This window comes from Aromatoleum sp., from assembly GCF_032027225.1.
Lineage (GTDB): Bacteria > Pseudomonadota > Gammaproteobacteria > Burkholderiales > Rhodocyclaceae > Aromatoleum.
Map to the genome: position 1 here is coordinate 56,237 of NZ_JAVSMM010000016.1, position 55,877 is coordinate 112,113.

Consider the following 55,877-nt stretch of genomic DNA (forward strand, 5'->3'; position numbering starts at 1 on the left):
GGACGTCGATTACGCTTCCGAGACGGCAAACATGACGACGAAGCAGATGCTGATGCAGGCGAGCACGTCGATGCTGAAGCAGTCGGGCAGCATGTCGCAGCTCGTGATGTCGCTGATGCAGTAATTCCGCCGGGCGTGGCCGTTGCGGCCGCTCCGACGTCGAAGGCCGGCCGCGCACGCGGCCGGCTTTTCTTTTTTCAACACGCTCGCGATCGCATCCGTTCGGAGCCTGAATGTGCATCGACAGGATTCCGGCGGTCCCCCAGACGCCGCACGCGCGGCCGCGCGCGGATGATGGGCGCGGCCCGCCGACCGAGAAAGGCGACATGCTGCGGCTCGCGTTCGAGCGCGCGGCCGGCGACGACGTGCTCGTCGCCGACGGGCGCGGCTTCGCGCTGCGGCTCGCCGGCCTCGCGCGGCAAGCGCGTGAATTCGTCCCCGGCGATGTTCTGCTCTTGCGCGTGCTCGCGACCGCGCCGCGGCTCGAGCTCGAATTCCTCGGCACCTCGACGACGCCGCGCAACGCGGCGAACGTCGGCGCGGCGCTCGCGGGATTCGAGCTCGCGGCGATGCGGCTCGACCAGACTGTGGTACCGAGAATCTCGTGGCTGCTGCCCGACACGGGCGCGCTCGCGACGACGTGGTACCTGAAGGTGCGCGATGCCGGGCGCTCGGCCGGGGCCACGACGCCGATGCTGCCGCCGCCGAGCGCGGCGCCCGATGCGCCCGCGACCGCGCTGCAGCTTGCGTTCGAGCGTTGGGCGGTCCCGGTGTTCGCCTGGGGAGGATTGCCGGCGCAGCTGCGCTTCGTGCCGATCGGCGTCGACGAAGGTTCCGCGCCCCGGCGCGCCGCGCGGGCGATTGCGCTGCGCATCGAGCTTGCGCTGCCGGGGCTCGGGGCGGTGTCGGTGCAGGCGGTCGTCGCGGGCGGCACGGTTCGGCTGGCGCTGACAGCCGAGCGCACTGCGGCGCTCACGACCCTGCACGACGCGCTGCCCGCGATCACGGACGCACTCGCCGCGGCGGGGCTGTTGCTCGCCGACGCATCCGTCGCGCAGGAGACCACGCCAGTCGTAAGAGCGAAACAACTCACGGCGGCGCAGGCGCTGCACCTCGCGTCGATCGCCGCAGCGCTGACGCCGGGGCCGTTCCGCGCGGTCGCGGAAGTCGTCGTCGTGCTGCTGTCGGCGGCGCTCGCCGCAGCGCCGGGGCCGACGGGCGGCTGAGCGGGGCGTGGGCGCGCCGGTTTCAGGATCTGCGCACGAACCTGCTGCCCGGGGCGATCGCGCCGTTGCCCACCGGACGGCTTCCGTCGCGTCTCGTCGTGCGCATCATCCGGCGTCCGGTGCGATAACGACGGTTTCCTTGCCCGTCCTCAGCCGAGCGAGCCGATGATGCTCACATCGTGCTGCTCGGGGATCTCGTTGTACGACAACACCGCGAGCCCGGGCGCGAAGAGCCGCGCATAGCGTGCGAGCAGCGGGCGGATCTGCGGCATCACGAGCAGCAGCGGCGCCGCGGACTGCTGCTTCATCTGGTCGCGCGCGAGCGGCATGTTCGTCTGCAGTTGCGCGAGCAGGTTCGGGTCGACCGGGTAGTTGTCGAGCGCGACCTTGCCCGCCTGGCGCGCCTGGTTCAGCGAGCCGAGCAGCATGTTCTCGAGCTCGCCGCTGAGGTTGAACGCCTTCATCTCGGGCGCATTGCCGAGCAGCGCGGCGACGATCTGACGGCGCAGCGTGCAGCGCACCTCGGCCGCGAGCAGGATCGGGTCCTTCGTGTTCTCGGCGTTCTCGACGAGCGTCGTCGCGATCGGCACGATGTCCTTCAGCGACACGTGCTCGGCGAGCAGCGTGCGGAACACCTTCAGCAACTGGCTGTGTGTGTAGGCCTTCTCCAGCGCGGCCGAGAGCTTTGGCGCGAGCGCGCCGAGGCGCTCGATCAGCGCCGGCACGTCCTCGTGGCGCAGTAGCTCGGTGAGATGCTCGCGCACGAGCTTCGCGACGTGGGTCGCGACGACGCTCGCGGTGTCGACGACCTGATAGCCGAGGCCGAGCGCGTGCGCCTTGTCCTCGGGCGCGATCCAGGTCACCGGCATCGCGTAGGCCGGCTCGATGCCCGGAATGCCGTCGATGTCGCCATACACTTGCGGCGACGGGATCGCCATCAAGCGATCGGCGAACACTTCGGCTTGCGCAATTGGTGTGCCGCTGAGCAGCACGCTGTACTGCGACGGCTTCAGCGCGAGGTCGTCGCGCACCGCGATCGGCGGAAGCAGCAGGCCCATGCTTTCGCTGATGCTCTGGCGCACCCCCTTCAGCCGTTTATGGAGCGGGGCGCCATGGGCGTCGTCGACCAGGCCGACGAGCTTGTAGCCGACCGACACCGATAACGGCTCGACGAACGGCAGGCTGCGCCAGTCGAACTCGGGGGGCTGCCCGGCGAAGAGCGCGGCCTCGATGGCAGCGGTGTCCGGTGCCGCAGGCTTTTTCGCGAACAGGCTCACGCGCCACGCGACGAACGCAAGCACCGCTGCGAACGTCAGGAAAGTCAGCAGAGGCATGCCCGGGATCACCGCGAGCAGGAACATCAGCCCAGCGGCGCCGTACAGCACCTGAGGGGATGCGAGCATCTGCGCGCCGATCTGCTGTTCGAAGTCCTGCGTGTCGTTGCCGATGCGCGTGACGATGATCGCCGCGGCGGCCGACAGCAGCAGCGCGGGGATCTGCGCGACGAGGCCGTCGCCGATCGTCAGCAGCGCGTACAGGCGGAACGAATCGCCCAGCGACAGACCGTGCATCAGGGCGCCGATCGCGACACCGCCGATCATGTTGATGAGCAGGATCAGGATGCCGGCGATCGCGTCGCCGCGGACGAACTTCGACGCGCCGTCCATCGCCCCGTAGAAGTCCGCCTCGGTTGCGACTTCGCGCCGGCGCGTCTGCGCCTTTTCCTGATTGATCAAACCGGCGTTCAGGTCGGCGTCGATCGCCATCTGCTTGCCCGGCAGGGCGTCGAGCGTGAAGCGCGCCGACACCTCCGAGATCCGCTCGGCGCCCTTCGTCACGACGACGAAGTTGATGATCATCAGGATCACGAACACGACGAGGCCGACGACGAAGTTGCCACCGATGACGACGTTGCCGAACGCCTCGATAACGCGGCCCGCGGCGTGGGTGCCCTCGTGGCCGTGCAGCAGCACGACGCGCGTCGACGCGACGTTGAGCGTCAGGCGCATCAGAGTCGTCGCGAGGATCACGCTTGGGAAGATCGAGAAGTCGAGCGGGCGGCGTGCCGTGACGCTGACGAGGATCACGATCAGCGCGAGCACGATGTTGAACGTAAACAGCACGTCCAGCAGCACCGGCGGCAGCGGCAGGATCACCATCGACAAGATGGCCATCAGGAATAGCGGCGCGACGACGCGGTGGCGGCGCAGTTCGGCGAGGAGTCGGTTCAGTGCGTTCATGGCGGCGCGCTCGTTCAAATGCGGCTCAGGTGAGATGAGGGGGGACGACGAGGTCGTGCGGGAGTTGCGGCGCCGCGTTGCGGCGCCCGCCGCGGAATGCCGCGAGCTGCAGCACGTAGGTCAGAACCTGCGCGACCGCCTTGTAAAGCTGCGCGGGTATCTGCTGGTGGACCTGGGTCGTGTTGTAGATCGCGCGCGCAAGCGGCGGCATCGCAACGACCTCGACCCCGTGCTCCACTGCGAGCTCGCGGATGTACAACGCGAGTTCGTCGACGCCCTTCGCGACCAGAAAGGGCGCCTCCGCGCGCTGGTCGTCGTACTTCAGTGCCACCGCATAATGCTCGGGGTTCACGACGACGACGTCGGCGGTCGGCACCGCCTTGCGCACGCCCCGACGGGCGAACTGCTGCTGCAGTTGGCGGACGCGCTGGCGCACTTCCGGGCGCCCCTCCGAGGTCTTGTACTCCTCCTTGACGTCGCGCTTGCTCATGCGCTGGTCGCGCAGGAACGTCAGCAACTGCACCGGCTGGTCGATCAGCGCGAACAGCACGAATACCGCGCATAGCGCGACGATGCCGTCGAACATCAGCGCGGCGCCGTGCGTAAGCGCCTCGTTCAACGGACGCGACTGCAGCGCGAGGTACGACGGAACCATGCTGCGACTGACGTGGAACAGCACGATCAGCAGCGCGACGGCCTTGAGCATCGCGGAGAAGACCTCGATCGCGTGCTTCAGCTTAAAAATGCGCTTGAAGTACGACAGCGGGTTCAGGCGATCGAATTTCGGCTTGAGCTGTGCGGCGCTCAGTACCCAGCCGCCGGGGTAGAGCGAGCCGAGCGCGACGATCGCCGGAACGACGAATAGCGGCAGAACCATCTTCAGTATCAGCAGCATCGACGTCGAGAACGCGTTCGACCAGACGTTGTCGAGCGCCTCGTCGCCGTCCAGCGTCGCGAAGCCGAGATGGAACAGCTCGCGGAAGTCCTCGAGGTAGCCTGGCGCGAGCAGCGCGATGAGATGCAGGCAGACGATGATTCCGATCATCGTCGACCAGTCCTTCGAACGCGCGACCTGTCCCTGCTCGCGCGACTTCTTCAGCTTCTGCGCGGAGGCTTTTTCGGTCTTGTCGCCGGTCGAGCTCTCTGCCATCGCTCAGCCTCCGAGATGTCTGCCGAGCATGCCGAGAACCTGATTCGTCATGCGCACGTAGTGGTCGGGGACGAAGCGCACGAGTTGCGTGAGCATGAACAGGCCGAACACCGTCACGAGCGAGAAGCCGAGCGAGAACAGGTTGAACGACGGCGCGATGCGGTTCAGGAAGCCGAAGCCGATCTGCACGACGAGCGCCGAGAAGATCACCGGTGCGGCGAGCAGCAGCGCCGCGGCGAACACCCACGCAACGCTGAACGCGACGCTCTGAAGCGCGGGCGCCGGGATGGCGGCACCCACCGGCCAAGCGTCGAAGCTCCTGCCGAGCACACCGGCGACGACGAGGTGGCCGTCGATCGAGAAGAACACGAGGATGCTGAGGATATACAGCAGCGTCGACACGACGTCCGACGAAGTGCCGTTCATCGGGTCGTTCATCTGCGCCATGGCGAGCCCCATCTGCGACGACACCATATAGCCGAGCACCATGATGACCGCCATCGTCAGGTGCAGCGCGAGGCCGATCGCGACGCCGATGACCACCTGCTCGATCGTCAGCACTACCGCCGCGAGTGAGAACGCCTCGACCGCTTCCGGCGGCTGGGCGACCGGCAGCAGCACGACAGCGATCACGAGCGCGAGCAGCACGCGCACCGCGATCGGCACCATGTTCTCGCCGATGACGGGCGTAGCCGACAGCAGCGAGAGCGCGCGCACGAACGGCCACCACAGCGCGCCGAGCAGTGCGAGCCACTGCGCGAATAGCTGCTCCACCGTCACGTGCTACCCGACGAGCACCGCGGCGCGCTGGAACACCGACACACAAAAATCCATCAGGGAGGCCGTCATCCAGCGGCCCATCAGCACGATCGCGAGCAGCGTCACGAGCAGCCGCGGCAGGAAGCTCAGCGTCTGCTCGTTGATCTGTGTCGCCGCCTGGAACAGGCTCACGACGAGGCCGACGACGAGCCCGGGCCCGATCAGTAGCGCGACGAGCATCATCACGAGGCGCAAGCTCTCGGCGACGAGGTCGGCCGCGATTTCGGGGGTCAGCATCGGAACGTCTTCGCGCTGCTCACGACACGAGCCGCACGCTCGTGACGAGCGTATTGACCGTCAGCGTCCAGCCGTCGACGAGCACGAACAGCAGCAGCTTCAGAGGTAGTGAGATCACGAGCGGCGACAGCATCATCATGCCCATTGCCATCAGCACCGACGAGACGATGAGGTCGATGACGAGGAACGGGATGAACAGCATGCAGCCGATCTGGAACGCGGTCTTCAGCTCGCTGAGCACGAACGCTGCGAGCCGTACCGTGAACGCATGGTCTTTCGGCTCGCCGACTTCGGTTTCGCCGGCGAGGTGCGAAATCTGTGCGAGCGCGCTCTTGCTGGTCTGCGCGAGCATGAAGCGCGACAGCGGCGCCTCGGCGACCGCGAGCGCCTGCTGCAAGGTGATCTCCTCGCGGTCGTACGGCACGAACGCGCCTTCCCAGATCTGCTCACCGATCGGCCGCATCACGAGCAGCGTCAGGATCAGCGCGACGCCGGTGACGATGCGGTTCGGCAGGCCCTGCTGCAGGCCGAGCGCCTGACGCAGCAGCGACAGCACGATCACGAAGCGCGCGAAGCTCGTCGTCATCAGCACCAGCATGGGCATCAGCCCGAGCAGCGTCATGATGATCAGGACCTGCGTCTTGACCGTCAGCTCGGTCGTCGCGCCGGTGGTCGTCTGCGTCAAGAGCGGCAGCGAGTCGGCGAAAGCCGAGAAGGGCGCGAGCGCACCGGCTAGCGCGAGGCCGAGCGCGACAGCCGGCCACGCGAGCGCGCCGCGGGACCACGAGGGGTTCATGAAGCGAGCGAATCGAGGTCCAGGTCTGCGAGTTCGACGACCTTCAGGCCGTAGTTCTCGCCGGCGACGACGACTTCGGCACGTCCGATCGGCGTGCCGTTGACGCGGATGACGAGCGGCTCGCCGGCTGGCGTGTCGAGTTCGACGACGCTGTCGGGACCGATATTGACGAGATCCTGCAGCGACACCCGCGCGCTGCCGACCTCCAGACTCACGGTCACCGGAATTTTGCGCATCATCTGCACGAGGTTGCGACGGGGGCTTGCCGGCTTGGGCGGCGCGTCGTCGAAATCGGCGAGCGGGGTGTCGTCGTCGGGGGTGGCATTCATTTCCATTTCTATTTCAGTCCATATCCTGGAAGGAGGTCAGGCAAAGCTGACCCTTGTGCTCGGCGACGTCGGCGTAGAACAGCGGCGCGTCGTCGACGAGCACCGTCGTCGGCCCGAGCGCGACGGGGATCACGTCGCCGACGCGTGCATCGAGCAGCGTGCCGAGCGGCATCTGCATTTCGAGCAGGCGCGCGCTCAAATCGAGCTGTAGCGCGGTGCCCAGTGACACAGGCGCCGAGAAGGAAGCGGCGCGTGCCGGTGCGAGGGCGCGAAACACGTGTTCTATCGCGCCATCGTCAATGGCGAGTCGGAGCATGCCTCGAACGTCGTGGCGCCGCTCCGAGAGCTGGGCGGAGATCATCCACGCGCTCGGCGGAGGGGACGCGGGGCGCGGGTCCGTGAGTTCGGGACCGCGGTCGAGCCCGGCGAGCGACGCGATGCGCTCAACGAGCATCGTCGCGAACTGGCGTCCGAGCATCGCGGCGAGGCGCTCCTCCGTCGTCGTCTCCGGATGCTCCACGTCCTTTGCAACCCCCGCCGCGCCGCCGTAGCGGTAGTCGAGCACGCACAGGAGCAGCGCACGGTCGAGCGCAAAGCCGATCGGCCCGAACGGGCTGTCGTATTTCAACCAGCGGGCGACGATCGTGTCGTCGAGTCGCGCGACTGTGAGGTCCACAATTTCGAAATGCGCGCGATAGCGTCGATTCAGCGCCGCACGCAGCCGCTCGACGAGATCGTGGCGCACGAGCGTTGCGAATTTATCGAGCAGATGGATCGGTCGGCCGAGCGTGCGCGGATCGACGACTGGATTCTGTTGAAGCGGCGCTCTCATTTGGCGTAGAAGGTTTTCAATTGCTCCGATTTCATGATTCATCCGGTGGGGTGATAAAAATGAATAGCCGGCGCCGCGATAATGTGAGGCGCGCGGATTGTAATCAGAAAAGCTTACATTTTTTGTGCCGTTACAAAATCCCGGAAATGAGAAATTGATTAAAGGTTGACAGAGTCTGAAACGACTTGTAACTTTGCGCAACATTTTAGGCACACCCGAGCGAAAGCCGGGGTCGCAAAGCTCCAGCCTAACGTCCGAACGGACCATGGCAGCGGAGTTGCCAGATCGAGACACTGTAATGTCTCGCAGGAAAAGGCTTACTTATCAAAGTTAAGCGCTTTCCGTTCTGTTGTGTCGCCCTTACGGCGACTGCGCCCCCTCTCGCTCCCGTGCGTCATGCCCGGTCTCCGATTTGCGCGAGGAAAACGTAAGCCCACAGCAGCAAAATCCCCCTAAGCGTCCTGGCGGCCTGTCGCTTTTGCGAAAGTCCGGCGCGTGACCATTCGGTCTACCCGATCCCTTTCGATAAATTTTATTTGGCTGCCCGAATTGCATCGGGCGGATGGATTCTTATCGCCATAAATTCCGTGTGATGCGTTATGCATCGGAATTTTATTGCGCCTGTTTAAATTTTTCGATTCACGACGAGTGCCGTTTATTTATTGTTCCGGTGCTGCCGGGAGCTGCTTGGGAATGCAGGGCGGCAATTTTTTTTGACGTCTTAAACGAATTCCTGAAATAAATGACTGCACGACGACGGAGCTGCCGGAGTGACCAATGAAGTTTGATCCAGCGATGGTGGCGCCCTTCGCGCGAGCGGGTGTTGCCGAAGCCGAAATTGCGCGGGCGAGTTCGGTGGGGGGGGGCGAAACAGGCGTGCCGCGTTTCGCCGAGAGCATGTGGCAGGCAGTGCAGGGCGTCGACGACAAGAACCGCGACGCCGGAGATCGGATGGCTGCAGTCGATAGCGGCCGCAGCGACGACCTCGTCGGCGCGATGCTGGCGAGCCAGGAGGCGAGTCTGTCGTTCTCGATGCTGATGCAGGTGCGCAACAAAGTCGTCGGCGCGGTCGACGAACTGATCAAGTTGCAGCTTTGACGCCAGCGGAGCACCACGCGTGATTGCCTCTCTCCGACCCGTCCTCGCTCGCCTTCGCGTGCCGACACCGCCGACAGGACTGCTCCGGAACGTCGTCCCGCTAGTCGTGCTCTCGGCCGCCGTGACCGCGCTCGTCCTGATGCTGCTGTGGCGCGACCAGGCTGCCTACAAGCCGGTGTTCGGCGCGGCGGAAAAGATCGCGGCTGCCGAGATGATGAGCGTGCTCGACGCCGAAGGCGTGCCGTACCGGCTGCATCCGGACAGCGGGCAGGTGCTCGTGCCCGAGGACCGGCTCGGTCGCGTGCGGATGCTCCTCGCCGCGAAGGGGGTCGTCGCACAGCTTCCGGCGGGTCTCGAGCTCATGGACCGGAGCGATCCGCTAGGCGTCAGTCAGTTCGTCCAGGACGTGCGCTTTCGCCGCGGGCTCGAAGGCGAACTCGCGCAGAGCATCGCGACACTCGACGCCGTGGCGTCCGCCCGCGTGCATCTGTCGATCGCGAAGTCGTCGTCCTTCGTCGTCAGCGATGGCTCGAAAAGCTCCGCGTCCGTCGTCGTGACGCTCAAGCCCGGACGCGAGCTCGGCGCCGAGCAGGTTGCCGCGGTCATCAAGATGGTGTCGGGGGCGGTCGCGAGTCTTGATCCACAGCGGGTGAGCCTCGTCGACCAGACCGGTAAGCTGCTCTCCGCACAGGTCGATCTCACCGAAGGCTTCGATCCGCTGCGTGGGGGCGAAGTCGAGCGGCGCTACCGCGACGAGACGCGCGCGAACGTGCGCGCGCTTCTCGCGCCGGTGCTCGGCGAACACAATTACCAGGTCAGCGTCTCGGTCGCGGTCGACAACGACCGCACGCAGGAGACGCACGAGCGCTACGGCGAGACGCCGAAGGTCACGAGCGAGGCGATGCGCGAGGAGTCCGGGCGCGACCCGCTCGCGATCGGCGTACCCGGTTCGCTCAGCAATCGGCCGGTCAACACCCCGCAAGCAACTGACGGCAAGGAAGCCTCCACTGCGCAGCGCGCTGCGACGACGCGTCAATACGCCTACGACCGCAGCGTGACTCAGGTGGAGCGGGGTCGCGGACGCCTCACCAAGCTCAGCGTTGCGGTCATCGTCAACAGCGCGGCCGCGCCGGGCGGTGGCGGGCAGTGGACTCCCGACGCCCTTGCCGACATCGAGCGCGTCCTCGCGGGCGGCCTCGGAATCGATGTCGCGCGCGGCGACAGCCTCGTCGTGTCGGTGATGAAGTTCCCCGACGTACCGACACCCCTGTCCTGGTGGGAGGAGCGCGACGTCGTCGTCGACGCGGGAGGCTACGCGGCGAGCGCCGTCGGCCTGCTGCTCGCGTACCTGCTCGTCGTGCGTCCCCTGCTGCGGATTGCCCAGCGGCGCTGGGCGCCGGCCCTGCCCGAGCGCGACATCACCGACGAGTTCGAACCGGTCGTCGCGATTGCCGAGACCAGGCCTGCCGGCGCGCTGGGCGGCCCGACGAGCGGCGGCGCCGCGGACAACTCGGTGGTGCCGCTGCTGGAGAACTACGACCTGCCCCCGGCGGGATCGCCGGTCGACGTGCTCGTCGACCATCTGAGGGTGCTTGCGGCGAAGGAGCCCGAGCGCGTTGCCGAAGTCGTTAAACAATGGGTGCAGGGCAATGGCCGAAGCTAACGCCGCCGACAACCCGCCCGCGAACGCGGTCGTCGCGACGACGCCGCTCGAGCAGGCCGCCATCGTGCTGCTGAGCATGGGCGAGGAGCCGGCGGCCGCGGTGCTGCGATGCTTTTCGCGTAGCGAGCTGCTGAAGGTCACGCAGGTGATGTCGCAGTTGTCGGGAATCAAGGTCGAATCGGTCAAGAACGCGCTGCAGCGCTTCTTCGACGACTACCGAGAGCAGAGCGGCGTGCACGGCGCGTCGCGTTCGTTCCTGAAACGCTCGCTCGACCTTGCACTCGGCGCGGACGTTGCCGACAGCGTGCTGAACAGCATCTACGGCGACGCGATCCGGCCGAAGATGGCGCGTCTGCAGTGGGCCTCGCCGAAGTGGCTTGCCGAGCGAATCGCGTACGAGCACGTGCGGATGCAGGCCGTGTTCCTCGCGTTTCTGCCGCCGCGGCTCGCGAGCGAGGTCGTCGACGCGCTGCCGGTGGACGCGCGCGATCTCGTGCTGATCAACGTCGCGCGGCTGCGCGAAATCGACCGCGACCTCCTGATCGAGCTCGACGAGGTCGTCGACCGCTGCCTCGCCAGCCTCGGACTGCAGAGCGCGAGCGTGGAGGGAGTGCGCCAGGCGGCAGAAATTCTGAATCGGCTGCCCGGCAACCGCCAGCAGATGGTCGAACAGCTGCGCGCGCACGATCCGGATGTGGTGTCCGAGATCGAGATCAGGATGTACGATTTCTTCATCCTGTCTCGCCAAAGCGAGACGAACATCGTCCGCATCATCGAGGAAGTACCGGTCGAGCAGTGGGCGGTCGCGCTCAAGGGCGCCGAGCCGGCCGTGCGTGACGCGATCCTCGCGGCGATGCCGCGTCGCCAGGCGCAGAGCTTCGAGGACATGATGCGTCGCGCCGGCCCCGTGCCGATCAGCCGCATCGAACAGGCGCGCCAGGAAATCATGGCGACCGTGAAGGCGCTCGCCGACGCCGGGGAAATCGAGGTCCAGCTGTTCGCCGAGGCAGTCGTCGAATGAGGAACTACCGTCCTCACCGTTTCCCGCCCCTGCCTCAGCTCCAGCTTGCATCGCCGATGCGAGCGGGAACTGCGGCCGAGTTGCAGGCGGTGCTTGCGGACGGTTTCCAGGAGGGGCTCGAGCGCGGCTATCGCGAAGGGCACGAGAGCGGTCTCGCGGCCGGCCGCGAGGACGGACGTGCCGCGGGTTACGCCGAAGGCCGCCGCGAAGGGCTCGAGGACGGCCGGCGTGCGGTGCGCGCCGACTTCGACGCGATCGCGCAGCCGCTCGACGCGCTGTTCGACAGCCTGAAGGGCATGCAGGCCGACTATCAAGCGGCGCTGCGCAAGGAGGTCGTCGAGCTCGTCGGCAAGGTCGCGCGCCAGGTGATCCGCTGCGAGCTCGCGCTGCAACCGGTGCAGATGCTCGCGCTCGTCGACGAGACGCTCGCGACGATGCCGCCGGTGCGCGAGGGCGTCGAGGTTTATCTGAATCCGGAAGAGCTGCAGTGCATCCGCGAGCTCGACCCCGAACGCAGCGCGCGCTGGACGCTGATCCCCGACAGCCGGCTCGAGCCGGGTGAATGCCGCGTCAAGGCCGACGGTCACGAGGCCGACGCGGGATGCCGTCAACGGCTCGCGGCATGCCTCGATCAGGTGCGTGGGCAGCTGCTGCCTGCATCCGAAGACGACCGGGAGGCCGCATGATCGGCGACGCACTGCGCAAGCTCGAGCTCGCCAGCGTGCCGGTCGCGACCCTGACCGGTCGCCTCGTCGGGGCGTCCGGGCTGCTGCTCGAATCAGCGGGCTGTCCGCTGCCGACCGGGCAGCGCTGCCGCATCGAGACCGCGAGTGGCGAATGGGTGCCGGCACAGGTCGTCGGCTTCCGGGGCGAGGTGTCATTCCTGATGCCGTTCAAGCGTGTCGAAGGGCTCACCACCGGTGCGCGCGTGCTGCCGGCGCCGAGTCAGAGTCCGTTGATGATCGGGCCGGCGTGGTTGGGCCGCATCGTCAATGGCCTCGGCGAGCCGATCGACGGTCTCGGGCGCCTCGTCGGCGAGCATCGCCTCGATTTCCGGCCGCCCCGCGTCAATCCCCTCAAGAAGCGCGCCGTCGCCGAGCCGCTCGACGTCGGCGTGCGGGCGATAAACGGCATGCTGACGCTCGGCAAGGGCCAGCGCGTCGGGCTGATGGCCGGCAGTGGCGTCGGCAAGAGCGTGCTGCTCGGACTGATCACGCGCCAGACCGTCGCCGATGTCATCGTCGTCGGGCTGATCGGCGAGCGGGGGCGTGAAGTGCGCGAGTTCATCGACCTGTCGCTCGGGCCGGCCGGATTGCAGCGCGCGGTCCTCGTCATCGCGCCGGCGGACGAGTCGCCACTTATGCGTCTCAAGGCGACCGAGCTGTGCCACGCGATCGCCGCGCATTTCCGCGACCAGGGCCTGGACGTGCTGCTGCTCGTCGATTCGCTGACGCGCTACGCGATGGCTCAGCGCGAGGTCGCGCTGTCGCTCGGCGAGCCGCCGGCGACGCGCGGCTATCCGCCGTCGGTGTTCAGCCTGTTGCCGCAGTTATGCGAGTCCGCCGGCAACGGCGAGCACGAGACCGGCAGCATGAGCGCGATCTACACCGTGCTCGCCGAGGGTGACGACCAGCAGGACCCGGTCGTCGACACCGCGCGCGCGATCCTCGACGGGCACATCGTGCTGTCGCGCGAGCTGGCCGATCGCGGCCATTACCCGGCGATCGACATCGCTGCGTCGATCAGCCGCTGCATGGCGCTCGTGGCGACGCCGGCGCACCAGCGCGCGGCGCGCGCGCTCAAGGAGATGTCCGCACGCTACGCGCAGGTCCGCGAACTGTTGCCGCTCGGCGCGTACGTCCCCGGCGCAGACCCGGCGACCGACCGCGCGGTGAACCTTTACCCGCAGATCGAGGCGTTCCTGCACCAGGGCGTCAACGAGCCCGCGCCGCTCGGCGAGACTTGCCGCCGGCTCGAGGAGATCGCGGCATGAGCCGCTCGAAACCGTCGAACGGCCTCCGGCGGCTCGTCGACCTGCGCGAACGCGACGTCGATCGGCTGACCGCAGAGGTCGCCGCGAAGCAGGCGGTGCGTGAGCGTTACCTCGGCAACCTCGCGCGGCTCGAGCAACTTTGCGACGGCACCGGGGCGAGCGGCGCGCTCCCGCCTGTGCTCTCGCTGAACTGCGCGGCATACAAGCAAAACGTGATGCTCGTTGCGGAAGCGCACCGCGCGGACCTGAAGCTGCACGAGGCCGACATGGCGCTGTCGCAGCAGGCGCTTCAGGCAGCCGCGCTCCGCCGCGAGGTGCTGGGGCAGGTGCACGAGCGCCAGTGCCGCGAGCTGCGTCGGGAGCAGGATGCCGGCGAACAGAAGCGACAGGACGAGCTCGCGTCGCAGGTGTGGTGGAGGGGCCGGTCATGAGTTCGCAGCCGCGGTTTCAGCATCGCGCGCCGGCGGTCGCCTTTCCTTCGGCAGACCCGTCACTTTTCGACGCCGAAGGAGCTCGTCATGGCTGAAATCAATCCCTCCGCAATGGCCTCGCAGATGGCCACGTACTACACACAGGGCACGCAGGACCTGATCGCGCTGCAGACGAAGGCGGCGCAGCGCACCTCCAGCGCCCTGACGACGCTGCAGTCCGCGCTGCAGGCGTTCGACACCGCGCTCGCGACGCTGTCGGGAAAAAAAGGACTTGTGCAGAACACGGCGACCTTTGGCGTTGCCGGCTTCGGCAGTGCGAGCGCAACGGCAACGGCGCAGCCCGGCAACTACGCGTTCTTCGTCGAGCAGCTCGCGTCGGCGCACCAGATCGCGTTCGAAGATCTGCCGGCGGTGCCGGTCGCGTCCGGCGGGCCGATCACGGTGTCGCTCGCCGACGGCACGAGCTTCGCGGTCAATCTCGCGGCGGCCGATCAGGACGCCGACGGGACGCTGTCGCAGGCCGAAGTCGCGCGCGCGATCAACCAGGCGGCTGGCAACGGCGGCAAGGTGAGCGCGATGGTCATGGCGGTCGGCACGACGACGCAGCTCGTGCTGTCGGCCGGCGTGACCGGCGCGGGCGGCGCGATCAGCGTCGACGCATTCGCCTTGCCGACAGGCCCGCTGAAGGACGCACTCGCGACGGGCAAGGAACTCGCCGCCGCCCGCGACGCGGTCGTCTGGCTGGGCGCGCAGGGCAGCGGGACGCGGCTGCAGCAGGCGTCGAACACCTTCACCGCGATTCCCGGCGTGACGATGACGTTCGAGCGCGCGCAGGCCGCGGGCGACGCGCCGGTCACGCTGACCGTCGCTGGCGATGCGGCCGGCACTGCGGCGAACGTGCGGGGTTTCGTCGACGCGTACAACACCCTCATGAAGGCGGTCGACGAGCTGACGAAGCGCGGCAGCGCGGACGGCGCGACCGCGTCGGCACCCTTCACCAGCGACGCTGGCGTGCGGATGCTGCGCAACAAGCTCAACGACATCCTGCGCCAGGACTTCGGCGGCGTGCGGCTGATGGACCTCGGCGTGAGCGCAGACCGCAACGGCGTGTTATCGCTCGACGCCGCGCGGCTCGACAAAAAGCTCGCCGTGACACCCGATGCGCTCGATCGCGTGTTCGGCACCGCGAGCCTGACGGCGCCCAGCGGGCTGCTCGGCGCGATGGACCAGTACCTCGATCAGTGGCTCGACACGACCGGCGGTCAGATCAAGCGACGCAAGGACAGCGTGCAGTCGATGCAGGCCGCACTCGCGGTGCGCCAGACGCGGCTCGACGCGCAGTTCGAAAGCGCCTACGAGCGCTACCTCGCGCAGTTCTCGCGCCTCGAGGGGCTGATGGCGCAGATGAGTCAGACGAGCGGAATGTTCGACATGTTCGCCGCGCCGAGCCGATGAGCCGCGCGCGCAAAGAGAGACGACCTTGAGCCACGAAGCCTATCGCGATTACCACAACGTCAACCTCGGCGCGCAGACTGCGCAGGCCTCGCCGGTGCAGCTCGTGCTGATCCTGCTCGACGGGCTGCTCGATGAGCTCGCGCGCGCACGCGCCCACATCGACGCGAAGCGCTACGAGCAGAAGGCGAAGAGCCTCGACAAATGCGTCGACATCCTCAACGGGCTGTCGAGCGCCCTCGACGTCGATGCGGGCAGCGAGGTGGTGACGAATCTCGCGCGCCTCTACGACTACTGCGCGGACCGGCTCTACAAGGCCGGCGTCGACCTCGATACCGGCGTCGTCGACGAGGTCGTCGGCCTCGTGACGACGCTGCGCCACGGCTGGCAAGGCGTGCAGGCAAACCATGGCTAGGCGGCGCGCAATGGATGCGGCGTTGCGGCGGCTCGAGGACGCGGTCGACCGCGAGGACTGGGCGGACGCCGCCGACGCGGACGTCGGATTCGCATGCGCGCTGTCGCGCTTCCTGGGTACCGAGCTGTCGCAGGCCGACCGCGACGCGCTGACGCGGGCCCGGGAGGTGCACGCCGGGCTGCGACATCGCTGCGAAGCCGCCTGCACGCGGCTCGAGGCGCATATCGCCAAGACCCGCGCGCACAAGGAAGGCTGGATCGCCTACGCCATGAGCGCCGAGCCGCGCGAGACCGGCGCATGACGTCGGTGTCCGTTCCCCCGACGGCGACTGCCGCGGGCCCCGTCGCGTCGGTCCCGCCGGGCGGTCGCGCGGCCGCCAGCGTTCGAGCCCCCACGGAAGCGCCGCGCGGAGACGTGCGGGAGGCCGGCGCGGGTGTAGTCGACTCGCGCGCTGCGTCCGCACCGCTGTTCGCCGACCTGCTGCGGGACATCGCCGCCAATGCCCCCCTCGCCGGAATCCCGGCCGAAGCGGCTCCGCCCACGGATGCGACAGAGCCGACGCGCGCTGACGAAGCGTCCGTCGCGGCCCTCGGCTCCGGCGACACGATGCTCGCGCGGCCCGCTGTAGTGGAAGGCGTCGGCGCTGACAGGATGTCCTTCGCTATGGCAAGCGCACGCGGTGGCGCTGCGATGAATGCCCCGGCCGCCACGCTGCGCCAGCTGCCCCCTGCGGTGACGGAGGTGGCAGGTCCCGTCGTGACGCAGACTGAGAAAACCACGCACGACGCAGCACGGCTCGCTGCCTTGCAACCCGCCGCACTCGAGCGGCCCGCGGCCTCGCAGCCTGCCGCACTCGATCGGCCTGCGATGGGTGAGCCGGCCGTCCCGCGCGGCGAGCGCGGCGTCGCGTCGGCGGCCGTCGAGCCGGCGTTCGCGCTCGCGCTTCCCTCGGATCACGTCTCCGCGCGCGAGGCGGCGCCGCTGAAGCTGCCGAACGGGCCCGCGACGCAGTGGCGCGAGCCGCTGCAGCAGGCGCTGGGAGAGCGGCTCCAGGTCGAGATCGGCCGCGGCGGCGAGCGTGCGGTGATCCGCCTCGATCCGCCGATGATGGGCCGCGTCGAGATCGTGATCCGTCACGACGGCGGTTCGTTGCACGTGCAGCTGACCGCGACGCACGGCGAGGTGCTGCGTCAGCTGCAGGGCATCGGCGAGACGCTGCGTCAGGACCTCGTGCAGCGGAACTTCGGTGATGTCTCGGTCGCGGTATTCGACGCTACGCACGACGGCGGGGGCCGCTCGCGGCGCGATCGCGGCGACGACCCCGAGCGCGAGCCGGGCCGTGCGCTGAGCGACGACGCGCCCGGCGTCTTCGCATTCAACAGGGACGAGGAGTAAGGGGATATGAGGAAGGCGAAACGCATCGCTGTGCTGCTCGCGGGCGCGCTGCTGATGGCCGGAGCCGGTGCGGGCGGCGCGTGGTGGCTGCTACGGGCGGCGCCGCCGGCCGGGCAAGCCGACGCGGAGGAGACGGTGCGCGATGCGCGCGAGTACAAGTACCTCGATCTCGAAAAAATCGTCGTAATGCTGCGCGGCAGCGCCGGTGAGCCGCTGTCGCACTACATGGCGGTGGATCTCGTGTTCAAGACGCCGGTCGAGCACGAAAAGCTCGTCCGCCAGCACCTGCCGTTGCTGCGCAGTATCGCGGTCAAGGCGATGTCGGCCTACACGATGGAGAAAGCGACGCTGATGTCCGTCGAGCAATTCGCCGCCGACATCAACGCCGCCTACGCCGCGAGCTATGCGGCCGATCGCACGACGATGCCGTTCGCCGAGGCGATGATCGGCAAGTTGATCATCGAGTGATCATGGATCTGCAGACGGGCTACGCCGAAGTCCAGCAAGCGGCGATCGGACTGCAAGCGGCCGATGAGCAGCGCCACTTGCTGGCATACGTGCCGCTCGTCAAGCGGATCGTGCGCCAGCTCGGCGCGCAGAGCGGCGGCGCGATCGACCGGGAGGACATGGAGCAGATCGGTCTGGTCGGCCTGCTCGAGGCGTTGCGCCGCTACGGCGTGCCGGACGAGCGCTTCGGCGGGTACGCGGCCACGCGCGTGCGCGGCGCAATCCTCGACGAACTGCGCCGCCAGGATTGGCGCCCGCGCGCGGTGCGCCAGCAAAGCCACAAGAATCGCGACGCGGTGCGCGAGCTTGTGCGCCGGCTCGGGCGCGAACCGGCCGAAGCCGAGATCATGCAGGCGCTTGGCCTGAGCGCCGAGGCCTACCAGGAGTACCAGCTCGCCGAGAGCGCCGAGTTGCTCGCGAGCTTCGACGAACTCGTGCAGGAGATCGGCAGCGTCCCGTCCGACACGCCGTCGCCCGAAACGCTGCTCGTGCGCCGGCGCACGATCGAGCAGGCACTCGTCGCGCTCGACGAACGCGAGCAGCGTGTCGTGCAGCTGTATTACGAGTTCGAGCTGTGCCTCGCCGAGATCGCAGCCGTCCTCGGACTGACCGAGGCGCGCGTGTGCCAGATCAACAAGGGAGCGCTGCGCAAGATGAACGCGTTCCTGCAGAAATCCTGAAGGACCCCGGAGCATGCAACAAATACTCGGTATCGCGATCGTCCTGGGCTGCGTGTTCGGCGGCTTCGTGCTGATGGGGGGCACCTTCGAAGTGATCTGGGAACCCGTCGAGCTGATGATCATCGCCGGGGCGGGCCTGGGCGCGATCGTCCTCGGCAACCCCCGCCATGTGTTGAACGAGATGATGATCCAGCTGCGCAAGGTCGTGCTGCGCAAGCGGCAGAGTTCCGAATTCCAGCGCCAGCTGCTGCTCTTGATGTACGAGCTCTTGCGCACCGCCGGCGGCGGACTGAAAGCACTCGACGCGCACGTCGAGGCGCCGCACGACAGTCCGCTGTTCCAGCGCTATCCGCTCGTGCTCGACGAGCCGAAGCTGCTTGCGTTCATCGTCGACAACTTCCGCCTGATGGCGATGGGCAAGATCAGCGGCCACGAGCTCGAAGGCGTGCTCGAGCAGGAGCTCGAAGCCATCCACGAGGAACTGAACCAGCCGTCCCGCTCGTTGCACAAGATCGCCGAGGCGATGCCCGGTTTCGGCATTCTCGCTGCGGTGCTCGGCATCGTCATGGCGATGAACTCGGTCGGCGATGGCATCGGTGCCGCGGATATCGCATCGAAGGTCGCCGCGGCGATGATCGGCACGTTCATCGGCATCTTCTTCTGCTACGGCGTGCTCGATCCGATCAGCAACATGATGAAGCAGATCGTCAAGCAGGAGATGTCGAACATGGAATGCGTCAAGGTCGTCATCGTCACCCACGTGTCGGGCAAGCCCGCGCTGCTCGCGATCGACGCCGGCCGGCGGCTCGTGCAGCTGAACATCAAGCCGAGCTTCGCGCAGCTCGAGTCGTGGATCGACGCGTTGCAGCAGCAGGGAGCGTGACCGGATGGCCCCGCCGCTCGGCAAGAACGCGAAGGACCATGACGCCGTCGTCAAACGCGTGTCGCGCAAGCACGAGGAAGACGACCACGGTGGCAGCTGGAAGGTCGCGTTCGCCGATTTCTGCCTCGCACTGATGTGCCTGTTCCTCGTGCTGTGGGTGCTTGCCGCACGCGACAAGGAGGAGCTGCAGCATACGCTGCGCGATGCCGGCGGGAACATGGTGCACGAGGGCGCGGGCAAGATGCCCGATCGTATGGGCGGACCACGCGGCAGCCTGATTTCGCGCGAACCGATGCCGAGTCACGGCGACACGCTCGCGCCGCGCAAGACGCCGGCGAACAGCAGCGAGATCGTGGTCCCCGACCAGAACGGGGCGCGGCTCGCGAAAACGCGCTACGAAACCGCGGCCGACATGCGCGAGCTTGCACGCGCGATCGCCTATCTCAGCGAGAAGGCCGGGCTGGCCGCGAACATGCAGACGATCCTCACCCCGTACGGGCTGCGCGTCATGGTGCACGACACCGACGGCCAGGGGATGTTCGAGCGCGGCAGCGCCGCGCCGACGGCCCATTTCGCACGGCTGCTTCGCGAAATGGGCCCATTGTTCGCTCAGATCGACAACCAGGTGCTCATCGTCGGGCACACGGACTCGCTGCAATACGCGGGCGGCGATCGTGCGGCGTACTCGAACTGGACCTTGTCGTCGAACCGAGCGATGACCGCGCGCACGCAGCTGATGCTCGGCGGCATGCCGCCGCGCAGCGTGCTGCAGGTCGCCGGCATGGCCGACCGCGGCCCGCTCGATCCGGGCGACGCCGCGGCCGCCAAGAACCGCCGCATCGAGATGCTGATCCTGACGAGCGGGCAGGCCGCGATCGTTGCTGAAATGTTCGGTACACCCGCCGAGACCTCGCCGCTGATCGACGGCGTCGTCGACTCCGCACTGCCCGATCGTAATGCGATCGAATGGTTGCGCGGCAAGCTGCGCGGGGTCGGAATCGGCCTCGAGCGGCAATAGCGGGGCGCAGGAAAACCAGTGAAAACGAGAGCAAGAGGGGAAAGGATGAAGATCACCGGAACTTACAGCGGGGAGTTGCCCGCGGTCGCTCCGGCCGCGAAGGGGGCGCCGGTCGATACGCCGGCGACGTCCCAGGCGCGTGCGGGCGAGAGCGGCCCGCTGCAGTCGGCGGTGCTGCAGCCGGCACTCGACGCGCTGCGGCAGCTGCCCGAGATCGATCACGCGAAAGTCGCCGCGCTGCGGGACGCGCTCGCTCGGGGCGAGATCGCATTCGACGCCGCGAAGCTCGCCGGCCTGATCGCGCGCCATCACGGGGGCCGCGGATGACGCGCAAGGACGCGCTCGACGCGATCCTCGCGGGCCTCGTCGCCGACGTCGTCGACTATCGCGCGTTGCGCGAGCTGCTCGACGCACAGTTCGAGGCGGCATTGCACCACGACAGCGCGCGGATTGCCGACGTGGGCGAGCGGATCACCGCGCTTGCGTCGAGGATGCACGCCCGTCGCGCCGAACGCGTCGGGCTCGCGACGCGCCTCGTCGGACGCCCCGCCGAAACGCCGGATCCGGTGTTCGCGCTGATGGCGGGGCCCGCGCGCGCGCGCGCCGAGTCGTCGTGGCGCGAGCTCGAGCGGCACGTGAGCGAGTGCAAGGCGCTCAACGAGCGCAACTGCCGGCTGCTGATGGAACAGCACGAGATCATGCGCCGCGTGCTCGACAGCGAGGTTGGAACCTATGCTCCGGCCTGAGTTCGTGTCGCTCGCGGCATCCGCGCCGGCCCAACCGGAGCGCATCGCGCCGCCGATGCTTGCGCGCGCGGACCGCGGGTTTTCGGTGCTGATGCACGAAGTGCGCGGCGAAGTGACGGAGTTCATCGAGCACGGCTCGCAGGATCTCGGCCTGAGCGCGTCCGGCCAAGCGTGGAGGATGCGCGCCGGCGCCGCGACGCAAACGTCCGGGGAGGGCAGTCTGCCGGTCCCGAGCGAGGTGCGTGCGCTCGGCTTCGACCGCGGCGAACGGCAGGCCGGGGTGCGTCCGACGGCGTCACGCGTCGGCGCGCCGACCGGAGACGCCGCGCGCGACGCGTTCCTCGCTTCGATTACGTCGTGGGTGAACGAGGCCGCGTCACGGCTTGGCGTCGCGCCCGAGCTCGTCGCGGCGCAGGCCGCGCTCGAGTCCGGCTGGGGCCAGCACCCCGTCCGCAGCGCCGACGGCGCCGACACGCACAACCTGTTCGGCATCAAGGCCGGGAGGCATTGGCAGGGCACGGTGGCGGAGGCTGTCACGACCGAGGTCGAGGACGACGTTGCGCTGCGCCGCAGCGAGCGCTTTCGCAGCTATCCCGACCACGCGAGTGCGTTTCGCGACTTCGCGCAGCTGCTCCTCGACAACCCGCGCTATCGCGATGCGCTCGGGGCGGGCGACGACGCCGTTGCCTACGCCGAGGCCCTCGTGCGCGGCGGCTACGCGACCGATCCAGCCTACGCCGACAAGCTCGCGCGGGTTGCGGCGAGCCTTCAGCGGGGGAAATGAGGCATGACGTCGGTCGCGAGTTCGGCGGGTTCGACTGTGTCGCGCGCGGCCACGCGGGCGCGGATGACGCGGCCGGTCGTCGCGTTGCGGACGTCGATGAGGTCGCCCGCACGGCCGCCGGCGAGCGCCTCGCCGGTCGTCGTCACGGACACCCCGCCGTTGTTCGCGACGATGCTGACTTCGGCGCCGCGGTGCACGAGCAGCGGCTCGGTAAGCCAGGGCGGCTCGACGACCTGGCCGGCGCGCAATGCCCGCCGGCTCGACTTGCCCACGACTGCTTCGAGGTCGGACGTCGCGGTGTCGAGCGCGCGCAGCGCGTGCCGCGCGAGTCCCACTTCGCCCGCGGCAATCGGCTGGCCGGCCGGCACGCGCGCAGTCGCGACGACGACGCGCGCAGCAAGCTCGGCGCGCGCGACGAACCGGATGGGACGCTGCGGCGCCTCCGCGCAGCGGGCGGCGAACTTCATGCGTGACAGATACCGGGTGTCGAGTGGCACGACCTCGACCGGCCCATTGCACGGCGGCGCATTGGTGTCGGCAACGCGCAGCGTGAGCTCGACGTCCTCGAGACCGGCCGCGGCGGCCGCCTCGAGCAGATGCGCGCGCGCACCGCGCGCAAGCTCGCCGTCGCCGGCTGCCCCGGCGGGCGCGGCCAACGCGGCGAACGTGAACAGGAATCCGAACAATCTGAAAGGTGAGGGCATGGCAATCAATTTCGACAAGACGCTCGGGATACACGCGGACGCGCTCATGCTGCGTGCCGAGCGCACGAAGGTTCTCGCATCGAACATCGCGAACGACAGTACGCCGGGCTACCAGGCGCGCGACATCGATTTCGCGGCGACGCTGCGCCGCGTCGCGGGCGACGGCGAAGCGGACGACGGTTTCGCGCTCGACACCGGAGCGGACCTCCTCTACCGCGTGCCGCACAACCCCTCGCAGGATGGCAATACCGTCGAGATCGGCGTCGAGCAGGCCGCATTCTCGCAGAACGCGTCCGAATTCCAGACGAGTCTGACGTTTCTGAACATGAAGCTCAAGGGCCTCGCGAAGGCGATAGAGGGGCAGTGAAAATGGGATTTCGAAGCATTGCGGAGATCGCTGGTTCGGCGATGGCGGCGCAGACGGTGCGCCTCAATACGGTCGCGAGCAATCTCGCGAACGCACAGACCGCGGCGGGCAGCGAGGCGGAGGCGTACCGCGCGAGAAAGCCGGTGTTCGCGTCGATCTACGAGAGCTCGGCGAGCGAGGGCGCCGGTGGCGGCGCGCGCGTGCAGGTGCTCGACGTCGTCGAGAGCACCGAGCCGCTGCGCCGCGCGTACGAGCCGGACAACTCGCTCGCGAACGAGGAAGGCGTGGTGTTCTACCCGAACGTCAACTCGGTCGCCGAGATGACCGACATGATGGCCGCGTCGCGCGCGTTCGAGACGAGCGTCGAGGTGCTCGGCCGCACGCGCGCGATGCAGCAGGCGCTGTTGCGCCTCGGCCAGGATTGAGTCCAATGCAGACCAACCTGAACACGCAGGCGCAGGCGGGAGCCGCGCCGACAGTGGCGGCCGCGACGAACGTTGCAAACGGTACGCCGTCCGAACTCTTCACGACGCTGCTCGTCGCGCAGATCCGCAACCAGAACCCGCTCGAGCCGACCGATCCGAGCGAGTTCGTCGGCCAGCTCACGCAGCTGTCGCAGATGGAAGCGCTGCAAAAGCTGGTCGCGCACGGTAGCGCGAGCGCCTCCTCGCTCGAGAGCCTGCAGCTGCTGTCCCTCGGCGCGCAGGTCGGCTCGCGAGTCGCGGTGCGCAGTGGCGGCGTCGCTCTCGGTGCCGAGCCCATCCAAGGTCGCGTCATGCTGCAGTCGGGCGCCGCGCGCGTGACGCTCGTGCTTCAGAGCGCGCTTGGCCCCGAGCACCGCATCGAGCTCGGCACCCAGGCCGCGGGCGAAGTCGCGTTCGCGATCGAGCCCGGACGGGTGCCTCCCGGCGCGTATGCGATGCGCGTCGAGACCGATGCCGGCGAAGCGCCGCAGGTCGACGTTTTCGGCGAGCTGCGCAGCGTCCGGATTTCCCCGAATGGTGGCGTCGCGCTCGACGTCGCGGGCATCGGCACAGTGCCGGCGTCGGCGATCACCGGTTTCAACGGCCGCAAACCCGAACAGTCCAGCTGAAAAGGAAATCTCCATGAGTTTTGAAATCGCCCTGTCCGGCATCAATGCGATCAACTCGCAGCTGGACACGATCAGCAACAACATCGCGAACACCGGTACCTACGGCTTCAAGTCGAGCCGGGCGAACTTCGCATCGATGTACGCCGGCATGCAACCGGCTGGCGCCGAGGTCGGCTCGCTGACGCAGAGCATCGACATCGGCGGTGGTGTCGTGACGACCGGTCGCGGGCTCGATGCCGCGATCCAGGGGCGCGGCTTCTTCGTGATGCGCGACGGTTCGGGTGCGACGCTCTTCACGCGCGTAGGGATCTTCGCCGCCGACAAGGACGGCTTCGTCGTCGACAGCTTCGGGCGCAAGCTCCAGGGATACGCCGCCGGTGACGCGGGTGCGCTCGGCGCGATGGGTGACATCACCGTCCCGACCGGCCAGGTCGCGGCGCGTGCGAGCGGCAGCGTGAAATACGTCGGCAATCTTTCCGCCGACTGGAGCCCCCCGGCGGTCGCGACGTTCGATCCGGCCGTTCCGCAGTCGTTCAACGGCTCGATGGTGTCGGTCGTGTACGACTCGCTCGGCGCCCGGCACACCCTGACGCAGTACTTCGTGCGCGGCGCGACGAACGAGGTCACCGTGCATTACTCGTTCGACGGCTCCGAGCTGCCGACGACGTCGACGCTCGCCTTCGGCAGTGACGGCCAGCTCGTCTCGCCGACCGGCCCGGTTTCGCATGCGCTCGGCACCCCGGCCGGCGCGAATCCGCTGACGGTTGCGGTCGATTACGCCGGCACGACGCAGTTCGCCGGCGAGGCGACGACGACCGTCAATGCCGCTGACGGCTACGCGTCGGGGACGCTGATAGGCGTGCAGCTATCCGAGGACGGAGCCGTCATGGCGCAATACAGCAACGGACAGAAGGCGCGTGTCGCGACGGTGGCCCTCGCGACCTTCCCGAACGAGAACGCGCTCGTGCCGGTCAGCGACACGAGCTGGACGACGTCGAATGCGTCGGGCACCGCGCTGTATTTCGCCCCCGGCACCGGCATGGCCGGCAAGCTGACGCCGGGTGCGCTCGAGCAGTCGAACGTCGACATGACGTCCGAACTGGTCACGCTGATGTCGGCGCAGCGAAATTACCAGGCGAACACGAAAGTCATCTCGACCGAGAACGAGATGGTGCAGACGCTGATGCAGGCGCTGTGAGGAGCGCCACATGGACGCGCTGATCTACACCGTCATGAGCGGCGCCGAGCGCGCGCTGCGCGCGCAGCAGGTGCACGCGAACAACCTCGCGAACCTCGAAACCGGCGGTTTTCGCGCCGACCTCGAGCTGGCGACGAGCGCCGCGGTCACCGGCGACGGTTACGACACGCGGCATCTCGCCGCGCTGCAGGCGAATGCGGTTTCCAGCGCCCAGGGGGCGGTGCGGCAGACCGGGCGCGAGCTGGACGTCGCGATCGTGGGCGACGGCTATTTCGCCGTCGAATGGGCCGGTGGCGAGGCCTACACGCGCGCCGGCGCATTCGCGCTCGACGCGGACGGCATGCTGACCGTCAACGGTCGGCCGGTGCTCGGGGATGGCGGCCCGATCGTGCTCCCGCCGTTCGCGCGGGTCGCGATCGGGAACGACGGGACCATCTCGATCCAGCCGCCCGACGGTGAGGAGATGCAGCCGATCGACCGGCTCCGCCTCGTGCGGGCCGACGCCGCGTCGCTGACGAAGAACGAAGCGGGTCTCGTCGTCGCGCGCGACGGCGTCGAGCTCCCTGCGGACGAGACGGTCGTCGTCAAGAGCGGCCACCTCGAAGGCAGCAACGTATCCGCGGTCGGCGAGATGGTCGCGACGATGGCGCTGAACCGTGAATTCGAAATCCAGATGAAGCTCTACCGTTCGGCCGATGCGATGGCCGATGCGGGCAACCGGCTCGTGCGCGGCTGACGCCGCGCCGGCAGCGAATAAGGAAGGAAAGCGATGAATCCCGCATTGTGGATCAGCAAGACCGGCGTCCAGGCGCAGGACGCGAAGCTTCAGGCGATTGCGAACAACCTCGCGAACGTAAACACCGTCGGCTTCAAGCGCGACCGTGTCGTTTTCGAGGACCTGTTCTATCAGATCGAGCGCCAGCCGGGCACGCAGAACGACGACAACACGGTGTCGCCGTCGGGCGTGCAACTCGGCAACGGCACGCGGCTCGTCGGTACCCAGAAGGTCTTCACCACCGGCAACCTGCAGACGACGGGGCAGGCGATGGACGTCGCGATCGTCGGCATCGGCTTCCTGCAGGTGCAGCAGCCTGACGGCGAAATCGCCTACACGCGCGCGGGCCAACTGCAGGTCGACGCCGATGGTCGCCTCGTGAACGCCCAGGGCCTGCCGCTCGTGCCCGAGATCACCGTGCCCGCGAACGCGACGTCGGTCACGATCGGCGAGAACGGCGTCGTGTCGGTGACGCTCGGCGGCGCTGCGGAGCCGAGCGAGCTCGGCCAGCTGACGCTCGCGAGCTTCGTCAACGCGGCCGGATTGCTCGCGGTTGGCGACAACCTCTACCGCGAGACTGCCGCGAGCGGCGCGCCGACCGAAGGCAATCCCGGCGAGGACGTGTTCGGGCGACTGAAGCAGGGCGCGCTCGAGGGCTCGAACGTGCAAGTCGTCGAGGAAATGGTCGACATGATCGCCGCGCAGCGCACGTACGAGATGAACACCAAGGTGCTGTCGGCAGCCGACAACATGATGCAGTACCTCGCGCAGGCGGTGCGCTGATCGTGAGAGTGTCCGCTGCGATCCTCGCGCTGACGCTCTCCGCCTGCGCGCCGATGATGCCGATGGAGGCCCCGGCGCCCGCCAACGACCCGCGGCTCGCGATGTCGCCCGCGCCCAGGAAGGGGGTGGCGGGTGGCGTGTTCGCACCGGACGCGCCCTGGTCGCTGACGTCGGACGCGCGTGCATTCCGCCCCGGCGACGTGCTGACCGTCGTGCTGCAGGAGACGACGCAGGCGACGAAGAAGGCCGACACGCGGATCGCGAAGGACAGCAGCGTGTCGATCTTGCCGGCGACGATCGGCAACAGGACATTCGACGTGGGCGTGGGCCTCGACAGTGAGCGCGAGTTTGCCGGCGCGGCGTCGGCGACGCAGCAGAATGCGCTGCGCGGCTCGATCACGGTCGTCGTCCACGAAGTGCTGCCGAACGGGCTGCTGCGCGTCGAGGGCGAGAAGAGCCTGCTGCTGAACCAGGGCGAGGAGTTCATCCGCCTCAGCGGCTACGTACGCGCGGCCGACATCGACACGGACAACCGCGTCTCGTCGCAGCGGGTTGCGAATGCGCGCATCGGCTATTCGGGCCGCGGCGCGCTCGCCGACGCGAACAGCGCCGGCTGGCTGGTGCGCCTGTTCAACAGCCCGTGGATGCCTTTCTGAGATTTCGATCATGAGCCGCCGCAGCATCGCATTCCTCTTCACCTGCCTCGTCGTCGCGCTTGCGCCGGCCGCGCATTCCGCGCAGGCGCTCGGCCGCCTCGTACACGTCGAGGGCGTGCGCGAGAACCAGCTTGTCGGCTACGGCCTCGTCGTGGGCCTGCAGGGTTCGGGAGACAGCACGCAGGTCAAGTTCTCCGGCCAGTCGGTCACGAACATGCTCAAGCAGTTCGGTGTGCGCCTGCCCGAAGGCAACAGCACGAAGCTCAAGAACGTCGCGACCGTGATGGTTAGCGCAGTCTTTCCGCCCGGCTACCGCAAGGGCCAGACGATCGATATCGCGGTGTCGTCGCTTGGTGACGCGAAAAGCCTGCGCGGGGGCACGCTGCTGCTGACGCCCCTGCGCGCTGCCGATGGCGAGATCTACGCGCTGGCACAGGGCCATCTTGTCGTCGGCGGCCTGTCCGCACAGGGTGCGAGCGGCTCCAGCGTGACGGTCAACACTGCGACGGCGGGCCGCGTGCCCAACGGGGCGACGGTCGAGCGCGAGATCGAGACCGACTTCGACACCGCGCCGATGGTGCGCCTGAGCCTCAAGCGACCGCATTTCCAGACCGCGACGAACATCGTCAATACGATCAACCGCAAGTTCGGCGACGTCGCGACGACGCGCGACGCGACCAGCGTCGAGGTCGCCGCTCCGGCCGACCCGACGCAGCGCGTGGCGTTCGTCGCGATGCTCGAGGGGCTGCCGATCGACATCGGCGAAGCGCTGCCGAAAGTCGTCTTCAACTCGCGTACCGGCACGGTCGTGATCGCGGAAGGCGTGCGCGTGCGCGCGGCGGCGATCTCGCATGGCGCGTTGAAGGTGGTGATCTCCGAGTCGCCGCAGGTCAGCCAACCGGCGCCGTTCGGACGCGGCGAGACGGTTGTCACCCCGGAGTCGCGCGTCGCGGTCGGCCAGGATGCGGCACAGATGTTCAAGTGGCCGGAGGGGGCGAATTTGCAGGCGATCATCGACACGATCAACAGCACCGGCGCGAGCCCGGACGACGTCATGGCGATCCTGCAGGCGCTGGACCAGGCCGGCGCGATCGACGGCGAGCTGATCGTCATCTGAAAAAGGTCCACCCAATGAACGACACGACCATTCGCGGCCCGCTGGCGGTGCCGCCCTCAAACGCCGACCCTGCGATTCGTGTTGCGGACGAGGTGGCCGATCCCGCGTACCGCGACAAGGTCGAGGCTGCGGCGCAGCAGTTCGAAGGCTTCTTCATCGCGCAGATGCTGCGCCAGATGCGCAGCGCCACGCGCGAGCTTGCGGCCGAAGACAGCATTTTCAGGAACCGGATCAACGACGACATGCTTGATCTCGCCGACACGACGGTCGCCGGCGCGCTTGCGGGCCAGCGCGCGTTCGGCATCGCCGACGCGATCGTGCGCCAGCTGCTGCCGCCGGTCGGCCCGGTCAAGTCTGACGTCGTCGATTCGGCACCGCGATTTAAGTCCGGCACGCGCTAGGCCGCCTTTTCCGTATTACTCCCCAGACTCCACCCGACCTTCCAGTCCGAGCCCCTCAGATGGCCCTCATTGTTAATGGACTTTCCGGCGCGCTCGCCGCGCAGGCCGCGCTGAACGCGGCGAGTCAGAACATCGCAAACGTGATGACGCCCGGCTACACGCGGCAGGGCGCGCTGCTCGCCGCGGTGTCGCCGAAGCAGGCCGGGGCGCTGAACGCGGGCAGCGGCGTTGCCGTGCCGGCGCTGTTGCGCTTCTCGGATGGCTACAAGAGCCTGCAGATGTGGCAGGCCGCGTCCACGCTCGGCGGGCTCGCGACCGTCCAGCCGTACCTGTCGCAGCTCGAGCAGGTCGTCGGCAACGACGCGGCGAGCATCAACAGCGGCTTGGACGCGTTCTTCGGTGCGCTCAACGCTGCGAGCGTCGACCCGTCGTCGAGCCCGCTGCGCCATCAGGTGCTCACTGCCGCCGACGCGCTCGCGCAACGCTTCAACAGCCTGAACCAGGTCCTGTCGAACCAGCGCGCCGCGGTCTATCAGCAGCGGATCGCGACCGTCGACGGTATCAACAACCTGACCACGGCGGTCGCGTCCCTGAACCGCGAGATCGCTGTCACGCGTGCGAGCGGGATCAACCCGTCCGGGCTGATCGACGAGCGCGACCAGAAGATCGACGCACTCGCGAAGCTCGTCGCGCTGCAGGTCGTCGATCAGCCCGACGGCTCGCGCAGCCTGTCCTTGCGCAGCGGCCAGCCGCTCGTCGTCGGCGCGATCGCCGCGAAACTCGCGGTGCAGGGCGAGCCCGACGGGTCGCAGACGCTCGAGCTCACGTTCGCCAAGGAGTCCTTCAAGTTCGACGCCGCGAATCTGGGCGGCGAGCTCGGCGGGCTCGACGACTTCGAGCGCCGTGTGCTGACTCCGCTGATGGCGTCGATCACCGACATGGCGAAAGCGCTCAGTGAGCGCACGAATGCGCAGCTTGCGCTGGGTTACGCGCTCGACGGAGCGCCCGGCAAGCCGCTGTTCGAGTTCGACGCGACGAGCACGACGGTGATGCTGCGCGTCGTCGACGGCCTCGTCGCCAAGGACCTCGCGTTCTCGACCGACCCGGCGCTGCCGGGCGACAGCGGTAACCTGCTTGAGTTGATCGAACTGAAGTCGCAACCGGTCGGCCTCGCCTCCCTGGGCACCGTCCTGTTCGGCGACGCCGTGACGCAACTGGTCGGCAAGCTCGGCATGGACAGCCAGCAAAACCAGGCGGGGCTCGCGACCGCGCAGACCGTACGTGACCAGGCCGAGGAGAGCTGGAAGTCGACGAGCGGCGTCAATAGCGACGAAGAGGCGATAGCAATCATGCAGTTCCAGCAGATGTACCAGGCAAACATGAAAGTCATCGCCGTCGCGAACGAGCTGTTCGACAGCACGCTCGCGATGCTGCGCTGAGGAGGCTTCCGTGCGGATCGCGACCACCCAGTACCACTCGACGATGAACAGTGCGCTGCAAACGGCTGCGGCGCGGCTCGAGACGACCATGCAGAAGATGGCGAGCGGCGAGCGCATGCGCGTGCCGTCCGACGACCCGATCGGCAGCGTTCGCCTTGCGCGGCTGGCGCGCGAGGAGGCCGCTCTCGACCAGTATCGCGACAACATCGGAGCGCTGCGCGCGCGTCTCGTCCAAAACGAGACGCTGCTCGACGGCATCAGCCGCGACATGCTCGCCGCGCGCGACCTGCTCGTGTGGGCCGCCGACGGCGGCAACACCTCGGACGACGTACGCGCGATGTCCGGCTCGATGCGCACGCTCGTCGATGGGATTTTCTTCGCCGCGAACAGCCGGGACCAGGAAGGCCGCTACCTGTTTTCGGGCACCGCGAGTGCGACGGCGACCGTGGTGCGCGATGACGCAGCGCCGGCCGGCGCGCGCTATACGTTCACCGGCAACACCGGAGAGCAGAAAGTCATGGTCGGCAACGGTGTAGCGCAGACCGCGAACGTCAGCCTCGACGAGATCGCGGGGCTGCTGAACCAGCTCGACCGCGCGGCCGAAACGCTCGGCGCACCGGGCGTCGATCCGAACGATGCCGCAGTACGTGGTGAACTCGTCGTCGCGCTCGTCGGCGTCGACACCGGACTCGCAAGCGTCCTTGCGAAGATCGCCGGCTTCGGCGGTACGCAGAACATTCTCGAGACACTCGATACCAACCACGCGAACGTCAGTCTTTCGAACAAGCACGCGGCGCTCGACATCGGCCAGCTCGACTACGGGGATGCCGCGGTCAAGCTCAATGGCTATACCGCGGCGCTGCAGGCGACGCAGAAGGCATACGCCCAGGTCAGCAAGCTGTCGCTGTTCGACGTGCTCTGACGGCGGACGGCTGCATGCAGATCCCTTCGTTGCGCCCCGGCGCGTCTGCGCTCGAGCGCCATCCCCCCGGCGCTCCGACGGTCGAACGCCATACCTCCGGCGTGGCCGCCGTCCCGCACGCGCGCGTCGAGACGGCGCTCCGGGGCGAGCCGGTGGTCGCCCGCGGCCCGACCGCGACGCCGACCGCCGGTCTGACATCGTTCGACGGCGAGCTCAACCGCAGGGTCGCCGGGGCGCAGCAGGCACTCGAATTTCTCGACGCGCTCGCGAGCGGGCTGCACAAGATCAAGAGCGAGCAGAGTCGGGGCCTGTCGCGCGGCGAGCCCGTCGCCGGCTCCTCGCTCGACGGCGAGCTCGAAGCACTGCGTGCGCTCTTGCGCCAACGCAACTCCATGACCGCGGGGAGCCTCGATGGTGGCCTGCGGCTGGTGTCGCCCGGCGAGGCGCGGCAGGGCTTCGCGGTGCGCGGGCTCGACCGTGCGGCACTCGTGTCCGGCGGTCGCGAGAACCTAACCTTCAATATCGGGGACGGACGCGAAGTCGGGGTGGTTGTCGACTCCGATCTGCCGCCGAGAACCGCGATCCGGCGTCTCGACGAGGCGCTGAGGCCAGCGGGCGTACGCGTGACGGGCGATGCCGTCGGCGAGCCCAGGTTCAGCGTGCGCGAGGCCGACTGGCTGCAGCTAGCCGACAGTTTCGCCGTGCGCGGAGGCGGGCGGAGATTCCCCGCGGGCGCGTTCAACCGGGTCGTGCTCGACCCGGAACCCGAGGCGGTCCGCGTACCGACGCTAGGCGACGGGCCGGAGGCCCAGCGCGTGATGCTGCACGAAGTCCTGGGTGCGCTCGACGTGGTGCGACGCGCACGTGCGGTCGTCTCCGATGCGATCGTGTCTGCGCGCGCACGCTTCGACGATTCGCGCGCCGCGGTCGAGACGCTCTGGGCGACCGACTTCGTGCGCGAGTTCGAGGTGCTTGCAGAGCGGTCGGGGTACGACGTCTTCGCGGCAATCGGGTCCGCGCTGGCAGCGGTCAGCCGCCCCCGTGTCGTCGCGCTGTTGCGACTCGACTGACGCGGGGGCAGTGTGCGTCAGAGCACCTCAGCGGCGTGGTCCGCGAGCCGCGAGCGCTCGCCGCGCTGCAGCGTGATGTGGCCGGAGTGCGGCCAGTCCTTGAAGCGGTCGACGACGAAGGTCAGGCCGGAGCTGCCTTCGGTGAGGTAGGGCGTGTCGATCTGCGCGATGTTGCCGAGGCAGACGACTTTGGTCCCGGGGCCCGCGCGCGTGATCAGGGTCTTCATCTGCTTCGGCGTCAGGTTCTGCGCCTCGTCGATGATCAGGAACTTGTTGATGAAGGTGCGCCCGCGCATGAAGTTCAGACTCTTGATCTTGATGCGGCTGCGGATCAGGTCGCGTGTCGCGGCGCGGCCCCAGTCGCCGCCTTCGCCCGTCGTGCCATTCAGGACGTCTAGGTTGTCTTCGAGTGCGCCCATCCACGGCGCCATCTTCTCTTCCTCGGTGCCGGGCAGGAAGCCGATGTCCTCGCCGACCGGGACCGTCACGCGGGTCATGATGATCTCGGAGTAGCGCTTGGCTTCGAGCACCTGCGTCAGCGCGGCAGCGAGCGTCAGCAGCGTCTTGCCGGTTCCGGCCTGGCCGAGCAGCGTGACGAAGTCGATCTCCGGGTTCAACAGCAGATTCAGCGCGAAGTTCTGCTCGCGGTTGCGCGCGGTGATGCCCCACACGTTGTTGCGCGTATGCGCGTAGTCGGTGAGGGTCTCGATCAGCACGCTCGCGCCGTCACGCTCCTTGACCCAGGCTCGCAGCGACGATTCGCCGTCCTGATACAGGAACTCGTTGACGAGCAGGTTCGACGCCAGCGGCCCCTTGACGCGGTAGTAGGTGTGCCCTTCCTCCTTCCATGACTCCATGCCCTTGCCGTGCGTGTCCCAGAAGTCGGGTGGCAATTCGCGCGAGCCGCTGTAGAGGAGGTCGGTGTCTTCGAGGACCTTGTCGTTGAAGTAGTCCTGCGCGTCGAGGCCCAGCGCGCGGGCCTTGATGCGCATGTTGATGTCCTTCGACACGAGGATCACCGGGCGCTCCGGGAAGCGCTCGGCCAGATGCATCACGACCGCGAGGATCTGGTTATCGCCCTTTGCGGTCGGCAGCGCCGCGGGCAGTGCGATGTTGATCGCTTCGGTCTGCAGGAAAAGTTTGCCGGTGGCGAGTTCGCGCGACGGTCCGCGCAGCGCGATGCCGGCGTGGATGTCCTGGGGATTCGCGCTGACGATCTCGTCCATCATCCGGCTCGCCTGGCGCGCGTTGCGGGCGACTTCGGATGTACCCTTCTTGTTCGCGTCCAATTCTTCGAGCGTCATGATCGGCACGAAGAGGTCGTGTTCCTCGAAGCGGTACAGGCTGGTCGGATCGTGCATCAGCACGTTCGTATCGAGGACGAAGAGCTTGGTTTGTGGGCTGTGGATCGCGCGTTTAGTCATGAAGGCTCGGCTACGGGAGGGAATCGGGGAAACCGGCGCCGCACCGGGCAGGAAGTCCGCCAGCGCTGGGCGTTTCCCGCGTACTGTGCCATGCGAGCCCGGCGAAACACAAACCGGATGCATGGCGCTGGTCGTCGCGGCGTCGCAGAGTCCCGGCGTCCAGGCCTGCGTCGCCACCTTCTTCGACCGTGACGGCGTGTGACGCAATTCCGCGCATTTTTTCCGGTCGAATCGTGATCGACGAGATCGGGCGTCAGGAAGACAGCATGAACGATAACCCCATCGTGAACGGCATCGGTGCTTCGACGGCAGCGCGATCGGAGCTCGAGAACCTCGTCGAGGCGATTCAGCAGCTCTCGATGGCGCGAGACCTGAAGCGCGTGATGGCCATCGTCCGCAGCGCCGCGCGGCGTTTCAGCGGTGCCGACGGCGCGACCTTCGTGCTGCGGGAGGGCGAGCTCTGCTATTACGCTGATGAGGACGCGATCGTGCCGCTGTGGAAAGGGCAGCGGTTCCCGATGGATGCGTGCATCAGCGGACGGGTAATGAAACATGGCGAGTCGGTCATGATCGAGGACGTCGCGCTCGATCCCCGCGTCAATGCCGAAGCCTTCCGCAAGACTTTCGTGAAAAGCATGTTGATGGTACCGATTCGCCCGTCAGACCCGCTGGGTGCGATCGGTACTTATTGGGCGGACGCTCACCGGCCGACCGACGAGGAAATCCGAAAGCTGGGGGCGCTGGCGAACAGCACTGCCGTTGCGCTCGAGAACGTGCTGCTGTACGCCTCGCTGGAAAAGCGGGTGCAGGAGCGCACCGAAGCCCTGCAGCGCGAAGTCGCCGAGCGCCGGCAGGTGGAGGCCAAGTTGCGCGAAAGCCGCCAGCGGTTCGCGAGCGTCGTCGAGTCCGCGATGGACGCGATCATCAGCATCGACGCGGCTAAGCGCATCGTGTTCTTCAATGGCGCGGCGGAGGCGATGTTCCGTTGCCGGGCCGTCGACGTCATCGGTCGTACCGTCGATTGCCTGATCCCCGAGCGCTTCCGGGCAGCGCACGCCGAGGATGTCGGCGGGTTCTTCACAGGAGGCGCGACGTCGCGGAAGGTGGGGGAATTGCAGCAGTTGCGGGGCGTGCGCTCGGATGGCGAAGAGTTTCCGATCGAAGCCGCGTTTTCGAAGGTGGAACTCCCCGGGGACCTGCTCGCAACGGTGATCGTGCGCGACGTCAGCCAGCGCGTCGCGACGGAAGCGGCACTTGCGCGTAGCGAGGCGCAGCTGCGTTACGTGACCGACGCGGGAGAGATCGGATACTGGGACTGGGACGTGGCCGCGGATCGCGTCGAATGGTCCGAGCGCTGCAAGGCGATGTTCGGTCTGCCGGCGAGCGAGCCGGTGACCCAGGAGCGCTTCCTCGCCGCCCTGCATCCCGATGATCGCGCGCGAGCGGCAGCTGCGATTCAAGGAACTCTGGCCGGGGAGAGCGATTACGACATCGAGATTCGTCCGATCGAGCCGCAGGCGTCCGCGCGGTGGGTGCACGCGAAAGGGCGTGCGAAGTTCGGGCCCGACGGCCAACCGGTGCGGATGGGGGGCATTGCGCTGGACATCACCGAGCGCAAGGTAATGGAGGACGCCCTGCGCGAGAGCGAAGCGCGCTTCCGAAACATGGCCGACACCGCGCCCGCGATGCTGTGGGTCACGGAACCCGATGGACGGTGCAGCTTCATGAGCCGCGGCTGGTACACCTATACCGGCCAAGCCGATGGCGCGGGCCTCGATTTCGGCTGGCTCGATGCCGTCCATCCCGACGATCGGGACAAGGTAGCAGCCGGTTTCCTGGCGGCGAGCGGGGAGCGCAACCCGTTCGAGCACGAGCACCGCGTGTGCTGTGCGGACGGCGAGTATCGCTGGGTTCTCGATGCGGGCCGTCCGCGCTTCGCCGACGACGGAACCTTCCGCGGATACATCGGCTCGGTCATCGACATCACCGAGCGCAAACACGCGGAAGAGATCATGCGGCGCAGCGCCTTGCACGACCCGCTGACGAATCTCCCCAATCGGACTCTCACGCACGAATTCGCGGATCACCTGCTCGCCGCGAGCAGGCGCGCGCGAGCGTGCAGCGCCGTGATGTTCATCGATCTCGATCGCTTCAAGCCGATCAACGATACCTACGGCCACCACGTCGGCGACGCGGTGCTGAAGGAGGTCGCGAGCCGGTTGCAGCATTGCGTCAGAGGCGAGGATGTCGTCGGCCGGCTGGGCGGCGACGAGTTCGTCGCGGTACTGTCCCACGTTCGTCGCGTCGACGAGGCGACGCGCGTGGCGACCCACGTTTTGGCCCGGCTGAGCGAGCCTTACGAGATCCAGGAGAACGGGACGGGGCTGCGGCTCGAACTGTCACCGAGCATCGGGATCAGCCTCTATCCGGAGCACGGAGAGGATCTCGCCTCGCTGATCGAGTGCGCCGACATCGCGATGTATGCGGCCAAGGCCGCCGGGCGGGCGACGTTCCGGTTTTACCGCGACGCGGACAAAGAAGCGTCGAGGATCTGAACCGACGCACCGGCGCGGCGCGAATGCGGTAACGCCGTGCGTGCGCGTCGCCTCAGCCCAGCGAGCGGACGAATTCCAGGACCTGCTCCACGTGACCGGGAACCTTGACACCCCGCCATTCCCTCGCGATCCGGCCGTCGACATCGATGACGAACGTCGATCGCTCGATTCCGCGCACCTGCTTGCCGTACATGTTCTTCATCTTGATGACGCCGAAGGCGTTGCACGCGGCTTCCTCGGCGTCGGAAATCAGCTCGAACGGCAAGCCGAGCTTGGCCTTGAAGTTTTCGTGCGACTTCAGGCTGTCGCGCGAGATGCCGAACACTTCGCATCCGGCGCTGCGGAAGGCTGCGTGATGATCGCGGAAGTCGGCCGTCTCGTTCGTGCAGCCGGGCGTGTTGTCCTTGGGGTAGAAATACAGTACGACCTTGCCGCCGCGCAGCGCGGAGAGCGAGACGGAGTCGCCGCCGGTTGCGGGAAGGCTGAAGTCGGACGCGGTGGGGTGAGCATTCGCGTTCATGGAGTCTCCGGCAAGAAAAGGCGGCCGCGTGAGGCCGCCGAAGGTCGGTCGAGAGCCGTGTCGGCGGGATCAGGCCGCGTCAGGACGCGTCGAAAACGAGCGCGGCGACGACCGCGCGCCCCTCGGTCGCGAGAATGTTGAACGTGCGGCAGGCGGCGGCGAGATCCATGATCTCGTAGCCGATGTTGGCTTCGATCAGCGGACGCAGGACCTGCGGCGAGGGAAAGCGCTGGCGCGTGCCGGTGCCGACGACGACGACTTCGGGTTTCAGGTCGCGCAGCAGCGCGAAATCGTCGGCGCCGAGCTGCTCGACGCCGGCGGACGTCCACGGGATGACCCGGTCGCTGGTCAGGATCAGATTGCCGTCATGGCGCACCTTGTTGATCAGCACGTGATCGGCGCCGTAGCCGGTGATCAGGTTGAGGTTGGGATTCTGTTCGAGATTAAGCTTCATGGACTCGTTCGGTCGCGCAAAATTGCCGGGGGGTACAGGCTTGGATAAGATACCTTCTTTTGGTTTGCCGGCCCAAAAGAAGCGTTTCCGGCAGCCACGAGCCTCCGTCGCCGGGCCCGGCGCGGGATTATTCAGAACATGCGAAACAAAGGACGGACTGCGATGAGCGTCGAGCCGAAACTGCGCGTTGCCCCCCCGATAGCCGAAACCCCCGAGCCCGGGCCGGAGGCGGCGGGGGCGGGGGCGAAGCTCGTGCGCAAGTCCGCGAAGCTCGCCAACGTCTGCTACGACATCCGCGGCCCGGTGCTCGTCAAGGCGAAGCAGATGGAGGACGAAGGGCACAAGATCATCAAGCTGAACATCGGCAACCTCGCCGCGTTCGGCTTCGACGCGCCCGAGGAAATCCAGCTCGACATGATCCGCAACCTGCCGAATTCGGCGGGTTACTCGGATTCGAAAGGCATCTTCGCCGCGCGCAAGGCGGTGATGCACTACACGCAGCAGAAGCACATCAAGGGCGTCACGCTCGAGGACATCTACATCGGCAACGGCGTTTCCGAGCTGATCGTGATGGCGATGAACGCGCTGCTGAACATCGGCGACGAAGTGCTCGTGCCGGCGCCGGACTATCCGCTGTGGACCGCCGCGGTGAGCCTCTCGGGCGGCACGCCGGTGCATTACATCTGCAACGAAGCCAACGGCTGGCTCCCGGACCTCGACGACATGCGCGCGCGGATCACGCCGAACACGCGCGCGATCGTCGTCATCAACCCGAACAACCCGACCGGCGCGCTGTATCCCGATCACATCCTCAAGGGCATCGTCGACATCGCCCGCGAGCACGGGCTGATCCTCTATGCGGACGAGGTCTACGACAAGGTGCTGTACGACGGCGCGACGCATACTTCGATGGCGTCGTTCTCGGAGGACGTGCTGACGATCGTCTTCAACGGCCTGTCGAAGAACTATCGCTCCTGCGGTTACCGCGCCGGCTGGATGGTCGTGTGCGGCGACAAGCGGCACGCGCAGGACTACATCGAGGGGCTCAACATGCTCGCGTCGATGCGGCTGTGCGCGAACGTGCCCGGCCAGTACGCGATTCAGACCGCGCTCGGCGGCTACCAGAGCATCGACGATCTCGTCGGAGAAGGCGGGCGGATGCGGCGCCAGCGGGACCTCGCGCACCAGTTGATTACCGCGATCCCGGGCGTGACCTGCGTGAAGCCGAAAGCCACGCTGTACATGTTCCCGCGGCTCGACCCGAAGCTCTACCCGATCCAGGACGACCAGGCGTTCATTGCCGAGCTGCTCGAAGAGGAACGCGTGCTGCTGGTGCAGGGGACGGGCTTCAACTGGCCGCAGACCGACCATTTCCGGCTCGTCTTCCTGCCGCACGAGGACGACTTGCGCGACGCGATCGGGCGGATCGCACGCTTCCTCGAGAACTACCGCAAGCGTTGCGGAACCTGAAAGGCGGCCTGCCGCCGCCGGAACGCGGCCGCTCCCCGCGTTCCGCATCTGTCACTTCATCAACCGAAAGAGCTCTTATGAAACCGATCAATGTTGGCCTGCTGGGCATCGGTACCGTCGGCGGCGGTACCTTCACCGTTTTGAAGCGCAACGAGGAAGAGATCACGCGCCGCGCCGGTCGCCCTATCCGCATCACCGCAGTGGCCGACAAGAACCTCGAACTCGCACGCAAGGTCGCGGGCGACGACGCGCGACTGACGGATGACGCGTTCTCGGTGGTCGCCGACCCCGAGATCGACATCGTCGTCGAGCTGATCGGCGGCTACGGCGTGGCGAAGGAGCTCGTGCTGAAGGCGATCGAGAACGGCAAGCACGTCGTCACCGCGAACAAGGCGCTGCTGGCGGTGCACGGCAACGAGATCTTCGCCGCAGCGCAGAAGAAAGGCGTGATGGTCGCGTTCGAAGCGGCGGTCGCGGGCGGGATTCCCATCATCAAGGCGCTGCGCGAGGGCCTGTCCGCGAACCGCATCCAGTGGCTCGCCGGCATCATCAACGGCACGACGAACTTCATCCTGTCGGAGATGCGCGACAAGGGCCTGCCGTTCGCGGACGTGCTGAAGGAAGCGCAGGCGCTCGGCTATGCCGAAGCCGACCCGACCTTCGATATCGAGGGCGTCGACGCCGCGCACAAGGCGACGATCATGAGCGCGATCGCGTTCGGCGTGCCGATGCAGTTCGACGCCGCGCACGTCGAGGGCATCACGAAGCTCGACAGCATCGACATCAAGTACGCGGAGCAGCTCGGCTACCGCATCAAACTGCTCGGCATCTCGCGGATGCGTCCGGACGGCGTCGAGTTGCGCGTGCACCCGACGCTGATCCCGGCCAAGCGCCTGATCGCGAACGTCGAAGGCGCGATGAACGCCGTCGTCGTGAATGGCGACGCGGTCGGCTCGACGCTCTACTACGGCAAGGGCGCCGGCGCCGAGCCGACCGCGAGTGCGGTGATCGCCGACCTCGTGGACGTGACCCGCTTGCATACGGCGGACCCGGAGCACCGCGTGCCGCATCTTGCGTTCCAGCCGGACAGCGTGCACGACCTCAAAGTGCTGCCGATGGACGAGGTCGTCACGTCCTACTACCTGCGCATGCGCGTCGAGGACAAGCCGGGCGTGCTCGCGGACATCACGCGCATCCTCGCGGACAACGGCATCTCGATCGAGGCGCTGATCCAGAAGGAAGCGGCCGAGGGCGAATCGCAGACCGACATCATCATGCTGACGCACGAGACGGTCGAGAAGAACGCCAATGTCGCGATCGCGAAAATCGAAGCGCTGCCGGTGCTGAAGGGGCGGGTCACGCGTCTGCGGATGGAAGCGCTGCAGTAAGCCGGCCGCAGCAGGCGGCGGCCCGGGCGGCTCGTCGGATGGATCTCGAATGAAACTGAACATCTCCGACTACCGGCGCTCGGCCAAGGCCCGGCTGCCGCGCTTCGTCTTCGATTACATCGACGGCGCGGCCGAAGACGAATCCTGCGCGCGGCGCAATCGCAGCGACTTCGAGCGCGTATCGATCGTGCCCAGGATGCTCCGCGACCTGACGCGGATCGACCCGTCGATCGAGCTCTTCGGCGATACCTGGCGGCAGCCGTTCGGCATCGCGCCGACCGGCTTCAACGGCTTCGTCCATCCGCAGGGCGACGCGATGCTCGCGCGCGCGGCGGCGGCGAGCGGCATTCCTTTCGTGCTGTCGACCGCGTCGAACATGCGCCTCGAAGCGGTGCGACAGCCCGACGGCGTCAACTGGTTCCAGCTTTACGTGCTGACCGAGCGCAGCGTCGCCGAGCAGATGGTGCGACGCGCGAAGAACGCGGGTTACCGGGCGCTCGTGCTGACGGTCGACGTGCCGGTCAGCGGCATGCGCGAGCGTGATGTGCGCAACCGCTTTCGCCTGCCGTTCCGTCCCGGACCGGCGATGCTTTTCGACTTGTGCCGCCATCCGTTGTGGCTCGCGCGGCAGATCGCGGTCGGCGGACCGGGCTTCGTCAACCTCGTCGAGCAGGAGGGCCCGGTGCCGGCAGCCGTCGGCGCCGCCGCGCTGACGCGCGACATGGATCGGAACCTCACCTGGGAGAGCCTCGCGTGGCTGCGCCGGCTGTGGGACGGGCCGCTGCTCGTGAAGGGGCTGCTGCACCCGGACGACGCGCGGCTCGCGCTCACGCACGGGGTCGATGGAGTCATCGTGTCGAATCACGGCGGCCGGCAACTCGACGCCGCCCCCTCGTCGATCGGCGCACTGCCGACGATAGTCGATGCGATCGCGGACCGCATCCCGGTGCTGCTCGACAGCGGCATCCGCCGCGGCTCGGACATCGCGAAAGCGCTCGCGCTCGGCGCGCGCGCGGTGCTGATAGGCCGGGCGACGCTTTACGGCCTCGCGAGCGGCGGCGAGGCGGGCGCGAGGTCGGTCATCGATCTCCTCGCGACCGAGTTCGCTCGCGTGCTGACGCTCTGCGGCGTCGCGAGCGCCGCAGAGCTCGACCGCGGCGCGCTGAGTGACGCCCGCTTTCCGATTTTGCCGCCGCTGCCCAGCGGTGCCTCGCCGGTGCTAGACGACCCTTCCAGACGGGCGGCACGGGCCCCCGCGCAGCGAGACGCGGTGACCGAAACACTCGCCGACGAGCGGTCTTGACTGTTTCACCTCCTTACATCGAAGCTAGCGGCAGCGCCGATCGGCGCATCGCTGGATAAATACAAGATCGAGGAGACTTCATGAGTTCGCAATCGCGCAGCGGGAGCGCTGCATCGTTGTTGCCATTTCTGCGTAGACGCCGCGACGGTGCGCAATCGACCGTCGCCGAGCTCGGCGGAGAACGCCCGGATATCGGCGAGGAGGCGACTGGTGCGCGCGGCGGCTTCGTCGCCCACGTCCGGCAAACCATCACCGAGCTGCGCAGCAAGGGAACGAGCATCGCGGTCGAAGCGGCGAAGCTGAATCTGCGGATTCGGCAGAGCGCGGTCAGCGCGACACGCCAACGCGAACTCGCCGCGTCGATCTTTGCCGCGAGCGAGACGAGTCGGGGGGCGGTGACGCGGGTGAGCGCGCGCGCGGACGAAATCGAAGCCGCGACGGCGGCGAATCTCGAAGCGGTGCAGGCGAATTACCGCGAACTGCTCGACGTCGCCGGGCGCATACGCGGAATCAGCGAAAAAGTGCGCTCGTTCGAACGCATCGTCGCCGAACTCAACGATCACTCGGCGAAGATCCGTGACATCGGGCTCCTGATCAACCACATCTCCGACCAGACCAACCTGCTCGCACTGAACGCCGCGATCGAGGCGGCGCGTGCCGGTGAAGCGGGGCGGGGTTTCGCGGTCGTCGCGGACGAGGTCCGCAAGCTCGCCGAGAAGGTCAAGATCGCGACCGGCACGATCACCGAGAACTCCGACCAGATGCTCGGACTGGTCGGCGCGACCGAAGCGGAGACGCGCGGCATCGCCGAGGATTCGGACCTCGCGCATCGGGTCGTGCAAAAATCGTCGGAGAATTTCGCGGCGATGGTCGGCGAGTTGCAGCGGATCGGCGAGCAGATGAAGGACATCACGCGCTCGATTCATGAAATTCGCGACTCCGACGAGACCGTGCATGGGCTGGTCCGCGAGATCAACGCGCTGTCGGGGCAGGTGACCGAGCAGATGCGCGAATCGGAGCAGTTCTCGAACGAACTGCGCGAGCACACCGAAGGGCTGCACGCGCTGTCGTCGCGTTTCCGCATCGGCGAGTCGGCGTACGACCGGCTCGCGCGCGTCGCCGAGGAAAGCCGTGCCGAAGTCGTCGCATATCTGGAGGGCAAGGCGCGCGTGCTCGACCTCTTCGACACCCGCTACCGCCCGATCTCCGGGACGCAGCCGCCGAAATTCCACACGAGCTACGACACCGCGGTCAGCAAGGACCTGCAGGACATCTACGAGCGGGTGCTCGAAAAGATTCCCGACGTCGCGTTCTGCGGCGCTTTCGATATCAACTGCTACATGCCCGTGCACAACCGGCGCTTTTCGGTCGAGCCGAACGGTGACCTAGAGCACGACCTGCGGTACAGCCGCCACAAGCGCATCTACGATGATGCGACCTGCCGCCGCGCGCTCGCGAACAAGGGCCCGGCGCTGCTGCAGACCTATGTCCGTGATACCGGGGAGGTGCTCTGCGACCTGTCGCTGCCGATCTTCATCAGCGGGCGGCAATGGGGCGTCTACCGTTTCGGCTTCTCGCCGTCGCTGCTGCAGGACTGAAGCGCCTTCGTGCGTGGACGCTCTGCGGCCACTGACGGATAATGCCGGGCTCGCGTGCGGGCCGGGCCGGGCAAAAACCCGGTGGCTGTCTGACCGATCGCACGCAGTCCGAACCCTGCTGATCTGAAGGATCCACCGTGAAGTATCTCTCGACCCGCGGCCACGCCGCCCGACCCGAGTTCTGCGACATCCTGCTCGGCGGCCTTGCGCCGGACGGCGGTCTTTACCTTCCCGAAAGCTACCCGCGGATTACGCGTGCAGAGCTCGACGCGTGGCGTCCGTTGTCGTACGCCGAGCTCGCGTTCGCGGTCCTGTCGAAGTTCATCACCGACGTTCCCGCGGCGGACCTGAAGGCGATCTGCGACAAGACTTACACCGCTGACGTCTATCGCTTTGCGCGCCCGGGCGACGACGCGGCCGAGATCACGCCGGTGCATTGGCTCGAGCCCGGCCGCTTCGGGCTGCTCGAACTGTCGAACGGCCCGACGCTCGCCTTCAAGGACATGGCGATGCAGCTGCTCGGCAACCTGTTCGAGTACGTGCTCGACAAGCGGGGCCAGCAGATCAACATCCTCGGCGCGACCTCCGGCGACACCGGTTCGGCGGCCGAGTACGCGATGCGCGGCAAGCACGGCGTGCGGGTGTTCATGCTGTCGCCGCACGGCAAGATGAGCGCCTTCCAGCGCGCGCAGATGTACTCGCTGCAGGACGACAACATCTACAACATCGCCGTCACCGGCATGTTCGACGACGCGCAGGACATCGTGAAGGCGGTGTCGAACGACGCCGCGTTCAAGGCAAAGTACAAGATCGGCGCCGTGAATTCGATCAACTGGGCGCGTGTCGCGGCGCAGATCGTCTATTACTTCAAGGGCTATTTCGCGGCGACGACGTCGAACGACCAGGAAATCGCTTTCTGCGTCCCCTCGGGCAACTTCGGCAACATCTGCGCCGGCCACATCGCGCGCCAGATGGGCCTGCCGGTCGCGAAGCTGATCCTCGCGACGAACGAGAACGACGTGCTCGACGAGTTCTTCCGCAGCGGCGTGTACCGGCCTCGCAAGGCGGCCGAGACGCACGTCACGTCGAGTCCGTCGATGGACATCTCGAAGGCGTCGAACTTCGAGCGTTTCGTCTTCGACCTCGTCGGGCGCGACGCGGCGAAGGTTGCCGAACTGTGGAAATCCGTCGACGCCGGCGGCACGTTCGATCTGTCCGGTTCCGAGGCCTTCGCGCGCATCGGCGACTTCGCGTTCGCCTCCGGGCGCAGCTCACACGCCGATCGGCTGGCGACGATCCGCAGGGTGTTCGACGAGTACGGCGTGATGATCGACACGCACACCGCTGATGGCGTGAAGGTGGCGCGCGACTGCGAAGCCGAGGTGCCCCCCGGTGTGCCGCTGCTGGTGCTTGAGACCGCGCTGCCGGTGAAGTTCGCCGAGACGATCCGCGAGGCGCTCGGCCGCGAGCCGGAACGCCCCGCCGAGCTCGAAGGCATCGAGCAGTTGCCGCAGCGCGTCGAAGTGATGGCGCCCGATGTCGATGCGGTGAAGCGCTTCGTCGTCGAGCGGATCGACGCGGCCGGCTGAGTCAGCACCGTCGGCCGGAGGGTCGAAGCTCCTCGCCTCGCGCCCGCCCGCTTTCCGCGGCGCGCGTCCCGGGCGCTTCGTTCTCGCCACTGGCCGGCCGCCGCAGCGGCCGGCCAACTCATACTCGTCAAGCGATGACCTCCTCGATCACCCCGCGTCAGGCATTGTCGCTGTCGATCTTCGCCGCACTGGCGACGATCGGCATGAAGTCGGGCGCGTGGTGGCTGACCGGTTCGGTCGGCTACCTCTCGGACGCGCTCGAATCCATCGTGAACCTCGCCGGCGCGACGTTCGCGCTGTTGATGGTGTCGTACGCGAGCATGCCAGCCGACCGGGAACACCCGTACGGACACGGCAAGGCCGAGTATTTTTCCGCGGCGTTCGAAGGGGTGATGATCTTCATCGCCGCGCTCGCGATCATCGCCGCGGCGGTCGAGCGGCTGATCCACCCGCAGCCGCTCGGTGAACTCGGCATCGGCACCGCGCTCTCGGTCGGTGCCAGCCTGCTGAACTTCCTCGTCGCGAAAGTCCTGTTCCGCGTCGGCCGCGCGCATCGCTCGCTCGCGCTCGAAGCGGACGCGCGCCACCTGATGACCGATGTCTGGACCACCGCGGGCGTCGTCGTCGGCGTCGGCCTCGCCAGCGTCAGCGGCTGGAACTGGCTGGATCCGCTGGTAGCGATCGCGGTCGCGCTGAACATCCTGCGCGAGGGCTCGCATCTGATGCACCGCTCGGTCGACGGTCTGATGGACCGCGCCCTCGAGCGCAGCGACATCCAGGAAATCGAAAAGGTGTTGCAGTCGTTCGAATTCCAGGGCTGCCGCTTCGCGAACCTGCGCACGCGTGCTGCCGGGGCGATGCGATTCGCACACGTCGATGTCCGCGTTCCCGGAGATTGGAGCGTCGCCCGGGCGCACGACCTCGCGGATGCGGTCGAACTCGCGGTGAAGAAGCATACGGACACCGCGCTTAGCACCCATGTCGAACCGCTTGCGAAGGGCGGCAAATCGGGCGCGATGACCCCTGACAGCGAGCCGCACGCCGCTGCTGCGGAAATGAGCGGGAACGCCGACGCAGCGCGCGGCGAGTAGGGCGCGAGAGGCCGGCAGCATTCGCCCCGGCGGTCAGCGCGGCCAGACCGTCGCATGTCACGGGCGCGGAAAGCGCGAGATGCCGACGGAGTTCGAGGCGGGTAAAGCGCCGGAATCCCCGGACGATCCGCGGTGCCGCGAGCGGCGTGACGGCACGGCTCGCACTTCGTCTGAATCGGGGGAGTGGCGGCGGTCTGGATAGTGCGCTTGTGCCGGGACGGCGCAGCGCAGGCAACCGGGTCGCGGTGACCGGGTTGCCGTGATTGCGGCGAGTGCTATTCCTCGATGTGGCGCAACGACAGGTCGATCGCGCGGACGTCCTTCGTCAGGCTGCCGATCGAAATCCGATCGACGCCGGTTTCGGCGATCGCGCGCACCTTTTCGAGATTCACGCCGCCCGATGCTTCGAGTTCTGCCCGTCCCGCGGCGATCTTCACCGCTTCGCGCATCGTCTCGGGGGACATGTTGTCGAGCAGGATCATCTTCGCGCCCGCATCGAGCGCTTCGTGAAGTTGCTCGAGCGTCTCGACCTCGATCTCGATGAAGACGTTCGACGGCGCGATTTCCTGCGCTTGCTCGAGTACCCGCGCGACGCTGCCGGCCGCGATGATGTGGTTTTCCTTGATCAGGATGCCGTCGTAGAGACCGATGCGGTGATTCGTGCCGCCGCCGACCGCGACCGCGTACTTCTGCGCGAGACGCAGCCCCGGCAGCGTCTTGCGCGTATCGACGATCTTCGCGCCGGTGCCGGCGACCGCATCGACGAAGCGCCTCGTCACCGTCGCGGTGCCGGACAGCAGCTGCAGGAAATTCAGCGCGGTGCGTTCGGCGGTCAGCAGGACGCGCGCGCCGGCGACGACGTCGCACAACACCTGGCCGGCCTCGATCCGGTCGCCGTCGCGTACATGCCAGACAACGGCGGCCGCCGGGCTGAGGGCCTCGAACGCGGCGTCGAACCACGCGGTTCCGCACAGCACCGCGTCTTCGCGAGTGATGACTCGCCCGCGGGCATCGGTCTCGAACGGAATCAACCGGGCCGTGAGGTCGCCGGTGCCGACATCCTCGGCGAGCGACGTGGCGACGTTGCGCTGGATCTCGATGCGAAGCTGCTGTGAAAGGCTCATGGATCGCGTTCCTCATGTGGAGGGGATGCATTCTAGCCGTTCCGGCGAAGCACGGCCCGCCCGCGACCGGCATCGGCTCGTCATTCTAGCGCTCGGCGTATCGCGGGGTCCCGCGCGGTGAAGACCTGCCGGGGTTAGGGCCGGTATCGGTACGCGCGACGGCTTTCGATCGCGATCATCAGGCCCGCGCAGCCGATCGTCAGAATTCCGACGAGAGCGAGGCCGTCCGGGAAATGGCCGAATCCGAACCAGCCGACGAGCGTCGCCCAGATCAGCTGCACGTAGAGAATCGGCGACAGCAAGGACGCGGGCGCGTCGCGGAAGGCGCGGATCAGCAGGAAATGACCGGTGCCGCCATAGACCCCGAGCGAAGCGATCAGCAGCGCGTCGCCCGCATCCGGCATCGGCCCGGCCCAGTACCATGGCAGCAGCAGCGTCATCACCGCGGTGCCGACGAGTGCGGTGTAGAAAAGCATGTTCACCGGTGACTCGGTCGGCGACAGCTGACGCGTGAGGATCTGGTACACCGCGTAGCTGACCGCCGCGCCGAGCGCGAGCGCGACGCCTTCGGCGACGAGGCCGCTACCCGGCCGCGCGATCAGCAGCACGCCGGCGAAGCCGGTCAGGACGGCGACCCAGCGTACCGCGCCGATGCGTTCGCCAAGCACGGGGCCGGCCATCAACGTGACGAGCAGCGGTGCGGCAAAGACGATCGCGGTCGTCTCTGCGAGCGGCATCCGCTGCAACGCGGCGATGTTCAGGAACGTGACCGCAAGCAGGCAGGCCGCGCGGACGATCTGGCGCCCCGGCCGTCTCGTCGCGACGAGCTTGAGGCGCATCGACGGTGCGAGAAACACCACCATCAGCACGAAGTGCACTGCGTAGCGCGCCCAAACGAGCATCGGTACCGGGTAGCTGGCCGCGAGGCGCTTCGCCGTTGCGTCGAGCAGCACGAACAGGAGCAGGGCGGCGAGCAGCAGCATGACGCTGCGCAGCGCGTGGGGATGGGAGTCGCTCATGAGTCGGGGAATCGATGGTTATTGTCGTTGGCCGGTCCGCGGGACCGAGCGCGATTCTAGCGGCTGTCGCACCTGCGTTACCGGCGGCGCGAGCGATCGAAGCGCCGAGAAAAGGCGGAAGATCACGAAAGCTGCGTTGGCCTCGGAGCGGATCCGCGGCGCGGGCGCATAGTGTCCGTAGCCCCGGGAGTGCGATGCGAAAGTCGCAGGCGTCCCGGCCAGCGTAGCGAGCGCGTGGCGATTCAGGTCTTGCTGCTCTCGACGAAGTAGTCGAGGCGGCCGCGCGGGGCGAGGTATTCGACGAGCTCGAGCGGGAGCTTCGCCGGGCTCAACGCCGATTCGACCGTGAGATCGGCGTCGCGCAGGTCGATCAGCAAGGCTTCCGAACGCGGGATGTCGGGGTCGTGCAGCATCACGAGCGGGTGGAGCAGGGCAGCAGGGTTCGTTTCGACGACCATGCCGACGCCACCGTTGGACAGCGCGACGAAGGTCCCCGGGGGATAGACGCCGAGCGTCTTGATGAACAGCTGCAGCATCTGCGCGTCGTAGCGCGCGGCCTCGCTACGGAACATCTGCCGCAGCGCCTCGGCCGGCGCCCTGGCCTCGCGCAGATCGAACGGGTTGCACAGGTTGTCGTAGCGATTCGCGATCGCGGCGATGCGCGCGAGGCGCGGGATGCGTTCGCCCGCGAGGCGGTTCGGGAAGCCGGTGCCGTCGGTGAATTCGTGGTGACACGCGATGATGTTCTTCACCGGCACCGGCAGGTCGCGGAAACCGCTGACCGCCTTGATGCCGTAGCCGACGTGCGCGCGATAGAAGTCCTCCTCCGGCCCCGTCCGCTTGCTGCTGCGAAGCACGCGCGACGGAATGTCCTGCTTGCCGACGTCGTGGAGCAGTGCGCCGAGGCCGAGATGACGCATTTCTTCTTCGGACAGGCGCAGGCTCTTCCCGAGCATCAGCGACAACGCGGTGACGTTCAGCGCGTGGAACGCCAGCCCGCCTTCGCGGCTCTTCTGGCCGACGAGATGGACCACCATGTCGTCGGCGGCCAGCAGATTTTCGACCAGGCCGCCGACGAGCGCGGACGCCTGGCGGTGGGCGTCCTGCGGCCGCGCGAGCAGAGAACGGAAGACTTCGCCCGCTGCGATCGTGTTCTGCTCGAACAGTCGTTCGCGTCGCGCCATGCCTTCGCGCTGCTGCCGCACCCGTTCGATGCGCGCACGCTTTTCGTCCTGCATCGACGCGAGTGCGGACGACGCGAAATCCGGTTCGGCAGCCCGCGGCGAGCCCGGGACCGCCGCGGGCAGCGGCTCGGCGCTGCTGCGCGACGGATCCCATTCGATTTCGGTGATCCCCATCGCCCGGATCGCCTGGATCTGCTTGTCGCTAGTGAGACAAAACCGATTCAGCAGGAAGGGATGGCCCATCCAGCCGTATTCGACGAGCGAGATGAAAATTCCGGGGCGCAGGCGGGCAACATTTATTCGGGGCATCGGGATACAGGCGTCCGGAGGAAAGCGGATTCTAACAGCGCTCGATATGTGGCTTGGATATCGCGGGCGCCGGGCCTAGCGGCGCTGTGTCGCCTTCACTATCCAGCCGTTGAAGACGCCGCGCGCTGCTTCCGCGACCTCGTTGGCGGTCAGACCGACCGGCCCGATGCCCTCGCGCGCGAGGCGATCGGCCGCTGCGCCGTGAAGATGCACGGCCGCGAGCAGCGCCGGCTCCGCCGGCCAGCCCTGGGCGAGCAGGCTCGCGATCAGACCCGTGAGCACGTCCCCCATGCCGCCGCTCGCCATCCCGGGATGGCCGCTGTTGTTGATGAACCACCTTCCGTCGGGCGTCGCAAGCACGCTGCCGCTGCCCTTGAGTACGACCTCGGCATGAAAGCGACGTGCGAGCTCGATCGCGGCGGCGACGCGGTCGGCCTGAACGCTCGCCGCGTCGCTTCCGAGAAGGCGCCCGGCCTCGCCGGGGTGGGGCGTGATCAGCGTCGGCGCCGCGCGCGCCATCACGAGCGGCCGCAGATGCGGCGCGACCGCAAGCAGGTTGAGTGCATCGGCGTCGAGCACCAGCGGTTTGTCGCTTGTGGCGGCCCGCTCGACGAGCGCGACCGCAATCGCGCCGGCTCCCAGTCCGGGGCCGAGGGCGAGCACGGTCGCCTGCTCGATGACTTGTTCGGGGCGCTTCAGCATGAGCTCCGGCTGGACGAAATCGACTGCGGGTGCGTCGTCGTCGACGAGTCCGACGAGTACTCGCCCGCTGCCTAGCTTCAGCGCTGCACGGCCCGCGAGCAGCGCGGCCCCGGTCATCCCGGGTGCGCCGCCGATGATTCCGACATCGCCGTAGCTGCCCTTGTGCGTGTTCTGCAGACGCGGATGGAGGAACGGGACGATCATCGTCGGGCGAACCTGGAGGCCGTGCGGAGCCAGGCGCGCTGCCGCTTCGATGTCGAGCCGGTGCACATTGACGACGCCCGCGTAATCCGGTCCGTCGAGGGTCAGCAATCCGGGCTTCAGCGCGATGAAGGTCAGCGTCGCAGTCGCGCGGAAGATCGTTCCGAGCACCGAGCCGGTGTCGGCGTCCAGCCCGCTCGGAACGTCGATCGCGAGGCGGGGGGTGTCCTGCGCGTTCAACGTCGAGATCCAGGTCGCGTATCGCCCCTCGACCGGGCGCTTCAGGCCGATGCCGAAGATCGCGTCGACGACGAGCGCCCAGCCGCCCGCGGGTGCGGCGGGGAAGTCGGAAACCGTTTCTCCCCCAGCCGCGCGCCACGCGGCGAAGGCGGCCGCGGCGTCGGGCGGGAGTGCCGCAGGATCGTCGGCGAAGGCGACCGTGACGTTGCGTCCGGCCTGCAGCAGCCGCCGGGCCATCACGAAGCCGTCGCCGCCGTTGTTGCCCGGCCCGCATGCGATGAGGATCGGGCCGTTGCGGTCCTGCGTGAGTCGGACCGCTTCTTCGGCCGAAGCGCGCCCGGCGCGCTCCATCAGGGTCGGCTGGGCGCCGGGTTTGACCAGCGCTTCGATCGCGCGGATGCCCGCAACCGGATAGATCGGGCTCGGGGGCTGCAACATGGGCGCTCCGGATGACAGGGGGAAGGGGCGATTCTAACGCCCGCATACTCCCGGTCCTTCATCGCGCAGGCAAAAAAGCCGCGCACGCCGCGACGGTCGTCGGCGCGAAATCCCGCCGAGTTTCAGTTGTCGGGATGCCCGCGACGCTTCTCGATCCGGGTCTCCTGCGCGAGCTCCACCGTGCCGTCCTCATGCTGGGTCTCGAGGCGAACCGTGAAGCCCCACAGCCGCGCCATGTGCTTCATCACCTCGTCCGCGGTTCCGCCGAGCGGCCGGCGGCGGTACTGCTGGTGGCGCAGCGTCAGCGAGCGGTCGCCGCGCAGGTCGACGTTCCACACCTGGATGTTCGGTTCGCGGCTGCCGAGGTTGTACTGGTCGGACAGGATTTCGCGCACCCGGCGATAGCCCGAGCCGTCGTGGATCGCCGAAACCTTCAGCTTGGGTTCGTGTTCGTCGTCGAGGATCGCGAACAGCCGGAAATCGCGCATGACTTTCGGCGACAGGTACTGTGCGACGAAGCTCTCGTCCTTGAAATTCCGCATCGCGAATTCCATCGTCTCGCGCCAATCGCTGCCGGCGATGTCGGGGAACCATGCGTAATCCTCTTCGGTCGGCGATTCGCAGATGCGCCGGATGTCCTGCCACATCGCGAAGCCGAGCGCGTAGGGGTTGATGCCGTTGTACCAGCGCTCGTTGTAGGCGGGCTGATAGACGACGTTGGTATGTGATTGCAGGAACTCGAGCATGAAGCTGTCGGCGAGCAGCCCTTCGTCGTACAGCCGGTTGAGCAGCGTGTAGTGCCAGAAGCACGCCCAGCCCTCGTTCATCACCTGGGTCTGCCGCTGCGGGAAGAAGTACTGCGCGATCTTGCGCACGATGCGGACGATCTCACGCTGCCACGGCTCGAGCAGCGGTGCGTGCTTCTCGACGAAGTAGAGGAGGTTCTCTTCCGGCTCGGGCGGGAAGCGCTGCACCTGCACCTTGTCGGGTTTCGTGTCGTGAACCGGCAACGTGCGCCACAGCTGGTTGACCTGGCTCTGCAGGTACTCGGTGCGCTCGGCCTGGCGCAGCTTTTCCTTTGCGAGCGACAGCTTCGGCGGCCGCTTGTAACGGTCGACGCCGAGGTTCATCAGCGCGTGGCACGAGTCGAGCAGCAGCTCCACTTCCTCCTCGCCGTAGCGCTCCTCGCATTCGGCGATGTAGTGCCGCGCGAAGATCAGGTAGTCGATGATTGCGTCGGCGTTCGTCCAGGTCTGGAAGAGGTAGTTGCCCTTGAAGAAGCTGTTGTGGCCGTACGCCGCGTGCGCGATCACCAGCGCCTGCATCGTCAGCGTGTTCTCCTCCATCAGGTAGGCGATGCAGGGGTTCGAGTTGATGACGATCTCGTACGCGAGCCCCATCTGGCCGCGCCGGTAGCTCTTCTCGGTCGACAGGAAATGCTTGCCGAACGACCAGTGGTGGTAATTGACCGGCATGCCGACCGACGCGTATGCGTCCATCATCTGTTCGGCGGTGATCAGCTCGATCTGCGGGGGATAGACGTCGAGGCCGAACTCCTTGGCGACGCGGGCGATCTGCTCGTGGTACTCGTCGATCGCCTCGAAGCTCCATTCCGACGTCGCGGGCAAGTGGACGGTCTTCTTTACGGTCGCACGTTTCATACGAGAGTCTTCTTGAACAGTTCGCGGAAAACCGGATAGATGTCGGCCGGCGCCTCGATTCTCTGCATGGCGAAGTTCTTGTGCCCGGAGAACAGCTTTTCGTATTCGCGCCACAGGTTCTGCGGCTCGCCGGGTGTGATCTCGATGTAGGCGAAATACTGGCACCACGGAAGGATCTGCGCGCCGAGGATCTCGCGGCAGATCGGCGAGTCGTTGTCCCAGTTGTCGCCGTCGGAAGCCTGCGCGCCGTAGATGTTCCAGCTGCCGTGACCGTAGCGTTCGGCGATGACCTCGTGCATCAGCTTCAGCGCGCTCGACACGACGGTGCCGCCCGATTCGCGCGAGTGGAAGAATTCCTCCTCGTCGACTTCCTTCGCGACCGTGTGATGGCGGATGAAGACGACGTCGATGTGCTCGTACGTGCGGTTGAGGAAGAGGTACAGCAGCATGAAGAAGCGCTTCGCGGTCGCCTTCTTCTCCTCGTCCATCGACCCCGATACGTCCATCACGCAGAACATCACCGCCTGCGTCGTCGGCTTCGGCACCTTGATGCGGTTGTTGTAGCGCAGATCGAAACTGTCGATGAACGGGATCGCTTCGATCTTCGCGCGCAAGCGCGCGATTTCGTCGCGCAATTCGTCGGCGCGTTCGCTGTCCCCGTCGCCCGAGGCGACGAGCTCTTCGAGTTCCTGTTGCAGCGCGCGCAGGCGCGACGCCGAAGGCGAACCGAGCGCGAGGCGGCGCCCCAGCGCGCCGCGCATCGAGCGGATGATGTTGATGTTCGCGGGCGTGCCATCCGACTTGAAACCGGCGCGCTGCGTCTTGAAGTCGGTGACCCGCGCGAGCTGCGTGCGGATCAGGTTCGGCAGCGCGAGGTCGTCGAAGAAGATGTCGAGGAACTCTTCGCGCGAGAGCTGGAAGACGAAATCGTCCTCGCCTTCGCCTTCGTTGCTTGCCTTGCCGCCGCCCTTGCCGCCGCCGCCCGGGGGCGGCCGGTTGATCAGGTCGCCGGTGGAAAACTGGTCGTTGCCGGAGAACACCTGGTCCCAGATGCCGCCGCGCCCGTGCTGGAACTGCGGTTCGCTCAGGTCCTTCGACGGGATTGAGATCTGCTCGCCGTTATCGAGATCGCGAATCGAGCGGTTCTGAATAGCGTCGGTGACGGCCCGCCGGATCTGCTGCTTGAATCGGCGCATGAAGCGCTGGCGATTGACGGCGCTTTTTTTCTTGCTGTCGAACCTGCGATCGATGATGCGGGTCATGAGGCCCTCCGAAGTCGATGCGGGACGCCGCCCGGCCGCGGCCGGGCGGCGCGTCGATCACGAGGATTTGCGAACCCGCAGATACCACTCGCACAGCAACCGCACCTGCTTCTCGGTGTAACCCTTCTCGATCATGCGATCGACGAAGTCCTGGTGCTTCTTCTGCTCCTCGCCGCTCGCCTTCGCGTTGAAGCTGATGACCGGCAGCAACTCTTCGGTGTTCGAGAACATCTTCTTCTCGATCACGCCGCGCAGCTTCTCGTAGCTCGTCCAGCTCGGGTTCTTGCCGTCGTTCTTCGCCCGCGCGCGCAGCACAAAGTTCACCACCTCGTTGCGGAAGTCCTTCGGGTTGCTGATGCCCGCAGGCTTCTCGATCTTCTCGAGCTCGTCGTTCAGCGCCGAGCGGTCGAGGATCTCGCCGGTGTTCGGATCGCGGAATTCCTGGTCCTGGATCCAGAAGTCGGCGTAGGTCACGTAGCGATCGAAGATGTTCTGCCCGTATTCGGAATAGCTTTCGAGGTACGCGGTCTGGATCTCCTTGCCGATGAACTCGGCGTAGCGCGGCGCAAGGTATTCCTTGATGTAGCCCATGTAGCGCGCCTCGGTTTCGGCCGGAAACTGCTCCTGCTCGATCTGCTGTTCGAGCACGTACATGAGGTGCACCGGGTTGGCCGCAACCTCGCGATGGTCGAAGTTGAACACTTTCGACAGCGCCTTGAACGCGAAGCGCGTCGACAGCCCAGTCATGCCTTCGTCGACGCCGGCGTAGTCGCGGTACTCCTGGAAGCTCTTCGCCTTCGGGTCGGTGTCCTTGAGGTTCTCACCGTCATAGACGCGCATTTTCGAGTAGATGCTGGAGTTCTCGGGCTCCTTCAGCCGAGACAGCACCGCGAACTGCGCCATCATCTTCAGCGTGTCGGGCGCGCACGGCGCCTTCGTCAGCGAGCTTTCGAAGAGGAGCTTTTCGTAGATGTGAACTTCGTCCGACACGCGCAGGCAGTACGGCACCTTCACCGTGTAGATCCGGTCGAGGAAGGCCTCGTTGTTCTTGTTGTTCTTGAACGCGACCCATTCGGACTCGTTCGAGTGCGCCATCACGATGCCGTCGAACGGGATCGCGCCGAAACCTTCGGTGCCCTTGTAGTTGCCTTCCTGCGTCGCCGTCAGCAGCGGATGCAGCACCTTGATCGGCGCCTTGAACATTTCGACGAATTCGAGCAGGCCGCGGTTCGCCAGGCACAGGCCGCCCGAATAGCTGTAAGCGTCCGGGTCGTCCTGCGAGTATTCCTCGAGCTTGCGGATGTCGATCTTGCCGACGAGCGACGAGATGTCCTGGTTGTTCTCGTCTCCCGGCTCGGTCTTCGCGACGGCGGTCTGCTTCAGCACCGACGGGCGCAGCTTCACCACGCGAAAGCGCGTGATGTCGCCGCCGAATTCGTGCAGCCGCTTCACGGCCCAAGGGCTCATGATCGTATTGACGTAACGGCTCGGAATGCCGAAATCGTCCTCGAGCAGGCGGCCGTCCTCGTTGAGGTCGAACAGGCCGAGCGGTGACTCATGGACCGGCGATCCCTTGATCGCGTAGAACGGCACCTTCTCGATCAGCGACTTGAGCTTCTCGGCGAGCGAGGACTTGCCGCCGCCGACCGGTCCGAGCAGGTAGAGGATCTGTTTCTTCTCCTCCAGCCCCTGCGCCGCGTGCCGGAAGTAGGCCACGATGTGCTCGATGACCTCTTCCATTCCGTAGAAGTCGCGGAACGCGGGATAGAGCTTCAGGACCTTGTTGGAAAAAATGCGCGAAAGCCTCGGATCGAGACGGGTATCGACCAGCTCCGGCTCTCCGATCGCCATCAGCATCCGTTCGGCAGCGGTCGCGTAGGCCGAGCGATCCGATTTGCAGAGCTCGAGATACTCCTGGATCGACATCTCTTCTTCACGGGCTGCCTCGAATCGCGCCTGGTAGGCGTTGAAGATGCTCATCTGAATATCTCCTGTCGTGGTCGAACCGTCGCGGTAGCGCTGCGGGAGGCCGTCGCCGGTTCCTTGCGGCTCACGGGAATTTCCCGTGATTCGATGTTAGAGACCGTCACCTGTCAGAGGGAGGA

The 55,877-nt window shown here is 67.1% G+C and carries 56 protein-coding genes and 1 riboswitch (1 of these 57 cut by a window edge); of the genes, 38 read left to right on the top strand and 18 right to left on the bottom strand.

The window, feature by feature from the left end; all coding sequences use genetic code 11:
- Positions 1-124, top strand: the 3' portion of a protein-coding gene (locus ROZ37_RS16300) for a flagellin (protein WP_312660903.1). Its footprint begins 704 nt before the window's first position; only the last 124 of its 828 coding nucleotides appear in the window; the start codon falls outside the window, past its left edge; its stop codon occupies positions 122-124.
- A 109-nt stretch (positions 125-233) separates the two neighbouring features.
- Positions 234-1,226 carry a flagellar hook-length control protein FliK gene (locus ROZ37_RS16305; RefSeq protein WP_312660904.1) on the top strand — a complete coding sequence of 331 codons (993 nt, stop codon included), beginning with the start codon at positions 234-236 and terminating at the stop codon, positions 1,224-1,226.
- A 149-nt stretch (positions 1,227-1,375) separates the two neighbouring features.
- Here ROZ37_RS16305 and ROZ37_RS16310 read toward each other — a convergent pair whose 3' ends face one another.
- The 7 genes from ROZ37_RS16310 to ROZ37_RS16340 all read right to left on the bottom strand — a co-directional run bounded on the left by ROZ37_RS16310 (position 1,376) and on the right by ROZ37_RS16340 (position 7,833).
- The gene (locus ROZ37_RS16310; protein ID WP_312660906.1) at positions 1,376-3,466 is read right to left on the bottom strand and encodes a flagellar biosynthesis protein FlhA; all 2,091 of its coding nucleotides are present in this window, start codon (positions 3,464-3,466) and stop codon (positions 1,376-1,378) included.
- 25 nt (positions 3,467-3,491) lie between these two features.
- Positions 3,492-4,616, bottom strand: a complete 1,125-nt coding sequence (locus tag ROZ37_RS16315) for a flagellar type III secretion system protein FlhB (RefSeq protein ID WP_312660908.1) — start codon at positions 4,614-4,616, stop codon at positions 3,492-3,494.
- 3 nt (positions 4,617-4,619) lie between these two features.
- Positions 4,620-5,390: a flagellar biosynthetic protein FliR gene (fliR, locus tag ROZ37_RS16320; protein ID WP_312660910.1), complete on the bottom strand. Its 771-nt coding sequence runs from the start codon at positions 5,388-5,390 to the stop codon at positions 4,620-4,622.
- A 9-nt stretch (positions 5,391-5,399) separates the two neighbouring features.
- On the bottom strand, positions 5,400-5,672 hold the full coding sequence (gene fliQ, locus ROZ37_RS16325) for a flagellar biosynthesis protein FliQ (protein WP_409449971.1): 273 nt from the start codon (positions 5,670-5,672) through the stop codon (positions 5,400-5,402).
- Between the two features lie 19 nt (positions 5,673-5,691).
- Positions 5,692-6,468 (bottom strand): flagellar type III secretion system pore protein FliP, encoded by a 777-nt coding sequence (gene fliP / locus ROZ37_RS16330; RefSeq protein ID WP_312660911.1) that lies wholly within the window; start codon positions 6,466-6,468, stop codon positions 5,692-5,694.
- The gene (locus ROZ37_RS16335; RefSeq protein ID WP_312660914.1) at positions 6,465-6,797 is read right to left on the bottom strand and encodes a FliM/FliN family flagellar motor switch protein; all 333 of its coding nucleotides are present in this window, start codon (positions 6,795-6,797) and stop codon (positions 6,465-6,467) included. Before ROZ37_RS16335 ends, fliP begins: the two co-directional genes overlap by 4 nt.
- Before the next feature lie 13 nt (positions 6,798-6,810).
- The gene (locus ROZ37_RS16340; protein WP_312660915.1) at positions 6,811-7,833 is read right to left on the bottom strand and encodes a FliM/FliN family flagellar motor switch protein; all 1,023 of its coding nucleotides are present in this window, start codon (positions 7,831-7,833) and stop codon (positions 6,811-6,813) included.
- Positions 7,828-7,914, top strand: a riboswitch (cyclic di-GMP riboswitch). Its footprint overlaps the gene before it by 6 nt.
- A 492-nt stretch (positions 7,915-8,406) precedes the next feature.
- Between ROZ37_RS16340 and ROZ37_RS16345 the strand changes: the two genes are divergently transcribed.
- From ROZ37_RS16345 to ROZ37_RS16425, 17 genes are all read left to right on the top strand, one after another.
- On the top strand, positions 8,407-8,727 hold the full coding sequence (locus tag ROZ37_RS16345; protein ID WP_312660916.1) for a flagellar hook-basal body complex protein FliE: 321 nt from the start codon (positions 8,407-8,409) through the stop codon (positions 8,725-8,727).
- Positions 8,728-8,746: 19 nt separating this feature from the next.
- The gene (gene fliF, locus ROZ37_RS16350; RefSeq protein WP_312660917.1) at positions 8,747-10,390 is read left to right on the top strand and encodes a flagellar basal-body MS-ring/collar protein FliF; all 1,644 of its coding nucleotides are present in this window, start codon (positions 8,747-8,749) and stop codon (positions 10,388-10,390) included.
- Positions 10,377-11,411, top strand: coding sequence for a flagellar motor switch protein FliG (locus ROZ37_RS16355; RefSeq protein WP_312660919.1), 1,035 nt, complete (start codon positions 10,377-10,379; stop codon positions 11,409-11,411). Before fliF ends, ROZ37_RS16355 begins: the two co-directional genes overlap by 14 nt.
- Positions 11,412-11,467: 56 nt before the next feature.
- The gene (gene fliH / locus ROZ37_RS16360; RefSeq protein WP_312660920.1) at positions 11,468-12,097 is read left to right on the top strand and encodes a flagellar assembly protein FliH; all 630 of its coding nucleotides are present in this window, start codon (positions 11,468-11,470) and stop codon (positions 12,095-12,097) included.
- Entirely contained in the window at positions 12,094-13,404 is a 1,311-nt protein-coding gene (gene fliI / locus ROZ37_RS16365; RefSeq protein ID WP_312660921.1) for a flagellar protein export ATPase FliI, read from the top strand. Before fliH ends, fliI begins: the two co-directional genes overlap by 4 nt.
- Positions 13,401-13,835: a flagellar FliJ family protein gene (locus ROZ37_RS16370; RefSeq protein WP_312660924.1), complete on the top strand. Its 435-nt coding sequence runs from the start codon at positions 13,401-13,403 to the stop codon at positions 13,833-13,835. Before fliI ends, ROZ37_RS16370 begins: the two co-directional genes overlap by 4 nt.
- Positions 13,836-13,922: 87 nt before the next feature.
- Positions 13,923-15,290 carry a flagellar filament capping protein FliD gene (gene fliD, locus ROZ37_RS16375; RefSeq protein ID WP_312660925.1) on the top strand — a complete coding sequence of 456 codons (1,368 nt, stop codon included), beginning with the start codon at positions 13,923-13,925 and terminating at the stop codon, positions 15,288-15,290.
- A 25-nt stretch (positions 15,291-15,315) separates the two neighbouring features.
- Positions 15,316-15,702: a flagellar export chaperone FliS gene (gene fliS / locus ROZ37_RS16380; RefSeq protein WP_312660927.1), complete on the top strand. Its 387-nt coding sequence runs from the start codon at positions 15,316-15,318 to the stop codon at positions 15,700-15,702.
- 10 nt (positions 15,703-15,712) lie between these two features.
- Entirely contained in the window at positions 15,713-16,003 is a 291-nt protein-coding gene (locus tag ROZ37_RS16385; protein WP_312660930.1) for a hypothetical protein, read from the top strand.
- A 113-nt stretch (positions 16,004-16,116) separates the two neighbouring features.
- The gene (locus tag ROZ37_RS16390) at positions 16,117-17,097 is read left to right on the top strand and encodes a flagellar hook-length control protein FliK (protein WP_312660932.1); all 981 of its coding nucleotides are present in this window, start codon (positions 16,117-16,119) and stop codon (positions 17,095-17,097) included.
- A gap of 6 nt (positions 17,098-17,103) precedes the next feature.
- Positions 17,104-17,565 (top strand): hypothetical protein, encoded by a 462-nt coding sequence (locus tag ROZ37_RS16395; protein ID WP_312660933.1) that lies wholly within the window; start codon positions 17,104-17,106, stop codon positions 17,563-17,565.
- Between the two features lie 2 nt (positions 17,566-17,567).
- Entirely contained in the window at positions 17,568-18,284 is a 717-nt protein-coding gene (fliA, locus tag ROZ37_RS16400; protein ID WP_312660934.1) for an RNA polymerase sigma factor FliA, read from the top strand.
- Between the two features lie 13 nt (positions 18,285-18,297).
- Positions 18,298-19,167 carry a flagellar motor stator protein MotA gene (gene motA / locus ROZ37_RS16405; protein WP_312660935.1) on the top strand — a complete coding sequence of 290 codons (870 nt, stop codon included), beginning with the start codon at positions 18,298-18,300 and terminating at the stop codon, positions 19,165-19,167.
- 4 nt (positions 19,168-19,171) lie between these two features.
- A complete protein-coding gene (locus ROZ37_RS16410; protein WP_312660936.1) occupies positions 19,172-20,185 on the top strand; it encodes a flagellar motor protein MotB in 1,014 nt (337 codons plus the stop codon).
- 45 nt (positions 20,186-20,230) lie between these two features.
- On the top strand, positions 20,231-20,512 hold the full coding sequence (locus ROZ37_RS16415) for a flagellar biosynthesis anti-sigma factor FlgM (RefSeq protein WP_312660938.1): 282 nt from the start codon (positions 20,231-20,233) through the stop codon (positions 20,510-20,512).
- The gene (gene flgN / locus ROZ37_RS16420; protein WP_312660940.1) at positions 20,509-20,931 is read left to right on the top strand and encodes a flagellar export chaperone FlgN; all 423 of its coding nucleotides are present in this window, start codon (positions 20,509-20,511) and stop codon (positions 20,929-20,931) included. The genes ROZ37_RS16415 and flgN overlap by 4 nt, the downstream gene beginning before the upstream one ends.
- Positions 20,918-21,715 carry a glucosaminidase domain-containing protein gene (locus ROZ37_RS16425; RefSeq protein WP_312660941.1) on the top strand — a complete coding sequence of 266 codons (798 nt, stop codon included), beginning with the start codon at positions 20,918-20,920 and terminating at the stop codon, positions 21,713-21,715. Before flgN ends, ROZ37_RS16425 begins: the two co-directional genes overlap by 14 nt.
- On the opposite strand, the gene flgA is transcribed toward ROZ37_RS16425, so the two are convergent.
- Positions 21,700-22,419 (bottom strand): flagellar basal body P-ring formation chaperone FlgA, encoded by a 720-nt coding sequence (flgA, locus tag ROZ37_RS16430; protein WP_312660942.1) that lies wholly within the window; start codon positions 22,417-22,419, stop codon positions 21,700-21,702. The genes ROZ37_RS16425 and flgA overlap by 16 nt on opposite strands.
- Between flgA and flgB the strand changes: the two genes are divergently transcribed.
- The 12 genes from flgB to ROZ37_RS16490 are packed head-to-tail and all read left to right on the top strand — an operon-like array spanning position 22,418 to position 32,240.
- Positions 22,418-22,786 carry a flagellar basal body rod protein FlgB gene (gene flgB / locus ROZ37_RS16435; protein ID WP_312660944.1) on the top strand — a complete coding sequence of 123 codons (369 nt, stop codon included), beginning with the start codon at positions 22,418-22,420 and terminating at the stop codon, positions 22,784-22,786. The genes flgA and flgB overlap by 2 nt on opposite strands.
- A gap of 2 nt (positions 22,787-22,788) precedes the next feature.
- Positions 22,789-23,211 carry a flagellar basal body rod protein FlgC gene (flgC, locus tag ROZ37_RS16440; protein WP_312660946.1) on the top strand — a complete coding sequence of 141 codons (423 nt, stop codon included), beginning with the start codon at positions 22,789-22,791 and terminating at the stop codon, positions 23,209-23,211.
- A gap of 5 nt (positions 23,212-23,216) precedes the next feature.
- Entirely contained in the window at positions 23,217-23,879 is a 663-nt protein-coding gene (locus ROZ37_RS16445) for a flagellar hook capping FlgD N-terminal domain-containing protein (protein WP_312660947.1), read from the top strand.
- A gap of 13 nt (positions 23,880-23,892) precedes the next feature.
- Positions 23,893-25,077: a flagellar hook-basal body complex protein gene (locus ROZ37_RS16450; protein WP_312660949.1), complete on the top strand. Its 1,185-nt coding sequence runs from the start codon at positions 23,893-23,895 to the stop codon at positions 25,075-25,077.
- Between the two features lie 10 nt (positions 25,078-25,087).
- Positions 25,088-25,813 carry a flagellar basal-body rod protein FlgF gene (gene flgF / locus ROZ37_RS16455; protein ID WP_312660950.1) on the top strand — a complete coding sequence of 242 codons (726 nt, stop codon included), beginning with the start codon at positions 25,088-25,090 and terminating at the stop codon, positions 25,811-25,813.
- A 33-nt stretch (positions 25,814-25,846) separates the two neighbouring features.
- The gene (gene flgG / locus ROZ37_RS16460) at positions 25,847-26,635 is read left to right on the top strand and encodes a flagellar basal-body rod protein FlgG (protein ID WP_312660952.1); all 789 of its coding nucleotides are present in this window, start codon (positions 25,847-25,849) and stop codon (positions 26,633-26,635) included.
- A gap of 2 nt (positions 26,636-26,637) precedes the next feature.
- The gene (flgH, locus tag ROZ37_RS16465; RefSeq protein WP_312660953.1) at positions 26,638-27,291 is read left to right on the top strand and encodes a flagellar basal body L-ring protein FlgH; all 654 of its coding nucleotides are present in this window, start codon (positions 26,638-26,640) and stop codon (positions 27,289-27,291) included.
- 10 nt (positions 27,292-27,301) lie between these two features.
- A complete protein-coding gene (locus ROZ37_RS16470) occupies positions 27,302-28,408 on the top strand; it encodes a flagellar basal body P-ring protein FlgI (RefSeq protein ID WP_312660954.1) in 1,107 nt (368 codons plus the stop codon).
- A 14-nt stretch (positions 28,409-28,422) separates the two neighbouring features.
- A complete protein-coding gene (locus tag ROZ37_RS16475) occupies positions 28,423-28,809 on the top strand; it encodes a rod-binding protein (RefSeq protein ID WP_312660955.1) in 387 nt (128 codons plus the stop codon).
- Positions 28,810-28,868: 59 nt separating this feature from the next.
- Complete coding sequence (gene flgK / locus ROZ37_RS16480) at positions 28,869-30,248, top strand: flagellar hook-associated protein FlgK (protein ID WP_312660956.1); 1,380 nt, start codon at positions 28,869-28,871, stop codon at positions 30,246-30,248.
- A 10-nt stretch (positions 30,249-30,258) separates the two neighbouring features.
- Positions 30,259-31,170, top strand: a complete 912-nt coding sequence (locus ROZ37_RS16485) for a flagellar hook-associated protein 3 (protein ID WP_312660957.1) — start codon at positions 30,259-30,261, stop codon at positions 31,168-31,170.
- A gap of 14 nt (positions 31,171-31,184) precedes the next feature.
- Positions 31,185-32,240: a hypothetical protein gene (locus ROZ37_RS16490; RefSeq protein WP_312660958.1), complete on the top strand. Its 1,056-nt coding sequence runs from the start codon at positions 31,185-31,187 to the stop codon at positions 32,238-32,240.
- A gap of 17 nt (positions 32,241-32,257) precedes the next feature.
- On the opposite strand, the gene ROZ37_RS16495 is transcribed toward ROZ37_RS16490, so the two are convergent.
- On the bottom strand, positions 32,258-33,664 hold the full coding sequence (locus tag ROZ37_RS16495; protein ID WP_312660959.1) for a PhoH family protein: 1,407 nt from the start codon (positions 33,662-33,664) through the stop codon (positions 32,258-32,260).
- Positions 33,665-33,930: 266 nt separating this feature from the next.
- On the opposite strand from ROZ37_RS16495, the gene ROZ37_RS16500 reads away from it, so the two are divergent.
- Positions 33,931-36,219, top strand: coding sequence for a diguanylate cyclase domain-containing protein (locus tag ROZ37_RS16500; protein WP_312660960.1), 2,289 nt, complete (start codon positions 33,931-33,933; stop codon positions 36,217-36,219).
- 52 nt (positions 36,220-36,271) lie between these two features.
- Here ROZ37_RS16500 and ROZ37_RS16505 read toward each other — a convergent pair whose 3' ends face one another.
- Together ROZ37_RS16505 and ROZ37_RS16510 are read right to left on the bottom strand one after the other, a co-directional pair.
- Entirely contained in the window at positions 36,272-36,739 is a 468-nt protein-coding gene (locus ROZ37_RS16505) for a peroxiredoxin (protein WP_312660961.1), read from the bottom strand.
- Positions 36,740-36,818: 79 nt separating this feature from the next.
- The gene (locus ROZ37_RS16510) at positions 36,819-37,193 is read right to left on the bottom strand and encodes an Mth938-like domain-containing protein (protein WP_312660962.1); all 375 of its coding nucleotides are present in this window, start codon (positions 37,191-37,193) and stop codon (positions 36,819-36,821) included.
- Positions 37,194-37,355: 162 nt separating this feature from the next.
- Here ROZ37_RS16510 and ROZ37_RS16515 point away from each other — a divergent pair, with 162 nt between their 5' ends.
- From ROZ37_RS16515 to ROZ37_RS16540, 6 genes are all read left to right on the top strand, one after another.
- Positions 37,356-38,663 (top strand): pyridoxal phosphate-dependent aminotransferase, encoded by a 1,308-nt coding sequence (locus ROZ37_RS16515; protein WP_312660964.1) that lies wholly within the window; start codon positions 37,356-37,358, stop codon positions 38,661-38,663.
- A gap of 77 nt (positions 38,664-38,740) precedes the next feature.
- Complete coding sequence (locus tag ROZ37_RS16520) at positions 38,741-40,051, top strand: homoserine dehydrogenase (protein ID WP_312660965.1); 1,311 nt, start codon at positions 38,741-38,743, stop codon at positions 40,049-40,051.
- 49 nt (positions 40,052-40,100) lie between these two features.
- Positions 40,101-41,354 (top strand): alpha-hydroxy acid oxidase, encoded by a 1,254-nt coding sequence (locus tag ROZ37_RS16525; RefSeq protein WP_312660967.1) that lies wholly within the window; start codon positions 40,101-40,103, stop codon positions 41,352-41,354.
- A gap of 80 nt (positions 41,355-41,434) precedes the next feature.
- Positions 41,435-42,952, top strand: coding sequence for a methyl-accepting chemotaxis protein (locus ROZ37_RS16530; RefSeq protein ID WP_312660968.1), 1,518 nt, complete (start codon positions 41,435-41,437; stop codon positions 42,950-42,952).
- Between the two features lie 137 nt (positions 42,953-43,089).
- Positions 43,090-44,541: a threonine synthase gene (gene thrC, locus ROZ37_RS16535; protein ID WP_312660969.1), complete on the top strand. Its 1,452-nt coding sequence runs from the start codon at positions 43,090-43,092 to the stop codon at positions 44,539-44,541.
- Between the two features lie 134 nt (positions 44,542-44,675).
- Positions 44,676-45,632 carry a cation diffusion facilitator family transporter gene (locus ROZ37_RS16540; protein ID WP_312660970.1) on the top strand — a complete coding sequence of 319 codons (957 nt, stop codon included), beginning with the start codon at positions 44,676-44,678 and terminating at the stop codon, positions 45,630-45,632.
- A gap of 275 nt (positions 45,633-45,907) precedes the next feature.
- On the opposite strand, the gene nadC is transcribed toward ROZ37_RS16540, so the two are convergent.
- The 7 genes from nadC to ROZ37_RS16575 all read right to left on the bottom strand — a co-directional run bounded on the left by nadC (position 45,908) and on the right by ROZ37_RS16575 (position 55,752).
- Entirely contained in the window at positions 45,908-46,756 is an 849-nt protein-coding gene (gene nadC / locus ROZ37_RS16545) for a carboxylating nicotinate-nucleotide diphosphorylase (protein WP_312660971.1), read from the bottom strand.
- Positions 46,757-46,890: 134 nt separating this feature from the next.
- Positions 46,891-47,775, bottom strand: coding sequence for a DMT family transporter (locus ROZ37_RS16550; RefSeq protein WP_312660972.1), 885 nt, complete (start codon positions 47,773-47,775; stop codon positions 46,891-46,893).
- Between the two features lie 242 nt (positions 47,776-48,017).
- Positions 48,018-49,268 (bottom strand): DUF3391 domain-containing protein, encoded by a 1,251-nt coding sequence (locus ROZ37_RS16555; protein WP_312660973.1) that lies wholly within the window; start codon positions 49,266-49,268, stop codon positions 48,018-48,020.
- Between the two features lie 75 nt (positions 49,269-49,343).
- Complete coding sequence (locus tag ROZ37_RS16560) at positions 49,344-50,849, bottom strand: NAD(P)H-hydrate dehydratase (RefSeq protein ID WP_312660974.1); 1,506 nt, start codon at positions 50,847-50,849, stop codon at positions 49,344-49,346.
- Between the two features lie 122 nt (positions 50,850-50,971).
- Complete coding sequence (locus tag ROZ37_RS16565) at positions 50,972-52,510, bottom strand: SpoVR family protein (protein WP_312660975.1); 1,539 nt, start codon at positions 52,508-52,510, stop codon at positions 50,972-50,974.
- Positions 52,507-53,772: a YeaH/YhbH family protein gene (locus tag ROZ37_RS16570; protein ID WP_312660978.1), complete on the bottom strand. Its 1,266-nt coding sequence runs from the start codon at positions 53,770-53,772 to the stop codon at positions 52,507-52,509. Before ROZ37_RS16570 ends, ROZ37_RS16565 begins: the two co-directional genes overlap by 4 nt.
- 57 nt (positions 53,773-53,829) lie before the next feature.
- The gene (locus tag ROZ37_RS16575) at positions 53,830-55,752 is read right to left on the bottom strand and encodes a PrkA family serine protein kinase (RefSeq protein WP_312660979.1); all 1,923 of its coding nucleotides are present in this window, start codon (positions 55,750-55,752) and stop codon (positions 53,830-53,832) included.
- Positions 55,753-55,877 lie beyond the last annotated feature (125 nt).

Bases quoted from the DNA above. Each gene is read 5' to 3' on its own strand.
- ROZ37_RS16305 (WP_312660904.1), top strand. From the start codon at position 234: ATGTGCATCGACAGGATTCCGGCGGTCCCCCAGACGCCGCACGCGCGG.
- ROZ37_RS16310 (WP_312660906.1), bottom strand. From the start codon at position 3,466: ATGAACGCACTGAACCGACTCCTCGCCGAACTGCGCCGCCACCGCGTC.
- ROZ37_RS16315 (WP_312660908.1), bottom strand. From the start codon at position 4,616: ATGGCAGAGAGCTCGACCGGCGACAAGACCGAAAAAGCCTCCGCGCAG.
- fliQ (WP_409449971.1), bottom strand. From the start codon at position 5,672: ATGCTGACCCCCGAAATCGCGGCCGACCTCGTCGCCGAGAGCTTGCGC.
- fliP (WP_312660911.1), bottom strand. From the start codon at position 6,468: ATGAACCCCTCGTGGTCCCGCGGCGCGCTCGCGTGGCCGGCTGTCGCG.
- ROZ37_RS16335 (WP_312660914.1), bottom strand. From the start codon at position 6,797: ATGAATGCCACCCCCGACGACGACACCCCGCTCGCCGATTTCGACGAC.
- ROZ37_RS16340 (WP_312660915.1), bottom strand. From the start codon at position 7,833: ATGTTGCGCAAAGTTACAAGTCGTTTCAGACTCTGTCAACCTTTAATC.
- ROZ37_RS16345 (WP_312660916.1), top strand. From the start codon at position 8,407: ATGAAGTTTGATCCAGCGATGGTGGCGCCCTTCGCGCGAGCGGGTGTT.
- ROZ37_RS16355 (WP_312660919.1), top strand. From the start codon at position 10,377: ATGGCCGAAGCTAACGCCGCCGACAACCCGCCCGCGAACGCGGTCGTC.
- fliH (WP_312660920.1), top strand. From the start codon at position 11,468: ATGCGAGCGGGAACTGCGGCCGAGTTGCAGGCGGTGCTTGCGGACGGT.
- fliI (WP_312660921.1), top strand. From the start codon at position 12,094: ATGATCGGCGACGCACTGCGCAAGCTCGAGCTCGCCAGCGTGCCGGTC.
- ROZ37_RS16370 (WP_312660924.1), top strand. From the start codon at position 13,401: ATGAGCCGCTCGAAACCGTCGAACGGCCTCCGGCGGCTCGTCGACCTG.
- fliD (WP_312660925.1), top strand. From the start codon at position 13,923: ATGGCTGAAATCAATCCCTCCGCAATGGCCTCGCAGATGGCCACGTAC.
- ROZ37_RS16385 (WP_312660930.1), top strand. From the start codon at position 15,713: ATGGATGCGGCGTTGCGGCGGCTCGAGGACGCGGTCGACCGCGAGGAC.
- ROZ37_RS16395 (WP_312660933.1), top strand. From the start codon at position 17,104: ATGAGGAAGGCGAAACGCATCGCTGTGCTGCTCGCGGGCGCGCTGCTG.
- fliA (WP_312660934.1), top strand. From the start codon at position 17,568: ATGGATCTGCAGACGGGCTACGCCGAAGTCCAGCAAGCGGCGATCGGA.
- motA (WP_312660935.1), top strand. From the start codon at position 18,298: ATGCAACAAATACTCGGTATCGCGATCGTCCTGGGCTGCGTGTTCGGC.
- ROZ37_RS16410 (WP_312660936.1), top strand. From the start codon at position 19,172: ATGGCCCCGCCGCTCGGCAAGAACGCGAAGGACCATGACGCCGTCGTC.
- ROZ37_RS16415 (WP_312660938.1), top strand. From the start codon at position 20,231: ATGAAGATCACCGGAACTTACAGCGGGGAGTTGCCCGCGGTCGCTCCG.
- flgN (WP_312660940.1), top strand. From the start codon at position 20,509: ATGACGCGCAAGGACGCGCTCGACGCGATCCTCGCGGGCCTCGTCGCC.
- ROZ37_RS16425 (WP_312660941.1), top strand. From the start codon at position 20,918: ATGCTCCGGCCTGAGTTCGTGTCGCTCGCGGCATCCGCGCCGGCCCAA.
- flgB (WP_312660944.1), top strand. From the start codon at position 22,418: ATGGCAATCAATTTCGACAAGACGCTCGGGATACACGCGGACGCGCTC.
- flgA (WP_312660942.1), bottom strand. From the start codon at position 22,419: ATGCCCTCACCTTTCAGATTGTTCGGATTCCTGTTCACGTTCGCCGCG.
- flgC (WP_312660946.1), top strand. From the start codon at position 22,789: ATGGGATTTCGAAGCATTGCGGAGATCGCTGGTTCGGCGATGGCGGCG.
- ROZ37_RS16445 (WP_312660947.1), top strand. From the start codon at position 23,217: ATGCAGACCAACCTGAACACGCAGGCGCAGGCGGGAGCCGCGCCGACA.
- ROZ37_RS16450 (WP_312660949.1), top strand. From the start codon at position 23,893: ATGAGTTTTGAAATCGCCCTGTCCGGCATCAATGCGATCAACTCGCAG.
- flgF (WP_312660950.1), top strand. From the start codon at position 25,088: ATGGACGCGCTGATCTACACCGTCATGAGCGGCGCCGAGCGCGCGCTG.
- flgG (WP_312660952.1), top strand. From the start codon at position 25,847: ATGAATCCCGCATTGTGGATCAGCAAGACCGGCGTCCAGGCGCAGGAC.
- ROZ37_RS16470 (WP_312660954.1), top strand. From the start codon at position 27,302: ATGAGCCGCCGCAGCATCGCATTCCTCTTCACCTGCCTCGTCGTCGCG.
- ROZ37_RS16475 (WP_312660955.1), top strand. From the start codon at position 28,423: ATGAACGACACGACCATTCGCGGCCCGCTGGCGGTGCCGCCCTCAAAC.
- flgK (WP_312660956.1), top strand. From the start codon at position 28,869: ATGGCCCTCATTGTTAATGGACTTTCCGGCGCGCTCGCCGCGCAGGCC.
- ROZ37_RS16490 (WP_312660958.1), top strand. From the start codon at position 31,185: ATGCAGATCCCTTCGTTGCGCCCCGGCGCGTCTGCGCTCGAGCGCCAT.
- ROZ37_RS16495 (WP_312660959.1), bottom strand. From the start codon at position 33,664: ATGACTAAACGCGCGATCCACAGCCCACAAACCAAGCTCTTCGTCCTC.
- ROZ37_RS16500 (WP_312660960.1), top strand. From the start codon at position 33,931: ATGAACGATAACCCCATCGTGAACGGCATCGGTGCTTCGACGGCAGCG.
- ROZ37_RS16505 (WP_312660961.1), bottom strand. From the start codon at position 36,739: ATGAACGCGAATGCTCACCCCACCGCGTCCGACTTCAGCCTTCCCGCA.
- ROZ37_RS16510 (WP_312660962.1), bottom strand. From the start codon at position 37,193: ATGAAGCTTAATCTCGAACAGAATCCCAACCTCAACCTGATCACCGGC.
- ROZ37_RS16515 (WP_312660964.1), top strand. From the start codon at position 37,356: ATGAGCGTCGAGCCGAAACTGCGCGTTGCCCCCCCGATAGCCGAAACC.
- ROZ37_RS16520 (WP_312660965.1), top strand. From the start codon at position 38,741: ATGAAACCGATCAATGTTGGCCTGCTGGGCATCGGTACCGTCGGCGGC.
- ROZ37_RS16525 (WP_312660967.1), top strand. From the start codon at position 40,101: ATGAAACTGAACATCTCCGACTACCGGCGCTCGGCCAAGGCCCGGCTG.
- ROZ37_RS16530 (WP_312660968.1), top strand. From the start codon at position 41,435: ATGAGTTCGCAATCGCGCAGCGGGAGCGCTGCATCGTTGTTGCCATTT.
- ROZ37_RS16540 (WP_312660970.1), top strand. From the start codon at position 44,676: ATGACCTCCTCGATCACCCCGCGTCAGGCATTGTCGCTGTCGATCTTC.
- nadC (WP_312660971.1), bottom strand. From the start codon at position 46,756: ATGAGCCTTTCACAGCAGCTTCGCATCGAGATCCAGCGCAACGTCGCC.
- ROZ37_RS16550 (WP_312660972.1), bottom strand. From the start codon at position 47,775: ATGAGCGACTCCCATCCCCACGCGCTGCGCAGCGTCATGCTGCTGCTC.
- ROZ37_RS16555 (WP_312660973.1), bottom strand. From the start codon at position 49,268: ATGCCCCGAATAAATGTTGCCCGCCTGCGCCCCGGAATTTTCATCTCG.
- ROZ37_RS16560 (WP_312660974.1), bottom strand. From the start codon at position 50,849: ATGTTGCAGCCCCCGAGCCCGATCTATCCGGTTGCGGGCATCCGCGCG.
- ROZ37_RS16565 (WP_312660975.1), bottom strand. From the start codon at position 52,510: ATGAAACGTGCGACCGTAAAGAAGACCGTCCACTTGCCCGCGACGTCG.
- ROZ37_RS16570 (WP_312660978.1), bottom strand. From the start codon at position 53,772: ATGACCCGCATCATCGATCGCAGGTTCGACAGCAAGAAAAAAAGCGCC.
- ROZ37_RS16575 (WP_312660979.1), bottom strand. From the start codon at position 55,752: ATGAGCATCTTCAACGCCTACCAGGCGCGATTCGAGGCAGCCCGTGAA.